General features: G+C 57.6%; 55 protein-coding genes, 1 tRNA gene and 1 pseudogene (2 of these 57 cut by a window edge). 29 read left to right on the top strand and 28 right to left on the bottom strand.

The window, feature by feature from the left end; translation table 11 throughout:
• The 9 genes from AC19YQ_RS13080 to AC19YQ_RS13040 all read right to left on the bottom strand — a co-directional run.
• A protein-coding gene (locus AC19YQ_RS13080) for a hypothetical protein (RefSeq protein ID WP_500595260.1) crosses the window boundary here: on the bottom strand, positions 1-212 show its 5' end (the start). The gene continues 556 nt to the left of window position 1, outside the view; only the first 212 of its 768 coding nucleotides appear in the window; the start codon lies at positions 210-212; the stop codon falls past the left edge of the window.
• A 16-nt stretch (positions 213-228) separates the two neighbouring features.
• Positions 229-1044: an acid phosphatase gene (locus AC19YQ_RS13075; RefSeq protein ID WP_500595259.1), complete on the bottom strand. Its 816-nt coding sequence runs from the start codon at positions 1042-1044 to the stop codon at positions 229-231.
• Between the two features lie 14 nt (positions 1045-1058).
• A complete protein-coding gene (locus AC19YQ_RS13070) occupies positions 1059-1904 on the bottom strand; it encodes a MipA/OmpV family protein (protein WP_500595258.1) in 846 nt (281 codons plus the stop codon).
• Positions 1905-1954: 50 nt separating this feature from the next.
• Entirely contained in the window at positions 1955-2989 is a 1035-nt protein-coding gene (locus tag AC19YQ_RS13065; protein WP_500595257.1) for a DUF1254 domain-containing protein, read from the bottom strand.
• 145 nt (positions 2990-3134) lie between these two features.
• Complete coding sequence (locus tag AC19YQ_RS13060) at positions 3135-4118, bottom strand: AraC family transcriptional regulator (RefSeq protein ID WP_500595256.1); 984 nt, start codon at positions 4116-4118, stop codon at positions 3135-3137.
• A 257-nt stretch (positions 4119-4375) separates the two neighbouring features.
• Positions 4376-5074: an arsenical resistance protein ArsH gene (arsH, locus tag AC19YQ_RS13055; protein ID WP_133078648.1), complete on the bottom strand. Its 699-nt coding sequence runs from the start codon at positions 5072-5074 to the stop codon at positions 4376-4378.
• Between the two features lie 9 nt (positions 5075-5083).
• Entirely contained in the window at positions 5084-5554 is a 471-nt protein-coding gene (locus AC19YQ_RS13050) for an arsenate reductase ArsC (RefSeq protein ID WP_500595255.1), read from the bottom strand.
• Between the two features lie 28 nt (positions 5555-5582).
• Positions 5583-6866, bottom strand: coding sequence for an arsenic transporter (locus AC19YQ_RS13045; RefSeq protein WP_500595254.1), 1284 nt, complete (start codon positions 6864-6866; stop codon positions 5583-5585).
• A 22-nt stretch (positions 6867-6888) separates the two neighbouring features.
• Positions 6889-7236 (bottom strand): metalloregulator ArsR/SmtB family transcription factor, encoded by a 348-nt coding sequence (locus tag AC19YQ_RS13040; protein WP_133078651.1) that lies wholly within the window; start codon positions 7234-7236, stop codon positions 6889-6891.
• A 66-nt stretch (positions 7237-7302) separates the two neighbouring features.
• Between AC19YQ_RS13040 and AC19YQ_RS13035 the strand changes: the two are divergent.
• Together AC19YQ_RS13035 and AC19YQ_RS13030 are read left to right on the top strand one after the other, a co-directional pair.
• Positions 7303-7484: pseudogene (locus tag AC19YQ_RS13035) on the top strand (integrase); the annotation flags it as partial.
• 107 nt (positions 7485-7591) lie between these two features.
• The gene (locus AC19YQ_RS13030; RefSeq protein WP_500595253.1) at positions 7592-8158 is read left to right on the top strand and encodes a DJ-1/PfpI family protein; all 567 of its coding nucleotides are present in this window, start codon (positions 7592-7594) and stop codon (positions 8156-8158) included.
• 507 nt (positions 8159-8665) lie between these two features.
• On the opposite strand, the gene AC19YQ_RS13025 is transcribed toward AC19YQ_RS13030, so the two are convergent.
• Entirely contained in the window at positions 8666-9127 is a 462-nt protein-coding gene (locus AC19YQ_RS13025) for a helix-turn-helix domain-containing protein (RefSeq protein ID WP_500595252.1), read from the bottom strand.
• Between the two features lie 79 nt (positions 9128-9206).
• On the opposite strand from AC19YQ_RS13025, the gene AC19YQ_RS13020 reads away from it, so the two are divergent.
• Complete coding sequence (locus AC19YQ_RS13020) at positions 9207-9722, top strand: DUF2938 domain-containing protein (protein ID WP_500595251.1); 516 nt, start codon at positions 9207-9209, stop codon at positions 9720-9722.
• 521 nt (positions 9723-10243) lie between these two features.
• Entirely contained in the window at positions 10244-11137 is an 894-nt protein-coding gene (locus tag AC19YQ_RS13015) for a hypothetical protein (protein ID WP_500595250.1), read from the top strand.
• A gap of 523 nt (positions 11138-11660) precedes the next feature.
• On the opposite strand, the gene AC19YQ_RS13010 is transcribed toward AC19YQ_RS13015, so the two are convergent.
• Together AC19YQ_RS13010 and AC19YQ_RS13005 are read right to left on the bottom strand one after the other, a co-directional pair.
• Entirely contained in the window at positions 11661-11849 is a 189-nt protein-coding gene (locus AC19YQ_RS13010; RefSeq protein WP_500595249.1) for an AbrB/MazE/SpoVT family DNA-binding domain-containing protein, read from the bottom strand.
• Positions 11850-12023: 174 nt separating this feature from the next.
• The gene (locus AC19YQ_RS13005) at positions 12024-12938 is read right to left on the bottom strand and encodes a LysR family transcriptional regulator (protein ID WP_500595248.1); all 915 of its coding nucleotides are present in this window, start codon (positions 12936-12938) and stop codon (positions 12024-12026) included.
• 160 nt (positions 12939-13098) lie between these two features.
• Here AC19YQ_RS13005 and AC19YQ_RS13000 point away from each other — a divergent pair, with 160 nt between their 5' ends.
• Complete coding sequence (locus AC19YQ_RS13000; RefSeq protein ID WP_500595247.1) at positions 13099-14109, top strand: zinc-dependent alcohol dehydrogenase family protein; 1011 nt, start codon at positions 13099-13101, stop codon at positions 14107-14109.
• Positions 14110-14457: 348 nt separating this feature from the next.
• Here the strand turns inward: AC19YQ_RS13000 and AC19YQ_RS12995 are convergent, their stop codons facing one another.
• The 5 genes from AC19YQ_RS12995 to AC19YQ_RS12975 form a co-directional block, all read right to left on the bottom strand.
• Entirely contained in the window at positions 14458-16866 is a 2409-nt protein-coding gene (locus AC19YQ_RS12995; RefSeq protein WP_500595246.1) for a TonB-dependent siderophore receptor, read from the bottom strand.
• Between the two features lie 114 nt (positions 16867-16980).
• Positions 16981-17922, bottom strand: coding sequence for a FecR domain-containing protein (locus AC19YQ_RS12990; protein ID WP_500595245.1), 942 nt, complete (start codon positions 17920-17922; stop codon positions 16981-16983).
• Positions 17922-18422: a sigma-70 family RNA polymerase sigma factor gene (locus tag AC19YQ_RS12985; protein WP_500595244.1), complete on the bottom strand. Its 501-nt coding sequence runs from the start codon at positions 18420-18422 to the stop codon at positions 17922-17924. Before AC19YQ_RS12985 ends, AC19YQ_RS12990 begins: the two co-directional genes overlap by 1 nt.
• Positions 18423-18987: 565 nt before the next feature.
• The gene (locus AC19YQ_RS12980; protein ID WP_500595243.1) at positions 18988-19887 is read right to left on the bottom strand and encodes an alpha/beta fold hydrolase; all 900 of its coding nucleotides are present in this window, start codon (positions 19885-19887) and stop codon (positions 18988-18990) included.
• A gap of 262 nt (positions 19888-20149) precedes the next feature.
• On the bottom strand, positions 20150-20638 hold the full coding sequence (locus tag AC19YQ_RS12975; protein ID WP_500595242.1) for a GNAT family N-acetyltransferase: 489 nt from the start codon (positions 20636-20638) through the stop codon (positions 20150-20152).
• A gap of 268 nt (positions 20639-20906) precedes the next feature.
• On the opposite strand from AC19YQ_RS12975, the gene AC19YQ_RS12970 reads away from it, so the two are divergent.
• Complete coding sequence (locus AC19YQ_RS12970) at positions 20907-21785, top strand: serine hydrolase domain-containing protein (protein WP_500595241.1); 879 nt, start codon at positions 20907-20909, stop codon at positions 21783-21785.
• Positions 21786-21795: 10 nt separating this feature from the next.
• Here AC19YQ_RS12970 and AC19YQ_RS12965 read toward each other — a convergent pair whose 3' ends face one another.
• Positions 21796-22902 carry an oxidoreductase gene (locus tag AC19YQ_RS12965; RefSeq protein WP_500595240.1) on the bottom strand — a complete coding sequence of 369 codons (1107 nt, stop codon included), beginning with the start codon at positions 22900-22902 and terminating at the stop codon, positions 21796-21798.
• A 122-nt stretch (positions 22903-23024) separates the two neighbouring features.
• Here AC19YQ_RS12965 and AC19YQ_RS12960 point away from each other — a divergent pair, with 122 nt between their 5' ends.
• Both AC19YQ_RS12960 and AC19YQ_RS12955 read left to right on the top strand, forming a co-directional pair.
• Positions 23025-23906: a LysR family transcriptional regulator gene (locus tag AC19YQ_RS12960; protein WP_339475587.1), complete on the top strand. Its 882-nt coding sequence runs from the start codon at positions 23025-23027 to the stop codon at positions 23904-23906.
• 198 nt (positions 23907-24104) lie between these two features.
• Positions 24105-24557 (top strand): hypothetical protein, encoded by a 453-nt coding sequence (locus tag AC19YQ_RS12955; protein ID WP_500595270.1) that lies wholly within the window; start codon positions 24105-24107, stop codon positions 24555-24557.
• Positions 24558-25005: 448 nt separating this feature from the next.
• Here the strand turns inward: AC19YQ_RS12955 and AC19YQ_RS12950 are convergent, their stop codons facing one another.
• Together AC19YQ_RS12950 and AC19YQ_RS12945 are read right to left on the bottom strand one after the other, a co-directional pair.
• Entirely contained in the window at positions 25006-25536 is a 531-nt protein-coding gene (locus AC19YQ_RS12950; protein ID WP_500595239.1) for a glyoxalase superfamily protein, read from the bottom strand.
• 172 nt (positions 25537-25708) lie between these two features.
• Entirely contained in the window at positions 25709-26770 is a 1062-nt protein-coding gene (locus AC19YQ_RS12945; protein WP_500595238.1) for an SDR family oxidoreductase, read from the bottom strand.
• 116 nt (positions 26771-26886) lie between these two features.
• On the opposite strand from AC19YQ_RS12945, the gene AC19YQ_RS12940 reads away from it, so the two are divergent.
• The 9 genes from AC19YQ_RS12940 to AC19YQ_RS12900 all read left to right on the top strand — a co-directional run bounded on the left by AC19YQ_RS12940 (position 26887) and on the right by AC19YQ_RS12900 (position 36483).
• Entirely contained in the window at positions 26887-27810 is a 924-nt protein-coding gene (locus AC19YQ_RS12940; RefSeq protein WP_500595237.1) for a LysR family transcriptional regulator, read from the top strand.
• Positions 27811-27983: 173 nt separating this feature from the next.
• The gene (locus tag AC19YQ_RS12935) at positions 27984-29486 is read left to right on the top strand and encodes a diguanylate cyclase (protein WP_133078722.1); all 1503 of its coding nucleotides are present in this window, start codon (positions 27984-27986) and stop codon (positions 29484-29486) included.
• 114 nt (positions 29487-29600) lie between these two features.
• A complete protein-coding gene (locus AC19YQ_RS12930; RefSeq protein ID WP_500595236.1) occupies positions 29601-30029 on the top strand; it encodes a LexA family protein in 429 nt (142 codons plus the stop codon).
• Between the two features lie 126 nt (positions 30030-30155).
• Complete coding sequence (locus tag AC19YQ_RS12925) at positions 30156-30695, top strand: P-loop NTPase family protein (protein ID WP_500595235.1); 540 nt, start codon at positions 30156-30158, stop codon at positions 30693-30695.
• A 160-nt stretch (positions 30696-30855) separates the two neighbouring features.
• Positions 30856-32124: a cystathionine gamma-synthase family protein gene (locus AC19YQ_RS12920; protein ID WP_500595233.1), complete on the top strand. Its 1269-nt coding sequence runs from the start codon at positions 30856-30858 to the stop codon at positions 32122-32124.
• A gap of 140 nt (positions 32125-32264) precedes the next feature.
• The gene (locus AC19YQ_RS12915) at positions 32265-33701 is read left to right on the top strand and encodes an amino acid permease (RefSeq protein WP_500595232.1); all 1437 of its coding nucleotides are present in this window, start codon (positions 32265-32267) and stop codon (positions 33699-33701) included.
• Between the two features lie 50 nt (positions 33702-33751).
• On the top strand, positions 33752-34648 hold the full coding sequence (locus tag AC19YQ_RS12910; protein ID WP_133078675.1) for a LysR substrate-binding domain-containing protein: 897 nt from the start codon (positions 33752-33754) through the stop codon (positions 34646-34648).
• Positions 34649-34660: 12 nt separating this feature from the next.
• A complete protein-coding gene (gene thrC / locus AC19YQ_RS12905; RefSeq protein WP_500595231.1) occupies positions 34661-36049 on the top strand; it encodes a threonine synthase in 1389 nt (462 codons plus the stop codon).
• Entirely contained in the window at positions 36046-36483 is a 438-nt protein-coding gene (locus AC19YQ_RS12900; RefSeq protein WP_133078677.1) for an Lrp/AsnC ligand binding domain-containing protein, read from the top strand. The genes thrC and AC19YQ_RS12900 overlap by 4 nt, the downstream gene beginning before the upstream one ends.
• Positions 36484-36588: 105 nt before the next feature.
• Here the strand turns inward: AC19YQ_RS12900 and AC19YQ_RS12895 are convergent, their stop codons facing one another.
• A complete protein-coding gene (locus tag AC19YQ_RS12895; protein WP_500595230.1) occupies positions 36589-36747 on the bottom strand; it encodes a hypothetical protein in 159 nt (52 codons plus the stop codon).
• Here AC19YQ_RS12895 and AC19YQ_RS12890 point away from each other — a divergent pair.
• The 3 genes from AC19YQ_RS12890 (at position 36746) to AC19YQ_RS12880 (ending at position 40214) form a co-directional block, all read left to right on the top strand.
• Positions 36746-37786: a homoserine dehydrogenase gene (locus AC19YQ_RS12890; RefSeq protein ID WP_500595229.1), complete on the top strand. Its 1041-nt coding sequence runs from the start codon at positions 36746-36748 to the stop codon at positions 37784-37786. The two genes, AC19YQ_RS12895 and AC19YQ_RS12890, sit on opposite strands and share 2 nt — an antisense overlap.
• 13 nt (positions 37787-37799) lie before the next feature.
• On the top strand, positions 37800-39218 hold the full coding sequence (locus tag AC19YQ_RS12885) for an aldehyde dehydrogenase family protein (RefSeq protein ID WP_500595228.1): 1419 nt from the start codon (positions 37800-37802) through the stop codon (positions 39216-39218).
• Positions 39219-39392: 174 nt separating this feature from the next.
• Positions 39393-40214, top strand: a complete 822-nt coding sequence (locus AC19YQ_RS12880; protein ID WP_500595227.1) for a MinD/ParA family protein — start codon at positions 39393-39395, stop codon at positions 40212-40214.
• Positions 40215-40424: 210 nt separating this feature from the next.
• On the opposite strand, the gene AC19YQ_RS12875 is transcribed toward AC19YQ_RS12880, so the two are convergent.
• Complete coding sequence (locus tag AC19YQ_RS12875; RefSeq protein ID WP_500595226.1) at positions 40425-40970, bottom strand: cysteine hydrolase family protein; 546 nt, start codon at positions 40968-40970, stop codon at positions 40425-40427.
• 211 nt (positions 40971-41181) lie between these two features.
• Between AC19YQ_RS12875 and AC19YQ_RS12870 the strand changes: the two genes are divergently transcribed.
• A complete protein-coding gene (locus tag AC19YQ_RS12870; protein ID WP_500595225.1) occupies positions 41182-42195 on the top strand; it encodes a GlxA family transcriptional regulator in 1014 nt (337 codons plus the stop codon).
• Positions 42196-42342: 147 nt separating this feature from the next.
• Here the strand turns inward: AC19YQ_RS12870 and AC19YQ_RS12865 are convergent.
• A tRNA-Leu gene (locus tag AC19YQ_RS12865) sits at positions 42343-42429 on the bottom strand.
• 269 nt (positions 42430-42698) lie between these two features.
• On the opposite strand from AC19YQ_RS12865, the gene AC19YQ_RS12860 reads away from it, so the two are divergent.
• Entirely contained in the window at positions 42699-43745 is a 1047-nt protein-coding gene (locus tag AC19YQ_RS12860; protein WP_500595224.1) for a DMT family transporter, read from the top strand.
• Between the two features lie 71 nt (positions 43746-43816).
• Positions 43817-44401 carry a VTT domain-containing protein gene (locus tag AC19YQ_RS12855; RefSeq protein WP_133078005.1) on the top strand — a complete coding sequence of 195 codons (585 nt, stop codon included), beginning with the start codon at positions 43817-43819 and terminating at the stop codon, positions 44399-44401.
• Here AC19YQ_RS12855 and AC19YQ_RS12850 read toward each other — a convergent pair.
• The 3 genes from AC19YQ_RS12850 to AC19YQ_RS12840 all read right to left on the bottom strand — a co-directional run bounded on the left by AC19YQ_RS12850 (position 44388) and on the right by AC19YQ_RS12840 (position 46300).
• On the bottom strand, positions 44388-45110 hold the full coding sequence (locus AC19YQ_RS12850; protein WP_326426928.1) for an anti-sigma factor: 723 nt from the start codon (positions 45108-45110) through the stop codon (positions 44388-44390). The genes AC19YQ_RS12855 and AC19YQ_RS12850 overlap by 14 nt on opposite strands.
• Entirely contained in the window at positions 45107-45670 is a 564-nt protein-coding gene (locus AC19YQ_RS12845; protein ID WP_133078007.1) for a sigma-70 family RNA polymerase sigma factor, read from the bottom strand. The genes AC19YQ_RS12850 and AC19YQ_RS12845 overlap by 4 nt, the downstream gene beginning before the upstream one ends.
• Before the next feature lie 90 nt (positions 45671-45760).
• The gene (locus AC19YQ_RS12840) at positions 45761-46300 is read right to left on the bottom strand and encodes a DUF3455 domain-containing protein (protein ID WP_219261827.1); all 540 of its coding nucleotides are present in this window, start codon (positions 46298-46300) and stop codon (positions 45761-45763) included.
• 226 nt (positions 46301-46526) lie between these two features.
• Here AC19YQ_RS12840 and AC19YQ_RS12835 point away from each other — a divergent pair, with 226 nt between their 5' ends.
• Complete coding sequence (locus AC19YQ_RS12835) at positions 46527-47054, top strand: DUF4174 domain-containing protein (RefSeq protein WP_133078009.1); 528 nt, start codon at positions 46527-46529, stop codon at positions 47052-47054.
• Between the two features lie 238 nt (positions 47055-47292).
• Complete coding sequence (locus tag AC19YQ_RS12830) at positions 47293-47904, top strand: LysE family translocator (RefSeq protein WP_133078010.1); 612 nt, start codon at positions 47293-47295, stop codon at positions 47902-47904.
• Here AC19YQ_RS12830 and punR read toward each other — a convergent pair.
• Positions 47840-48799, bottom strand: coding sequence for a DNA-binding transcriptional activator PunR (punR, locus tag AC19YQ_RS12825; RefSeq protein ID WP_500595223.1), 960 nt, complete (start codon positions 48797-48799; stop codon positions 47840-47842). The two genes, AC19YQ_RS12830 and punR, sit on opposite strands and share 65 nt — an antisense overlap.
• 119 nt (positions 48800-48918) lie before the next feature.
• On the opposite strand from punR, the gene punC reads away from it, so the two are divergent.
• Positions 48919-50100 carry a purine nucleoside transporter PunC gene (punC, locus tag AC19YQ_RS12820; RefSeq protein WP_500595222.1) on the top strand — a complete coding sequence of 394 codons (1182 nt, stop codon included), beginning with the start codon at positions 48919-48921 and terminating at the stop codon, positions 50098-50100.
• Positions 50101-50446: 346 nt separating this feature from the next.
• Here punC and AC19YQ_RS12815 read toward each other — a convergent pair whose 3' ends face one another.
• Complete coding sequence (locus AC19YQ_RS12815) at positions 50447-51142, bottom strand: pirin family protein (protein WP_500595221.1); 696 nt, start codon at positions 51140-51142, stop codon at positions 50447-50449.
• 266 nt (positions 51143-51408) lie between these two features.
• Between AC19YQ_RS12815 and AC19YQ_RS12810 the strand changes: the two genes are divergently transcribed.
• The 3 genes from AC19YQ_RS12810 to otnK form a co-directional block, all read left to right on the top strand.
• Positions 51409-53868: a UvrD-helicase domain-containing protein gene (locus AC19YQ_RS12810; RefSeq protein ID WP_500595220.1), complete on the top strand. Its 2460-nt coding sequence runs from the start codon at positions 51409-51411 to the stop codon at positions 53866-53868.
• A gap of 470 nt (positions 53869-54338) precedes the next feature.
• Entirely contained in the window at positions 54339-55256 is a 918-nt protein-coding gene (gene ltnD / locus AC19YQ_RS12805; protein WP_257622890.1) for an L-threonate dehydrogenase, read from the top strand.
• A gap of 10 nt (positions 55257-55266) precedes the next feature.
• Positions 55267-55859: the 5' portion of a 3-oxo-tetronate kinase gene (gene otnK / locus AC19YQ_RS12800; protein ID WP_500595219.1), read on the top strand. It continues 700 nt past the right edge of the window; the window shows 593 of its 1293 coding nt (coding positions 1-593); the start codon lies at positions 55267-55269; its stop codon lies off the right edge, out of view.

Raw genomic sequence — 55859 nt, 5'->3', positions numbered from 1 at the left:
TCGGAGAAACCGGATTTGATGAACTGGGTGCCAGTACTGACATGACCCACGTGTCCACGAATGCCAGCGCCCCATAGGTAAGGTCCGCCGTTGAACGTCCAGTCTTCGTTGTCTGCTGCCATCGCGGGCCCGGCTGCGATGAAGGCGCCAGCCAGTAGTGCCAGACGTGCGTGCTTGCGCCGCAAAGCCGAGCGGGTGTTGTCACTGTACATGAGGGTGTTTTCCCGATCAGTGCTGGGTCAGTGAGAGCGCCACGGCCTCGGCCGCACAATCCTGTGCAGGCTTCAAGCCGGCTTTTTGCGCGGCCTTGACCTCTTCCTTGGCGGCCGCCATATCCGCCAGGAACGTCGGATTGCTGTGCAGGCTCGCCACCGTCGCAGCGCCCATGATGCGGCCTGCATCGACGTCGCTCTGCCAGTGAGCGTCGCAGATGACCCGGCTCTGGCCGAATGACAACCCGCGGGTCATCAACTCGGTTGCACGCGCAGGCTGTATCTCGGCCAACAACAGCCCCCAGGCCCAACCGGCTGCGGAGTGGCCGGAAGGCCAGGAGCCATCCGTGCGCAGCAGCGGTTCCATGTCTTTGCGGCAGGTTCCTTCGTTATGTGCCACGAATGGTCGGGTGCGGTTGTAGGCATTCTTCCCGGCATAGGTGGAGCCGCCCGCATCCGACAGGGTGCGCTGCATCAAGGTATAAAGATGCGGTGTATTTTTCTCGGTGATCGGCGTACCCATCGCGCAGGAGAATGCGTTGGCCGGGCCCGGGAATGACAGCTCCGCATCCGCCGCAGCGAGTTTCTCCCGGGCCGTACCCCGTAGCGACAGCGCTGCTCGCCGTGCTTCCTCATCCCGTGCCAGCGCCGCAGAGTCGGGCTTTGGCGGGGCGCCCAGCAACGCCAGGCCCAGGGGCAGGTCTGCTGAAGATAGATAGCCTGGGGCCAGCTTGAAGTGAGGGTCCGTGACCTTGTTGGCAGCATTGTCGGCAAGCACCAGCCCCGACCAGAGCAGGCCCGCCAGCCCCAGTTGCTTATGTACTGTTTTCATCGAGTGTTCCCTTATCAAAACCGGTAAAGGGCATTCAGATAGGCGCCTGCACCCACGCTATCACCCGTCAGTGGGCTGTTGCGGGCGTCGGAGACCAGGGCGTAGGTCTTGATGCCGCCTTCCAGCGCCAACTGTGGTTGCCATTGCCACGTGAGGCCCAGCTTCAAGGTCACGTCCCGCATGCCGCCACCGGGGTGGTATTCGTCGAAGCCGGTGCGCGCCGCTTGTTGGGCGGTGACGCCGAAGCGCGCCATCATGTCTTTCTCATTGCTCCAGGTGCCGTAAAGGGTCGAATCCAGGGTCAATGTTGAAGACAGCGCGTAGGTTGTGGCGAAACCGGCTTCCAGGAACGCGGTACGCCCAAGGCTTTCGCCACCGTAATCACGGCTCTGGCTAGCTTGCAGGCCACGAACAAACAAACGACCGCCCGGCAGGACCCAATACGCTTCCGCCCCGACAAGTGCAGTGCTGTCCAGGTTACCCATTCCCCTCAGGTAGTCATCGCGACCGCCCAGTGTGTGGATTCTTTCCTTGCGACCCTGGTCGTAACCCAGCAACAGGGCGAATCCGAAAGGGGACAATCCTGGCAAGTCCCAGCGCAGGCCGTCCGGGAATGAGGCGGTAAACTTGCCCCAGCTTTCAGTAGGTAAAACCGCCTTGAGTTTTAGTGACGGGAACGCGGCGTAGTGTGAAGAGCCTTCATACAAGGGGGCGACGGCGAGTCCGCCACCGACTGTTACAGACGGCTCGCTGCCTGAGTCGTCGGCGTGTGCAGGCAGTGCCATCGCGAGGGCGAGGGTGGCCCCTGTCATGAGCAGCGCTGGATGCTTGAAAAAGTTTGAACCACCGATGGTCGTCATTGATTGTTTCCTTTGGTGCAAGACGTCAGAACTTTTAGTTAATGGCTGATTTAGAGGGCGACGGGCTGCGGTTTTGGGAAGCTCCACTGGCCGTTCAATATTGCGTCACTCGGTTGATAAAGACGGACCGTATAGTTCCAGCCGGGCGGAGTAGGCAGGCAGTTAGGGATCTTTCCGTCACAGCCACCGAACTGGATGACAATCGAGTCGTCATCATTTTTCTTGGCCGTTAAGTTGTTCAACGAATAAGCGTCGTAAGGGTTTTTCTGGAAGTAACCCTCTGCGTTGTAAACACTGACAGACCAGAAACCGTTGACGGGGACATCCCCCACGTTGAGCCGGTAAATGGTCTTGCCATCGTTCTCAGGCATCACGCCGCCAAGGTAAATGGCGTCTTTGGCCGGGTTGCCGCCCCACCCTGTGGCAGTGCCGATAAGGTGGTGAACGGGATTGACCGTGCCCTTGGGACCAAAGGACTGGTTGTAATCGGGAATAGTCGAACCCAAGACCTCCAGGGCATCACGCACTTTTGTCTGGCTGGCCTGGTCCCACTTCGGAACCACGAATTCCCCCACCTTGGCCTGGCTGACGGTGATTGCGTCTTGCAGCGCATGCACCTTTTCAAGGTCTTTGCGATCCGTGGGATCGAAGAACGTGCGCACAGCGACAAACACATAACGTGTACCGACTGCCTCTTTCGTCAGGGTCTGGCGGCCGGCGCCGTAAGTGACGATAGGAACGTAGTGATCTTCATTGATCACCGCCGTCGACATGAACCGTCCGGCGGCCTCAGGCAAGATGATCGTGACGGGGCCTGCATCGAGATCGAAAACCGCAGACGAATAGAGCGTATCCCGATTCATCCGGACCACATTCTGGGCGTCGATGGGCACCGCTTCGCGGGTATGAACAAACCGGCCCAAACTGCCAGTCGCGACCATTTTCCCCAAGTAGAGGTCTGACTCTGCACGGGCAAAATTATCTACACCCACCGGTATCGACGCATCCGAGTTCGACTGTGCGTTGGCACTTCCAAACGCTGCCAGCGCTATTGCGAAGATGCAGGCCGTGGATGAATGGGACATTTAAACCTCTTGCTTTTATAAGTGGGCGTTGATTTTTCGACTGTATAAGAACGCCTTGACCCAAACTTGCCATTTGGTGCCAAAAGCAAAGTGAGCAGGCACGCGAAGGTGCCTTTGGAAAGGTGGGGGATGTTTGGGGGAGGGCTTAGAGGTCTTGTTTCAACAGGGCGCGATAACGCGACGGCGGGCTCCCGGTCCAGCGCTTGAAGGCCCGCGTAAAGTGCGCTGGATCGCTGTAGCCGACCATATAGGCAACTTCAGTCGCGCTGTATCTGCCGGTGGCAATCAACTTAAGGGCTTCACTGCGACGTGTCTCGTCACGCAGAGCATCGAAGTCGATGCCGCACTGTTCAAGTCGACGCTGCAAGGTTCGAACAGACAACCCGATCTTTCTTGAAATAGTCGTCAGCCTGGAGAGTTCCTGATCCGCTATCTGCCGGGCGAGCACGTCAGCTGTGTCAGCGGTCGACTTCAAGGCCTGGGTGATTTTCCAGGCGACATCTTTTACAGGTTGCAGGGGAATCTCGAGCAACTCACGATCGAATTCGATCATGTTGTACTCGGCGTTCATGACGAGGTTCGGGCCCAGGTATTCTTCCAGCGCCTCGTCGCCGCGCTCTCTCGGGTTTTTCAGATGCACGCGTATGGCACCAGCCACACCGGACATGAGCGGCAGTTTTCGAAGTACCGCCAGTGTGCCGAAAATGACCTGCTTGGGATCAGCCCCGTGGTGCCCGGTAAAGTGCTGGATCAGTTTCGTCGTGCGGCCTTCGGTGATAATTCTGACTTCGCTTCCCTGATGTAACAAATCCGTATGGACTGCCGCTGCTGCACAAGCCTGGGCGAGGTTGGTCGAGCCCAATATCAACTCGCCCCACATGCCGGTTGAGCGCACATCTGTGAGGTGCCCGATCATCCCCCCGCCGAAGGGATCCTGCGCGATAGCGGCCATTTTGTTGGCAATATGAAAACAGTCCGCTCGCGGTACCCAGGCTTCAGGGTTTTGAAAAACATGGGGGGAAATACCAAAACGCCGAAAGAACTCCAGCGGCGACACCCCGCGCATGCTCAGGTAGGGGGCGATTTGCCTGAGTGTGCTGAGTCTGATGGCCGGCCTGGCATTCGTCATGGGTATCCGCACCTGTATTTAAAGGCAATGCACTTGAGAACCGTTTTGGGACGCATGTAAAAGCGGGCAAACATTTTGCCAAAGTCGCGCTGTTGACAGTACAGGAGCCACGAGTTTCGATCATCGATTTTCGACATTCACACCGCACCGTAGCGCGTGCAGACGGGTTTCAAGCAGCAAGCATCGCCAAAGAGAAAAAGGCGGCAGTGCGAACTGAATCGCTCCGTTTTTTTTAACTCAAAAGACATGCCACCTTCTCAAATTGAACGCTGGTTAACACGCGCCATCAGTTGCTCAGCCGATTCTTTGCGTTCCGAGTAGCGATCTACCAAAAAATCTTGCCGATCGCGCAGCAGCACAGTGAACTTCACAAGCTCTTCCATCACATCGACGACGCGGTCGTAGTACGCAGAGGCTTTCATCCGTCCGGCCTCATCGAATTCCATATACGCCTTCGGAACTGAAGACTGATTGGGGAGGGTGAACATGCGCATCCAGCGACCCAGCACGCGCAGTTGATTGACCACGTTGAACGACTGCGAGCCGCCGCACACCTGCATCACTGCCAGTGTCTTGCCCTGGGTGGGTCTTACGGCGCCAAGCTCCAGGGGGATCCAGTCGATCTGCGCCTTGAACACCGCCGACATCGCGCCGTGACGCTCCGGCGAACACCAGACCTGGCCTTCGGACCATAACACCAGATCGCGCAGCTCCTGCACTTTGGGATGGTCGACTGGCACATCGTCAGGCAGGGGCAGACCGGACGGGTTGAAGATGCGCGTTTCGGCACCGAAGTGTTCGAGCAGGCGTTCGGCCTCTTCGACTAATAGGCGACTGAAAGAGCGCTCTCGGGTCGAGCCGTAAAGAAGCAGGATGCGCGGTTTGTGCCCCTCGATCAGCAATGGCCCGGAATGATCGAACAGGGTGGAGTCGAGGTTGGGCAGATGTTCGGACATATATCCTCCTTAAAGCACGCCGATGCGGTCGAGCTCGGTTTTCAGTTCGTCGCGGCTGAGACGGGTAAACGGTAGATCAAGAAAGGCCCGGCATCGTCGTTCGATGTGCGCCAGGGTGGCGCGAAAGGCAGCGTCAATTACCGCTTCGTCAGCCGTCACTTCGGAGGGATCCTCTAACCCCCAGTGGGACTTTAGCGCCGGCCCGAAATACACCGGACAGGTTTCACCCGCGGCTTTGTCGCAAACGGTAATGACGATGTTCGGCGGATTGCCTTCGAAGGCGTCATTGCCTTTGCTGTACAGGCCGTCAATCGAGATAACGGCCTGTTGCAAGGTAGTCAGGCTGCGCGGTAGTACCTGGCCTTTGGGGAAGCTGCCAGCACTCACCGCTTCGAATCCCGGCGGTGCCAGGTGATTGAACATGCCTTCTGAAAGGATGCTGCGGCAGCTGTTGGCGGTACACATAAACAGGACTCGCATGGGGTTTTCCTTGCGCAGTGGGCGGACATCAAAGACTGAGGCGCAGGGCTAGCGCCGACAGGGTAATCAGCAACACCGGGAGGGTAAGCACGACGCCGACCTTGAAGTAGTAACCCCAGGTGATGCGCAGGCCTTTGCGCTCCAGCACATGCAGCCAGAGCAACGTGGCCAGACTGCCGATGGGGGTGATTTTCGGGCCCAGGTCGCAGCCGATGACATTGGCGTAGATCATCGCTTGGCGAACCAGCCCTTGCGCATCGCTGGCCTGAATCGACAGCGCGCCGATCAGCACGCTGGGCATGTTGTTCATCACCGACGACATCAGCGCAGACAGCAGTCCCGTGCCGAGGGTGGCGCTCCATATTCCCTGTTCAGCGAGGCGGTTGAGCAGTTCGGAGAGAAGGTCCGTCAGTCCGGCATTCTTCAGGCCATAGACCACTAGATACATGCCCAGTGAAAACACTACGATCTGCCACGGAGCATCCCTCAGCACGCGACGTGTCGAGATTGTGTGGCCCTTGGCGGCGACGCCTGACAGGATTGCCGCACAGACCGCAGCCACAGCGCTCACCGGGATGCCCAGCGGTTCCAGGGCGAACAGCCCTACCAGCAGGATCAACAGCGTCCAGCCACCGACGATGAACGTCGCGCGATCGCGGATCGCTGCTTTGGGCTCCTGTAACGCATCCGTCGCATAGTGGTGCGGCAGGTCTTTGCGAAAGTAGACAAAGAGCACCAGCAAGGTCGCGGCGACACTGGCCAGGCTTACCGGCACCATCACCGACGCGTATTCGGCAAAGCCCAGTTTGAAATAGTCAGCGGAGACTATGTTCACCAGATTGGACACTATCAGTGGCAGGCTCGCGGTGTCGGCAATGAAGCCTGCAGCCATAACGAACGCCAGGGTTGCGGCAGCTGAAAAGCGTAGTGCGATCAGCATCGACATGACGATGGGAGTGAGGATCAGCGCCGCGCCGTCGTTGGCAAAAACCGCCGACACTGCCGCCCCGAGCAGTACACAAAACGCGAACAAGCGGTAACCACTGCCTTTCGCCCAGCGCGCAACATGCAGCGCGGCCCATTCGAAGAAGCCGGCTTCATCCAGCAGCAGACTGATGATGATCACCGCGATAAACGTGGCGGTCGCGTTCCAGACGATGGCCCATACCGCAGGAATGTCATGTAGCGAGACGACACCAACCGCCAGCGCTGTCATTGCGCCGAGGGTAGCGCTCCAGCCGACGCCGAGGCCTTTGGGTTGCCAGATGACCAGCACGAGTGTGAAGACGAAAACAGCGATAGCGACAAACATTCAAGACTCACTTGATCCGGGGTCAGCAGCAGGTCGCTTCGCGAACCGGACGGCCATCCATGTTTTGCAGGCGGGCTGCGTTGTCCTTGAGCCAATCGGCGTTGGCCCTGGACGTCACTTGCAAGATGTCGTGAACCCAGGCCGGAAAATCCGGATTGAGGCGGTAATAGACCCATTGGCCCTGACGACGATCAAGCAGCAAACCATTGCTGCGCAATTGCGCCAGGTGGCGGCTGATTTTTGGCTGGCTTTCATCAAGGGCGCACATCAATTCACACACGCACAACTCACCTTGATCGGCAATCAGCAGGGTCGCGCGGACGCGGGTTTCATCGGCCAGGCTCTTGAAGAGTTCGGTGGGAGTGATCATGAGAAGCTCGCTACATATGGAATACCGAATATACGTATATCCATATATGACTGGCAAGAAAAAAACGTCCAAGGCTGGGTTAATGCCGTTGGCCTTGAACCTCCCATGTGTGGCACTCATGCGATGAGACGTACGAAGGCATCACTGATCTATCGCAGGACGAAGTGCTGCTTGGCTATACGAGGCTGGAGAACACCATTCGATATCTGGGGATTGAGGTCGATGAGGCCTTGGAGATGACGGATCAATGTAAAGCGACGGTTGAAGTCAGGCCGCCGTTCACCGGCCCGAAGCTGCCCTTGATGTCTGATTGTTGTCGTCATATGTTGTGGCCATTCATCGAGGATTCTGACTGATGGCACGTGTGGGTTTGATACTGACACCCGGTTTTGCGGACTGGGAATATGCTTTCATTGCTGGTACGGCGTCCCGGTTTTACGGGATCGACGTCAGGTTTTTCGCGCCTGCTACGGGCCAGTTTTGTTCGCAGGGTGGATTGGCTGTGACGGTCGACAGCAGCTTGCAACAATGTCTGGACTGGAAACCGGACGTTGTGGTCGTCATTGGAGGAGTGGTCTGGGAGAGTGCTGAAGCCCCGGATATTGGAGACTTTCTTCATGCCAGTCGTTCAAGTGGAGCAACCATTGCCGGTATTTGTGGAGGAACGCTGGCACTTGCCAGGGCCGGGCTTCTGGACAAGGTTCCTCATACCTCGAACAGCGCTGACTTCTTACAAAATGCCGTCAGTTATGCAGGCTGCACGCTTTACCGAAGCAGCTCAATGGCGGTGATGGCCGACCGCATCATTACTGCCCCAGGCACCGCCCCCGTTAGCTTCACCTGCGCAGTGTTCGAAGGTGCCGGGCTATCTTCAGAGAGCATTTCTCAATTCAGGTCGATGTTGGCAGCGGAACATGGGTGATCGCGTCGTTCCGGGATGTCGGGCACATTTTCAGAAGATAAATGATGAGCGCTGACGATGTACCTGTGGGGCAAGTGGTACAAGGCTACGTAACCTTTGTAGGGGGTGAGGGGCCGTGGATGGGAGTGCAGTTCATAAGCTTCAGTTATAGAGTCAATGGGAAGCGGTTTTACAAGTCTCTCAACGAAACCATTGACGCTTGGTCAACTGCCACTCTGCGTAAAGCCTCACACGGGCTGAAGGTAGGCGACCCTGTGTCGGTTTGGTGCTCTCTCAGCGACCCGGACGTGTGTTGCATCGGCGAGAAACCAGCCGAAAAACCAGCCTTGTTGCGTTTGATTGAGGCTCTGGGAGCGATTGGGCATTTAAGTTGATCCACGCTGTCCAAGCCGACATGTTTTGGGGCGCTTGCTGTTCAGGCGTGCAGGATCTTCGGTCGACCCCCCTTGATCCTTCTCTGATGGGGAGTCCAAAACAGCAATCTTGATTTCCACTTAACAGCACCTGTCATTTTTCTTCGAGGTGCCGAACGGCTCCACGTCTGCGTAGCTGCCCCTTTCCGGTTTTTCTCTTGAAGTTTTCCTTCCCGACAGAATTCAGCAATTTCTGGAACGTTGGGCATTTGATATGACGATCAGCAGGGCAGCAGGCTACTCGACGAAGCCCGTCGCGTATGGCACTAAGTCGCTCGATAGTGCGGTCCAGTTCGTCAGCCCTTTCGTTAAGCCGATGACGATCAATGTCAGGCTGCCCCTCTGCGTCCAGCATGGCGACGAGATCGTCCAGTGAAAGTTCTGCAGATTGCCCGAGCGCGATCAAGGACAAACGTTGGAGCACATCGGCACGAAACACGCGACTCAGGCCGCGCCGACCGATAGAGCTGATGAGACCTTTTTCTTCGTAGTAGCGCAGCGTTGAAGCCGGCAGACCGGAGCAGCGTGCCACCTCACCTATATCCATCTCTTTCATGCTTGACCTCAAGTCGACTTGAACTTGCAGAGTGCTCGGATCAAACCGCCGAAACAAGCTCAAGACAAGGAGAACTAACATGGGAATAGCCGAGACTGCACTACGAACTCTGTTTATTGGAATGGGTGCCACGCTGATCATGGATGCGTCGAGTTTCGTTCAAGCACGAGTATTGGGTTTAGCGTCGCTTGACTATGGTCTGGTTGGTCGCTGGCTGGGCTATATGTTGCAAGGGCGGTTTCGTCATGCCTCGATCATGGCGGCGCCTCCTGTCAGGAATGAACGCCTGATGGGGTGGGTATTCCATTACATCACGGGCGTCGTCTTCGCCATGGTGCTGATCGGTGCGAAAGGCACAGCGTGGATCTGCGACCCTTCGCTGGCACCTGCGCTGGTGGTGGGATTAGTCAGTGTGATTGCGCCTTTTTTCATCATGCAGCCTGCGCTCGGTTTCGGCATTGCCGGTTCGAAGACAAAGGCACCCTGGATGGTAAGGCGCAGGAGCGTCAGTGCTCATCTGACATTCGGAGTGGGACTCTTTGTGGCGGCATGGCTGTTGATGCTGCTCTTTCCGGCATCGTTCTGCCAAAGTTGAGTGTCTTTGGTACAGCGGTGGGGCTCAGGGTGAGATCGTTGTCCCTAGTGTCTGCCTTTGGCCCGGAGCTGTCTTTCGTGACAGGCTGCTTTCGGCCAATAGCGGTCACCTAACGTCTACGAAACCCGGGGCGATTCAATCTGATTGGCGAAGGCCCCAATCGGCGGCTCCAGATTTTCAAAATACCTGCGACTGCTGATGGCAATTAATGCGACTGCCCTAGGGGCTGTCGTTAATAGCTGCGACAGCCTGTGGAATTTCCTGTGAACACCACAGCGGGCCTACCTGTAAGCTATTCAGGAGGCCCTGCTCGCGAAGCTGCTGGAGCATGCAGAGCAACAAGACGTTCAACTGAACCCGGCAGGTGTCGATATTGATGAACCGGCGCGGTATGGCCATGTCCGCGAATGGGCTCACCCCGAAGATCGAGCCGCTGCGGCGGCATAGGAAAAGTGTCATCACCCAATTTGCGGTTTTGTGTCAGGCGCTCGGCACACTGACCCCACTCTCAAGGACGTGTTATGAACTACAACGAATTCACCAGTTATCTCGCAGACCGAATCATGGCGGTTCGCATTCGCGAGCGGGTGCCTGGCTGTTCGAGGCGGCGTGTACGGTACTACGATGCAGCTTATGCGTCTGTGTTGGAGTGCCGGGCATTTTTCGACCGGATTTCTCTCGATGAAGGCCCTCATAACGACTACGACCCCACAAGCAGGGCCTCGGTCGAGGCCTATCGTGTGGCGATGTACGCACAAATAGCTGAGGAACTGGGTAATCGTGTGGCGGATGCTTGCGTGCGGGGCAACGAATCTTTCCTGAATACTGTGTTCAGTTACCCGGTGTGTGGCCAAGATGTGTCAGACCAGAGGTTTGCCCGAGTGGCAGCGGAGCATCTTGCCAATATTTATTTTGAGCGCACCTGTGCCGGATGTGGTGCAAGGTACAAGGTTGCGGTGCAGGCCCAGACCTACCGGATGATTTCAAATTATCACCCAGAAACCTGCGCTGCCGTGCGAGTAGCTCCTGTGCAGGTAGCTAAGCCGGAGGTTAAGGCCAAGCCTGATGTTGTGGTTCAGGCAAAGCCCGAGGTAAGGGTTAAGGCTCAAGGAGGCGAGGTAGAGCCTATGATGATTCGACTTATGCGTTGGGAGGCCCGTCAAAAGAACATAAAAGGCCCCGTCATTCCCCAAGAAATGCTTGATCCAACGCAGAAGCCAGCTTTTAACTCAACGGAATATCGGGCTAGCGCCAAGGCTGCATTGCGGTTGTATGCAGAATTCCTCAAGTTTTATGAAGAAGATCCGTCGCCGAAGAGTAAGCCTGAGAATAACCAGCGCGAGCTGGAACGCATGTACAACGTAGTTATACGCACTGTGTTTAATTTCGATCCAAACGCAAATAAGAAACAATGATCAAGGCGTGAAAAATTGCTATGACTCGCTACTTACATGCCGTACGGGAGTGGCGCGCACCAACTCTGCGCTGCTCTCGCAAGCCGAATGTCGCTCGCTTCCTCAACCGGGATAGCTACTGTGACCATCGAAATCAGGAATACAGCTACGGCTTTGTCCAGGCTCGGCACAACTGGTATCACCGCCTTGGTGAGCATTACCACGGGAGGCCGCGATTCCATACGCTGGCACGTGGGTACTACGTCCATGTGTGATTGAGGTGATTTGTGGTTTGGCTTTCTATTTGGTTGGTCGCTGTTATCGGGAGCAGCGGATTCTTCTCGCCGCTTGTGAGCAGCGGGAACGCAACGAACACACGGAACTGTAGGAAAAGATCCCTGCACACCACCGGCCCGCTCATGCGGGATTTTTTCTGTCTTTGTAGTCGCAGCTATTTCTAGAATTTCGCATTTATTTCGGAAACCGACAGATGTGCCGTTCACTTATTCCCGCTTGATGATTAGGTGGAGCGTACGGGATCGACTCAGGGTGTAGCTGAGTCGCTCGATTTCGGTGTCAGAACTATCGCGCCGTCGATCACTTCAATCGTCAACACGTCACCGATGCTCAGTCCTAAACTGACGAGTAGCTCAGGCGGCAAATCAATGACGACGTCGCCACCTCCATCCGCAGGATCTTGGCATTTCACCGTCCAGTGCTGGGCTTCGGTCATGATGTCACTCACACTTTGGTCTTGGCGGGAACGGTTCATTATGCTCGCGAATGTCTTCGCAAGTTGAAGCTTGATGCTGACCGCTGAGCACTACCTCTGGCCGATTTTCTGTCTATCGTGACGGGCAGCTTTCGGCCAAAAGCGGTCACTCCGCACCCACACTTCCGCTTTGCGCTAACTCTCTAGCCAGCGCCCATAAAGTTTGGGGAATTGTTCGCGAACCCAATCAACAAAAACCTCGACCTGCGGCGCCAGATGCGAGCGGCTGGGGTACAGGACCGACACGGGCCTTGGATGCGGACGATAGGCACGCAGCACCTCAACCAATGTTCCGTCGGTTAAAAAACGGTCCAGAGTAATACCAGGGGCCTGAAGTATGCCGAAGCCAGCGACGCCACACTCGACATAGGCGTTGGACTCGTTGACTGTGATGCCCTGGCGGCTGATGTGGGATTGCTCGCGAGCCCCGTCCATAAATTGCCAAGCCAGCGGGCGCTGGTTTTGGCCAGAGAGAAAGGTCACACCGCGGTGTGCTCTTAGATCCTCTAAGGTTTTGGGCTCGCCGTGCTCTTTCAGGTATTGGGGCGCCGCGCAGGTGATCATGGTAGCCATCCCGATGCGACGGGCTACCAGGCTCGAACTTGGTAACTCGCCGATTCTCAGCGCACAGTCCACACCTTCTGCGACCAGATCGACGGTTCTATCGGTGACCCCCAGGGCCAGCTCGATTGCAGGATAGAGGGTGGAAAACGCTCGCAAGCTTTCGATCAGCCCCGGCTGCGAAAACGCGGTGGGTATATCGACCCGTAATCTACCGCGCAGGGTTGAGCCTGGAGAGGAGAACATCGCCGTGGCACCCGCAACTTCGTCAAGAATCGCTTTAACACGCTCGTAGAATTGCTCTCCTTCCGAAGTGAGCCTCACAGTGCGGGTTGTGCGCTGAAATAGCCGTACCCCAAGCGAAGTTTCCAACTCCTGTATCGCGCGAGTTACTTGCGGGCGGCCGATCTGCATGGCATCCGCCGCGCGGGTGAAACTGCCAAGTTCGGCTAGTCGGGCAAACACTTGCATGGACTGGAGCAGTTCCATTACATCTTCTCACTCAGCTTTTTTGTTGCCCGATCATAGCAAGCTACAAGCCTTATTGTTGTCTGAAAAAACAACAATCCTTTGCCGGCCTGGGTATTTATTGAACGGTCTGACTTGGGAAGAATGTCGCCAGTAAGTTCCCCTAACTGGAGATAGACAGATGAAAGCATGGCTTTTGAACGATTTTGGTCTCGAAAATCTGGCTCTTGGCGAAACAGCTAAGCCCACACCCAAGGCCGGCGAGTTGTTGGTAAAGATCGGAGCGGTTTCCCTGAATTTCCGCGACAAGGCCATCGTCGATGGCTTCTACGAACCTCACCTGGTACCCAAGCCACTGATCCCGGTCAGCGATGCATCGGGCACTGTCGTCGCCTTGGGTGAAGGCGTAAGCCGATTCAAAGTGGGCGACCGCGTCAACTCGCACCTCTACTCGCGCTGGATTGATGGTGAGCCAAGGCCGGACGAGCCTGCCTACTGCTTCGGCATGCCGCTGCCAGGTGGCCTGGCTGAGTACATGATTATTCACGAAGAAAGCGCTGTTCGTGCGCCAGACAACATGTCCGACGAGGAGGCTTCGACACTGCCGATTGCGGCGCTGACAGCTTGGTATTCGCTGGTTGACTACGGCCAAGTGCAGCCGGGCCAGACCGTTTTGGTACAGGGCACCGGGGGTGTATCGATTTTCGCCGTGCAACTGGCAACCGCGCTTGGCGCCAAGGTGATCGTTACCTCCAGCAGCGACGCCAATCTTGATGCGGTGAAAAAACTTGGCGCCGCCGCTGACGTGAACTATCGGACCTTCCCGCGCTGGGAAGAGGAAGTACTAAGACTCACCGACGGCAAAGGCGTGGACCTGCTACTGGATGTCGCCGGTGGGGAAGGCTTGAATCAGTCCATCCTGGCAACCAAGGCCGCCGGCAAGATCGCGCAAATCGGCTTTCTGACCGGTCAGACCACAACGCTGAGCCTGATGCCGTTGATTTTCCGCCAGACAACTATCCGCGGCATCGCAGTGGCGCCTCGATCGTCGTTTGATCGCATGAACGAATTCCTGAACGAACACGCGATCCGCCCAGTGATCGATCAGACCTATTCATTCGAAGACGCCCACAAGGCGTTCGAGCACCTGGCTCGAGGCGCCTTTGGCAAAGTGGTTATCAAAGTTTCCTAACCCTTTAAATCAAGCGATATGGAGGTGACCCGGTATGTCGCCTCAGCACTTCACTTGGGCGGACCGACCGCGGCGCTCGCCTGTCTCATCTCGGACGGCAAGGATCTGATGCCGTTCGATGCGGTATGCGTCATATTCAGGAAGGTAGATAGCTACCCTCTACGAAGGGTAGCTATAGGTCGAAATGTGCATTTGGTGACTGACAGCTAATGGCCGACTGCTGCCCTTAGAGATAGGCAGAAATCGGCCAAAAGCGGTCGCTCACTATCTAAGATATCCGGGGCGGTTCAGCGTCCTAACGACAACACCCGCTCAAGTAGGATGTTGTCATTCTCAGAAGTACGTAGCTTACATGCTCCACTTCATGGTCACGGCCACGTTACGCGGGTCGCCGAAGATGTTTGCGCCCGCCGGGTTACTGATGCTCTGGTAGTAATGCTTGTCGAACACGTTGTTCAGGTTGGCTTGCACCTTGAGTTTTTTGTTCACGTTGTAGCCGGTCATTAGGTCGACGATGCTGTAGCCGCCCTGAGATACGCCGTAGGTTGTGTATGTGCTGCTCTGGCTGCGGAATGAACCGCCGATCGACCATTTTTCGAGATCGCCCGGCAATTGATAGGTGGTGGACAGCTTGAGCAGGTTGTATGGCGTGTCGCTGTCGAAGCGACCGCTGCCGCCCTTGACGTTCTTGGCGCCGGCATAGGTGTAGCCCGCCGAGACCTGCCAGCCAAGGGCGAGCATGCCTTGCAGTTCAAGGTCAACGCCTTTGGTTTCCACTTCGCCGGAGGCCACGGAGCAGGAAGCAACACCATCGGCACAGGCATCAAGCCCTTGGGCGAGGTTCTCCTGATTCAGTTGGAAGTATGCCAGGCTGGCGTTCAACGCACCGTCAAAGTACTCGCCCTTGATCCCGATTTCGCGGTTGGTGCCGGTGACCGGCGGCAGCAGGCTGCCCTGGAAGTCCACGTTCGCTTGCGGCTGGAAGATTCTGGTCCAGCTGGTGTACACCGAGTAGGTATCGTTGATGTCGTAGATCAGGCCGGCGTAGGGGGTGTATTCCCGCGTCGCCTTGTAGTCGGCGCCGAATGTGTATTCGCCGGAAATAGTGTTCTGTTCGTATTCGTATTCGTACCAGTCCAGGCGTGAACCGAGGATCAGTTTTAGGTCGTCGCGCAGATGGAAGCGTACGGTGGCGTAGGTGCTGTATTGATCGACCTTGCCCTTGCGTGACCAGTTGTAGTTGATGGCCGGTTTCTCTACGCCGTGATAGTCGAAGTTTGATGGATCGAGCACGATATTCGGGTCGTTGAGGAAACCACCGCCGGGGCCATCGTCGGTTCTATCATTGCGATAACTGCCACCGAGCACCAGTTCGTGGGTCGCACCAAGCAGGGTGAAGGGGCCGGAAACGTAGCCGTCGACGCTTTTTTGCGTGTGCTGGTAGGTGTAGCGGCCCACGTTCAGGTTCAACTGATCTGCACTGGGATCCAGTCGATAGAAACTGGTGCCCAGCATGTCCAGGTCGCCTCGCAGCCACGTGGTATTCAGGCGCAGTTTCCAGTCGTTGTCGAAGCGGTGCTCAATTTCGGCAAATGCACTGGTATTTTTCTTGTTCCAGTAGGTCCAGTTCGGGCTCATTCGCGTCGAATGGGATATCGGCAGGAACGTGCCATCGGCACGGGTCGGAATGCCTGACCAGTCGGCCCCCGGGTTGTCCTCACGGTTGTAATACGCTCCGAGGGTCAGGGTAGTGGCTTCGCTCAGGTCAAACTCGGTGATGCCGTACAACAACTGGCGCTTGCTGCTGTAGCCATCGGTAAAGCTGTCTTTGTCCTGGAAGGCACCGACTACGCGGCCCCTGATCGAACCGCTGGAATTGAGGGCGCTGCTGGCATCGATTTCGGTGCGATAGTTGTCCCATGAACCGGCACCCAGGGTGACAGAAACTTGCGGCTCGACAGTGGGCCGTTTGCGGATCAGGTTGAGGGTGCCGGACGGGTTGCCGGCACCGAGCATCAGGCCCGACGCACCGCGCACAACTTCAACCCGGTCGAACATCGCCAGGGTCGAGGTGCCAAGGGTGTCGCTGTCATACGCGACTGGCAGTCCGTCGATCATAATGTTGTCGATGGCAGAACCGCGGGAATAGAACTCAGGGCGCTCACCACCGGTTTTGCGCATGGTCAGGCCTGGGGTGTAGGTCGAAATGTCCTCCAGAGACTGCATGTTCTGGTCATCCATGCGTTGGCGAGTGATTACCGTGACCGATTGCGGCGTCTCGCGCATGGAGGCCGCCAGTTTGGTCGCGGTACTCATCGAGCTGGTAGTGTAGGAACCGGTGTTTTCGCTGACTGAGCCCAAGGCCTGGCCGGAGATGGTTGTAGCGCCCAATTGCAGCGCATCACTCTTGGGCACGGGCACCAGCACATAAGCACCATTGGCCTGGCGTTGAGCCTGCAAGCCACTGCCCGCGAGCAAGCGTGCCAGGCCTTCGTCGGTGCTATAAGTGCCGCTCAATCCCGGTGTGGTCATGCCTTGGGTCTGCTCGGCGTTGAACGACAGCGTGACATTGGCCGCTGTCGCGAACAGGCTCAGCGCCGCGCCGAGAGAGCCCGCATTGATTTGGTAAGTGTGGGTCTGGTTTTGCGCCAGCGCATGGGTTGGCGCCAGGCTCAAGGCCGAAAATACACCAAGCGCCACAGCCAGGTGAACGGCATGCGCAAGCGGCCGGGCGGCGTTGAGGGTGAATCGTGACATACAGGTTTCCTTCCGTTGGCAGGGTAGGGAAGCAGTCGTAAACGCTGCTTTCTGTACATGGCCGAACGAAAATAGGAATCGGCAACCCAGGATGGGAATAATTCGCAAAAAACTTCAGGCCGCTTCGACACTGGCCCAGTAACGCGTCACGAAACGTACGCTGACGGGCAGGGATTGGCTGAGGTTTTCCAGAATGGTATCGGTGTCGTCGATACGGAATGCACCACTCAACCGCAGGCTGGCAACGGACGGGGCGCAGCGCAGCACGCCGCGACGGTAACGGCTGAGCTCGGCGATAAAATCCCCCAGGCGCCACTCGATGACAGTCAACATGCCTTGGCTCCAGGCACCGACACCTGCCGGGGAGGGGGTCACGGCGCTGATCTGGTCGCGGTCGAAGTGGGCCTGCTGGCCGGCATTCAGGCACTGTACCCGTGAAGGATGATTCAGAGGGCGTAGCTCTACCGCCTTATCCAGCACGCACACATCGGTGAACGTAGGCCCGCAACGCACGACAAAACGCGTGCCCAGGGCACGCACCGAACCCTGGGGGGCTTCGACGATAAACGGGCGACTATCTTTGGCTGTGTCTACCAGGATTTCGCCGCGGTGCAGGCGGATCAGACGCAGGTCGGCGCTGAAGGCAATGTCGACGGCGCTGTCGGTATTGAGGTCCAGTTGGCTACCGTCGTCCAGACGCATGTGCCGACGCTGGCCGGTGGCGGTGCGTTGATCGGCAAGCATCGCCTGGTAGGGCAGATGCTCGGTGGCCAGCCAGCCACTGCCGCCCACGGCGAGCAACAGTCCAAGGGTCTTGAGCACAGCGCGGCGGCGGGCCTTTACCCCGGCCAGCGTCGACAGTGACACGTCTGCGGGCAACCGAGCCCATTGGCTTTGCAGTTTTTCTACGCGTGCCCACGCTCGCGCGTGCTGTGGGTTGGCGGCCAGCCAGTGGCGCCAGGCCTGTTGATCGGCCTCTGTGGGCGGCATGCTGTTAAGGCGCACATACCAGGTGGCTGCGGCTTCGAGGGTGAGCAGATCCAGGGGCGCGGCCATCAGTCTTCCGTAAGCAGCAGGCAATGGGTCATTGCGCGGATCACGTGTTTCTTGACGGTGGTCACCGACACGCCCAGGCGTTCGCCAGTGGCCACATAACTCAGGCCTTCCAATTGCACGGCGAGGAATATCCGCCGCGTACGCTCGCCCAGGCCATCAAGCATGGTGTCGATGGCTACTAGGGTTTCGAGAATCATCAGGCGTGTTTCAGGTGAGATATCCAGCGGTTCCGAGCGCAGGGCCAGGACTTCGAGGTAAGCCTGCTCCAAGGCGCGGCGACGGAATTTGTCGATCATCAGTGCCCGGGCGATCGCGCTCAGGTAGGTGCGCGGTTCGCGAATCTGTTCGACGTCGCGGGAGCTCAGCAGACGCACAAAGGTATCCTGGGCCAGGTCTGCTGCATCGGCGGCGTTGCCCATGCGGGCGCGCAACCAGCTTTTGAGCCAGCCGTTATGTTCGCTGTACATTAGATGCAGGGCAGAGTAATCGGGAGCAGGCATGAGCGGACAAACCAATAGCAACAATTGATAATGATTTGCATTATTCTTGTTGCTCTAGATTTGCGCAATGTCGGTTTGTTAGCGGTGAAGAATAAAGCTCGCGGCGAAGTGCTACGCACCTATGTTGCAAACCTTGTGCGGACCATTCAAATGGTGGCCTGGTCGTGTCAATGGAAGGTGTTTTGTCCAGGCCAATACCGACCAATCCCATGATCAAACTCATCTACAAGCTAAACCCTTGAAACCTTCCCTACGTCATCCCGCCAAGAATGTTGAGTGTTATCGGGGTCAAGGCCTCTGCGACTTGTGAGGGTTGTCCACTTACTCGGGATTGGCGGCTCCTTATGGCCGGGAGCTTGGGCATCTCATGATCTGGTCTCCTAAATACTTCCGAAGAAGTCGGGGGTGGAGGCTATGCTGGCTGACGAGACCGGCGCCGCTAGATCCTGAGTCGGGTGAAGGCAGTGAGGCGATGACCGGGGCATGCCTGACTGTCAGTCAGGTGCAGTCTATTCCGTGGGCTGCGGCACCATCATCTGCATCGCTCTAGCTACCCCGCCGTCGCTCACCGGTTCAGGAACTTGATGACAGCACTGGCGAACAGTTCTGGCTGATCAAGCATGATGAAGTGAAAACTGCCGTCAATGCGGCTGAAGCTGATGTTTGGGGTCGAGGCATAGGCGTTATGGAACATTGCATCAATGTGGGATGCCTCTACACCGTAAAGCAGGTCGTAGGCATAGACGACCTCGACAGGCACCTTGATGCGTTCAAGCTCAGGCCGGAGGTCGGTGACCATCAGTTCATACATGGCATCGGCCATCGTCTTTCGGTCCGAGTTCATCCCCGCAGCGACCAGGCCGGGCCTGACCGCTTCAGTTTTAGCGAGGCGGGCGATGGCTGCCTGCTGCATGGAGTGCGCCTGCTCAGGCGTTGCCGCCAACATTGCATCGCGCATCGCAGCAGCATGCGGGGTCGCCGTTTCACTGGTCGCGGAGGGGTCAAAGAGCAACGTATAGAAGGGCATCGCATCGACAATCATCAGGCGTCCCACTTGATCGGGATGACGCGCACCCACCATCAGTGCCACCTCACCACCCAACGAATGACCGATGATGACCGGCGCCTCGATGCGCTGGCTGCGGATGTATTCAGCGATCGCCTCGACCGTCGGCGCGACGACTCTCCCGTCTGGATTGGATACGGCAGGCGAGCCGGCAAAGCCAGCTACCTGCACGAGATGGAGACGGTGGCTGTGCCGTAATCTGGAGGCCAAATCAGCCCAGACTTCGTAGGACGACGCAAACCCTGGAATTAAGATGATATCTGTTCCCGAGCCTTGTACCAGCACTGAGATACCACCCTGGTTGACAGTGACTGGCGGCAGGGGTTTAGGCTGGGCTGGCGATGCAGACAACAGCGCCAACGTGGTGCCAATCCCGGCAAGGATCACGCCTGCACGCATGGCGTTTCCCTTTTCGAGCAATGCGACGTGACATTTACAGTGTCACGGTCGCCGATTACACCGACGGGTAGGCCTCTTAGCGGGTTCATAGCCATTCCTTTGACCGAAAAAGTATTCCCACTATACGGCGCACAAAGGCATCAGGAAACTCTCCCCGCCGGCAATCCTTGGCGTCCGCTTCTGGTCGATTTCAGCCTGTCATCCAAGGTAGTAATCGACTGTGTATTCAATCTGTCGAGCTTCTGCTACGCGTCATGTGTATTCAATCTGTCGAGCCTCTGCTGCGCGTCATGTGTATGAGGGCCGATCGGCCGTTTCCCAAAGAAGGTCGCTCCTCAATGGAATAAGGGACAAACCCAAGCTTGGGGTAGAGCAGCAGCCCTGCCGTGTTTTCGTTAAAACAGGAAATCTGCACCTCGTTGGCTCCATAACGCTCGAATGCCAAGCCGGTCATCGTCTCTACGATAAACGTAGCCACTCCTTCGCCCCGAGCGCTCGGCGAGACGATGACATTGCCGATACAGCAAACGCCATTGCGTTCAGCTCGATAGAAATTGGCAAACCCAACGACAGTCCCATTGATCTCCACAACGGTAGAGTCGAAGCGTTGGGAGATTGCGATATTCAACTGCGTTTCCGTTAGCGGGAAGTGCGCCTTCGGAAACATGAAAAACAACTCTTGAGCGTTCTGAGGAAAGCCGCAGATCTTTCTTACGTCGCTAGCCTTCACTGGCCTGTGGTTCAGTTTCATTGCTCGTCTCTAAGCTCCATGAGTCAGTAATTTAGCGACTAGCTCAAGGGATTGAAAGTAATGTTATGTCCGCAAATGGCTGATGTTTGCCCTTGGTGAGAGGCTGCTTCTGGCCGATAGCAGCCTGTCACGAGGGACGACAATCGGCCAAGAGCAGCCCGTCCCTCAGGACATGACATAAGCCTCAACCTGACTTTCCGCCCTGCGCGTGAGGTTGAATGGGATATCTTGTTGAGGCGTCAATCCGCTCAACCATTCAGGGAAGTCAATGCTGAGCTCACTCGTATCAAATGGTCAGCAACCTGCGTCCTGCCGATCAGAACTGGCGGTGCCGTGGTGGAGCTTTACCAAGACCCTCCTGGCCGCTACCGCTCTGTCTTTGGTGCGTGATGGACGGCTCCGATTGGACGCCCCGGTTCGTGATCAACCGTTCACATTACGCCAACTGCTTCGACATGAGGCAGGGCTCGCCGACTATGGTGAGCTTGCGGATTATCACGCCGCTGTCGCTAACGATGAGGCTCCGTGGTCAGTAGACGAAATGATGCAGCGCCTTGAGGGTGCCCGGCTTCGATATAGCCCCGGAACCGGATGGCGTTACTCCAATGTGGGTTACCTGCTTGTAGGCAGGCTTATTGAGCAGGTGACCGATCTGTCGCTTGAGGAGGCAGTGGCTCGATACGCACTGATGCCTACGGGGCTTTCCAATGTTTATTTCGCTAAAACGCGAGCAGATTTACGAGACTCCTGCCTTGGAAATCAATCAAATTACGACCCTGGCTGGGTCTATCACGGCTTGCTGATCGGCCCCATTTCGCAAGCAGCGCTATTCCTCGACCGACTTCTCGCGGGGCATCTCCTCCCTGCGGGCTTGCTCCAGGAAATGCAGGAAGCAAAAACTTTGGGCAGCCCGATTCCAGGACGCCCATGGATTACACCGGGGTATGGTCTGGGTTTGATGCTGGGTCCGATTGAAGGGGGCTTTACCCTCTGCGGGCACACAGGTTGCGGGCCTGGTGGCGTCCTTGCCGTTTACCGTATCTGCGATGGCGACGCATCGGCGTGCTGCGCTGTTTTTGACGAAGGTAGCAGTGAAGGATCCGTCGAAGCCCTCGTTGTCGAGAAGCTGTTACAGGCTTTGAGGTAGTGGGGTGGTGTCACGCCAACGTCAATTCACTGTCCTTGATATTCGCAATCGGCCCAAGGATCGAGGGGTCGAATTCGTCCAGGGCGGTATGGGTTGCCAGGCGGTTGGGAAGATCGGGGTTGGCCAGGGCGGCCTTGCCCAGCGCGATCATATCGGCGCCGTCTCGTAACACCTGCTCGGCGCGTTGCGGTACATCCAGGCCACCATTGGCGATGATCGCCACCTGTGGTGCATACCGGCGAGCCAACTCAACCAGGCTGGCATTTCCCTCTGCGAACGCCGGTTTCCAGGCCTCAAATTCCGTCACATGGATGAAGTCTATGCCAGCGTCCTTGAGCGAGCCAAAAATGACCTCGGCGGCTGCTTCGCCCTCAGGCCATTTATGTTCGTAGTCATTCACTTTGCTCTGTGAAATACGTACCCCGATGGGGGCAAGCGTGCCGATGGCCGCTCTGACTGCCTTGATGACTTCCAGTGTCAGAGCAATCCGGCCAGCGACGTTACCGCCCCAGCGGTCGTCTCTCTGATTGGTGTAGCCGGTCAGGAATTGATCCAGTAGATAGCCGTTCGCCCCATGGATTTCAACACCGTCGAAACCCGCGGCACGGGTTGCCAGCACCGCCGCTTGTGCGAATCCCGCGATGGCATCGGCGATATCCTCATCACTCATCGCTTGGGGTAGCGGATACTGTCCCTCACCGTAATAGAACTTCATCTGCGTTCCTTTCGGTCGAACGGGCGAGGGTGCAGCGGTAGCCGTTTTAAAGCGGTTGCCCTGATTCAGCGCTCCAGCGTGCATGAGTTGTGCGAATACCGCGCCATGCCGGGCATGAACACGATCGGTCACACCACGCCAGGCCTGAGCCTGTTCAACATCGCTGATCCCCGGTTGGAAGGGGTAACCCTGAGCATACTTCTGATCGGTGTACAGCCCTTCGGTAATGACCAGGCCAAAGCGGCCTTTTGCGAATCGCTCGTAGTAACGCGCCATCTCAGCGGTCGCCAGGCCCGCCTCGGTAGCACTGACACGAGTCATGGGTGCTACGGCAAGGCGATTCCTCAATCTGAGGCGGCCAATATCATACTGAGTTAAAATCCGCTGATTGTAGTCGTTCATGCAGTCAGTCCTCGTTCATCCAAGATGCTTTTAAATAGCGATGTAGAGGACGATAAACCTGGCTTGAAACGCTGAGAAGCCAGCAATAACGATAAGCCGCTTTATCAAAAACGGATGTAATGATGCAAATTCCAGATGTGGAAGTGTTCAGCGCCATTGCCGAAAGCGGCAGTCTTTCGGCAGCCGCTCGACGACTCGGCCTGGCGCCCATGACAGTGTCTCGCAGGCTGGCATCGCTTGAAGGTGAGCTAGGCGTTCGACTGTTCCATCGAACAACGCGCTCCGTCTCACTGACGGCCGAAGGCGAGACATTTCTCCCCTTTGCAACGACGCTGTTGGAAGCCAGTGAGGGGGCGAGGGTCAGTTTGAAATCCAATGCCGGAGCTGCCAGCGGTGTCTTGAAGGTCACTGCTCCCACCGTGTTCGGGCAGGCAGTGATCATGCCGCTGATTCCCGCTCTCCTGGCAGAACACCCGGCGCTGCGGGTTGATCTGACACTGTCAGACAGCATTGTGGACATTGTCGGTCTCGGGATCGATGTCGCGGTGCGCATCTCGACCCTGCGAGACTCGACTTTAATCGCGCGTCCCCTCGCACCGAACCCTAGAGTGCTGTGCGCCAGTCCGTTGTACCTGGAGCGCCACGGCATACCCGCTACGATGGACGCACTGTTGAGCCACCGCCGCATAGCGTTGCATGGGATGCCTTTCTGGCCGTTCATGCGTGACGGTGAAGCGGTTTCCATGCGGGCGGAGGGCGTTTTTTCGGCCAACAGTGTCGAGGCGGTGCGCACGGCGAGCAGGCAAGGCTTGGGGATTGCGATGCTCACGTACTGGGACATCCGTGATGATCTGGCTGCTGGAAGCCTTTGCCTAGTTGAATTGGAGGATGTTGACCCGGAACAACTGTTCATCACCGCACTATTGCCTACTCGTCAGCACGTGCCCCATAGAGTAGGAGTGTTCCTTCAGCGCCTGGAGGCGGTGCTCGATCCCCGCGACTAATGTTCCCCACTCGCAGAGAGCGATAACAATCAGCGTTGATGGAGGCAGACGAGGTGCACATTCAGCCAGCGCACTGCGAATAAATCCGCTCCTGCAACAGCGCGAGTGACCGCCGACAAAGCAGAACAGCTATCTTGGACTAGTTTTATCTGGATCACTGAAGCCTCCGACCCCAATTCAACCAGGCCAAAGTTCGTAATGCTCAAAAAAATCGATTTGACGATCACTCACGATTACCTCAATCCATTTGCCTCGCCGGACGCCCCCAAACTAAGCCCGGAGCTGGTGGACTACCTGTTGGAGAGTGCCTGGTACTACCCCAAGCTGTGCCTGCAGATCAACTGCCCCGAAAATGAACGAGAACGCCTGCAGCAAGCCATCAGCAATACCTTTGCAGAGAAGAGCGAGCAAGTCAGAGGGGATATTCTCATCCTGCGGCTGGAAGCGCTGACACTCCTGGGCATGGCACTGGTGGTGGGGCTGATAGGCAATGCGCTAGGCATTGAAAGCACCATTCCGGTGGCAGTATTTACCGTTACGGTGTGGATGCTGCTCTGGCGCAGCGCAGAGATATTTTTTCTGGATATCCGCAGCGCTTATCGGGAGTTGCGTAAGTACCGGCGCATAGCCAGCGCAACAAAGCAGTATTGATTGAAAGTGTTGAGTCACCGCTGATTTAACAAGTGGCCTCGAAGACCCGCTCTTGGCAGACAGAAACGATACCATCAAGCAGTCCACGAAAATGGGAGTGACTAGTTATGGTCGCTTACCTTGACCGCGTCGACCTCATTCCTTTCGACACCCTGGCGAGCTTTTTTCAACGTCATCTGTAGCCGCTGAGGAGCGCAGCGAAGCAGTCGTAAAGTCAGCTTGCGCGGTTAATCAGGGATACCGCGTGTGTCTGTTTTACGACCGCTTCGCGCTCGATCGCAGCCTTCGTTCCTCGTCAGCGACTACACGCGGGATAGGTGACGAGTCTGTAGTCGCTGACGAGCCGTGCGAGGCTGCGATCGGCTGCGAAGCAGTCGTAAAGTCAGCTTGCGCGGTTGATCAGGGATACCGCGTGTACCGGCTTGGCGACCGCTTTGCGCTCGTTCGATCAGTCTTCGCAAAACCTGATCCGGTTACCGAACGGGTCATGGACTTCCAGCACCTTGCCCCAGCCCTGCTGGACAATGTCGGGACGGCCGTACCCGTATTGCCTGGACAGCAATTCATCGCGAAGCAGCTCGATATTATGCATGGGCACAAATACCGTGGTCCCGGGGCTCGCATCACCGTGATGTTCAGAAAGGTGGATGCGCAAGCCGTTGCGGATGATCCCCAGATAGAGAGGCAGGCCAGCCTCGAAGCGGTGCTCGAACTCGACGTGAAAGCCCAGGAAACCAAGGTAAAACTCCCGTGCCTTGGCTTCGTCGAACATGCGCAACAGGGGGATGGGGCTTTCGAACGTTATCGCTGGCGGGGCAGTTTGGGGGTGCAGCAGCGCTGACGCCGTGTTCCAGTTCTGGTAGCCCAGTTGCTGGGCTACCCACTCCAGCGCGGTCGAGTGGGTGACCTCTTGCCCGTGGGCTTTCAGCACTGCACGCAGTCGTTTGGCCATCTGCTTGGCGTGTTCAATGGAAATCATCGTTCCTCCTGGAGTCGAGTCAGTCAGGTGCTCGCGTTGCCAAACCTCGACTGCAAGAAAATCGACAGGGTTCGGGTTTTTCAAAAATACTTTCACCAGTCCCTGGAGGGCGCGAGCGGCAGGCAGTATCAGCCGGCGCCCAGCATACCCAGTTTGATGAGCCCTAAACAGATCAAGCCCCGTGGCTTTCAAACCAGCCGTGGTCACGGTACCACGCCACGGTGTCCATGATTGTCAGGTCCGGTGACCGGAAACTCAGGCCCAGTTCTTGTTCACTCTTGTGGTGATTGAAGTGGGTGCGATGTTCTTCTCGTATCAACAGGCGCAGGGTGGCTATGCTCAACTGAACGGGTTTGCCGGTCAGGCGCCCATAGATCTCCTGCACCGCCGCCAGGGCATACAGAACAGGCGTCGGCACTTGACGCGCAGGTGTCTTGACCCCCGCGATGCGTCCCAGAGCCGGTACCAGCTGACGCATCGTCATGTGCCGACCCGCCGCCAGATAGCGCTCACCTCGTCGTCCATACCTGGCGGCAGCAATCAGGGCGGCTGCCACATCACGGGCATCGACAACGGAGAAACTGCCGGGGATCAGCCCGGGCATCTTGCCGTTGACCACATCATTGACCAGTTGCCCCGAGGACGTGGGGCCCATGTCGGCAGGCCCCCACATCCAGCCGGGCAACACCATGCAGGCATGCATCTGTGGATGGGTTTCCAGGAACGACAACACCACCCGGTCGCTGAGGATTTTGCTGCGGTAATAGTCATCGGCATCCGCCTCGGCCCGCAGGCATGTCTCATCGATGGAGGTGCCCGGTGCGCCATTAAGCACGGCAATGGAAGAGGTGTGGATGAATCGCCGGATTCCGGCACGGTAGGCCTCTTGAAGCAGATCCCGCGTACCGGTGACATTGATCTTTTCGAGCGCCTTCCAGTGGCTGCCGCCCTTGTAGTTGTCGCGAAAAAAAGCCGCCGTGTGAAACACCGTATCGCAGCCTTGCAGTGATGCGGCGAATGCGTCGACCCGGGCCATGTCGCCTATGACCAGTTGCACATTGGCCAGGCCTTTGAACTGCTGTTCACCTTTGGCCATCGAGCGCACCAGTGCTTTGACGGTATAGCCGCGAGCGAGCAGCTCTCGCACCAGGTTGTTGCCCAGCAAGCCGGTTGCGCCGGTCACGAATACGTTGCGCGGGGCGTGTTGTGCAGAGTCCTTTGGCGCGCTAGTCATACATTCCAGTCCAGTGGTTTCGAAGGGCTGTAGATATACCGTCCAGAGCGCTTCTGAAAAACAGCGACTGCTGCATAATGGCTTTGCACAGATGCACACCAGGGAGGACATGACGCATGGCGTTGCAAGCAAATTGGGACGATCTTCGACTGCTGCTGGCGGTTTCTCGGCATGGCAGCTTTCTGCAGGCGGGCCAGTTGCTGGGGATTGCGGCGTCTACGGTGTCCCGGCGCCTGACCCAGTTGGAGGCTGCCCTGGGCGAGCCCCTTGTCGAACGGGGCGTTGAGGGATGCCGGCTGACCTCGCGGGGCCAATCCCTGGTGGACGTTGCCATCGCGGCTGAAGCGGGGTTGAGGCGTCAAGTTGTTGCTGACATCCCGGGATCAGGCGCAGAGCTGTCCGGCAATGTGCTGGTCAGTGCAGGGGAGGGGTTCTCTTCCGGGGTGCTGGAGGCGGTGGGTCGCTTTACCTCCCTGCACCCGCGTTGCTCGGTGGAGTTGCAAGTAACCGCCGACTTTCACAAGATCGCCCGCGGCGTGGCCGACATTGCGATACGCACGATCCATCTCGGTGAGCCTTCGTTGATTTATCGACCCATTGGCCGGTTCGCCTACGGTGTGTTCGCGGCTCCCGAATACCTCAAGCGATGTCCAGGGGTCACGGTGGCCACCGCAGTCAATGTAGCGCTGCTTCCTCCGCTCGACATGCTGGCGCAAATGCGTGCAGCAAAAGCAGCCGGTCTTGACCGGGCCCACATCAGCGTGAACTCGTTTACCGTGCAACTCGAGTCGGTGAGGCGAGGCCTGGGGGTTGGTGTACTGCCCCGTATTCTGGCGAAGGATCTGATCGAGCTGTTCGAGGGTATTGAGCTTCCAGATCTGGACGTCTATCTGGTGACCCGGCCTCAGGCACTGAAGCAGGCCCACATAAAGTGTTTTTTTGCCATTCTGGAGCGGGTGCTGCTCGAAGCCCTGTGCACAGAAGCGGTCGAACGTAGCCATGATTCTGGTCGCTTGCCGCCGGTGCAGCCTTTTGAGTGATCGTTGCTCTGTTCAAGAGCTCAAGGGCATCTGCCCGCTGACGGGATAATCTGTTGCTGCAGCAACATGTAACTGCTTGTATCCTTGCCCCAGGTGAGGGCATACGGCTGCCGCTATTGCCTTTCTCCCACAGTGGCTGGAACGGAAAAATGGATTTTCCATCAGGTAATGACGTGAAGCGTGATACCCATCTGGTTGTTCTTTTGCTGTTTGTCATCGGCTGCTCCCTGGCCTCGCTGACTGTCTGGAAAGTGCTGGCCTCACGTGAGCGGGCGCTGGCGGATGTGAACGTCCACGGGTTGAACCTTACCCAGGCGCTCGCAACTTACTCCGAAGGCATTGTCCGGCAAAGCTCGCTGCTGTTGCTCGGGCTCGTCGAGCGCCTGGAGACTGAAGGCAGCGGCCCCATCCAGATCCAGCGGCTGGGTGCGCTGGTCGACCGCCAGCAGCCCCTGATGCCACAGCTCAGCGGGATCACGATCTACGACAACCAGGGGCGCTGGTTGATGTCCTCCAACCGGATCCCGGTCGGGGCCAGCAGCAGTGATCGTGCCTATTTCATTCATCACCGCGACGATCCATCCCGCGAGACCTTTATCGGCCCGCCAATCCAGAGCCGTGCCAATCATGAGTGGGTGGTGACTGTCAGCCGGCGCTTCGATGATGCTCGCGGAGCGTTTGCCGGGGTGGTGGCGGTAACTCTGGGGGTTGAGAACTTCCTGCGGCTGTTTGGCAAGATCGATGTGGGGCAGGAGGGTGCAATCGGGTTGTCCTATACCGATGGTACGTTGCTGGTTCGCTATCCTTTTCGCGAGCAGGACATGGGCCGCAACTTTTCGAAGTCGCCGATCTATGCCAAATACCTGGTTGATCAATCCGTCGGTACCGCCTCGTTCACCTCCAGCCTGGATGGTGTGGAGCGGCTCTATGCCTTCCGAAAAAGCAGCCAGTTGCCGCTGATCACGACCGTCGCCCTTGGAAAACGCGAAGCCCTTGCCGCGTGGCGCATGGAGGCATTGCTGTCAGCCGTGGTGGTGACTGCGCTGCTGGGGCTTACCGGCCTGATCGGCTGGTTTTTGATCCTGGATATCCGCCGTCGAACCCAGATAGAAGATCAGTTGCGAGGGGCTCAGCAGCAATTGCTTTCGTCGAACCGCCAGCTTGAGTTGCTGGCGATGAAGGACGCCCTGACCGGCCTGGCCAACCGGCGCTGCTTTGATGTGACATTAGACATAGAGGCGCGACGGGCAAAGCGGGAAGGGACGTCTTTGGCCCTGCTGATGATCGATCTCGATCATTTCAAGCTGTACAACGATTCCCTTGGGCATGTGGCCGGAGACGCCTGTCTGCAGGCGGTTGGCAAAATTATCGAGGAGTGCGTGCGTCGACCGTCGGATGTGGTCGCCCGTTATGGCGGAGAAGAGATGAGTGTCATCATGCCCAACACCGACATTGAGGGGGCGGCGGTGGTGGCGCAACTTATCCTCGATCGCCTGAAGCAAGCCAACATCCCCCACACCGCCAGCCCGTTGGGACGAGTCAGTGTGAGCATCGGGATGAGTTGTGCCGCAGGTGAACAGCTGGATCACGTGCAGGGTTTGATCGAAGCGGCAGACCAGGCGCTGTACAGCGCCAAGACACTGGGTCGAAACCAGTTCGTGAAGCACTGCGGATGAAGCCCGGGGGGGCTGGTGTGGGTTCCTCTCGTCGAAATCCCTGACAGAAATATTGACCAGAATCGTCCTACGGCGTTAACTGTATATTCATACAGCTAAGTAAGGGCGCGGGTCATGAGCTTCACATTTTTGGGACCTCTTGCGCAGGGCGGGATTGGTTTGCCGCTGTGCTCGTTCAAGATTCCGGCGGGATTCCCATCACCCGCTGCAGACCACATCGAGAAAGTCATCTCCCTTGATCAGGTACTCAATGTGCGTGCGCCCCATGTCTATCTGGCGTCGATTGATGGCGACAGCATGCAGGGGGTCGGGATTTTCTCAGGAGATCTGGCGGTCATCGATCGTTCCATTGAGCCTGTCCACGGCCATATTGTGGTGGCGCTGCTGAACAATGATCCCATCTGCAAGCGCCTGTGCTTGCGCGGCAAGGAAGTGATCCTCCGGTCTGAAAACCCTGGATACCCGGACCGGTACGTCATGGAAGGTGACGACCTGTCGATCTGGGGGGTGATCACCCACAGCGTGCGCAGTCATGGTCATTAACGTTGCTCATTGGCGGTGAGAGGGCCAATGAGCTTCAGGAAATGAGCATCAAGTCACTGTCTTTCAGCTTTTAACGGGCCATCCCAATCGGTAGAATTTTCTGTTTTTTTTCAACAGGAAGTCGGCATGCAACGGATTGTGATACTGGGTAATGGCGGCAGCGGAAAATCGACCCTCGGCCGAGCCATCGGCAAGCGCCTGAACCTGCCCGTGGTGCACCTTGACCCTTTGTTCTGGGAGCCCGGCTGGATCGAACCGGACGCTGAACAGTTTCGCCAGCGGGTCAGCCAGGCAATCGCCCCGGATGCCTGGGTGTGTGAAGGCAATTATGCCCGGCGTACCTTCGACCTTCGCCTGCCCCGTGCCGACGTGATCATTTGGCTGGATACGCCGCGTCTCACGTGTTTCACCCGGGTGATCATGCGCAGCCTCACAAACCGCTCCCGCCCTGACCTTGCAGCAGGTTGCAGGGAGAAGTTCGACTGGGTGTTCCTGAAGTTTGTATGGAATTTCGACCAAGGCACACGCCCGGGTATCGAGACGGTGCGCAAAAAAGTGGGGCCGCAGGTGCCTGTCATCCGCTTGCGGACGACCCGCCAGATTGCCGATTTTCTCGATGCCTTGCCCGCAATGCCTGTGTCGGGCCTTGATGGCAGCCCTGCCTGAGCCTGCAGGGCTGGGGACGTCACTGGCTTATGCTTGAGCATCCATTAAAAAAAGGGCCCCTTAGCCCCAGATAACATGATTTTTCACAGGCGCAACCCTTCCATATAGTCATCGCAAGCCCAATCGGAACATTCGTGTTCCATCGATGCGAGATAGATTTATGGATGAAAAATTCAAACCCGGCTTGAATCCGGACGCGGGTATGGGGACGCGAGTGGTGTGGGGAGGGGAGCGCGTTCAGCATCCTTACAACGCTACTCAGACGCCCATCGTGGTCAGTGCTGCCTACGGTTACCACGACATTGATGAGTGGTATGACGTAGCGCAGGGCAAACAGCCTGGCTTCATCTACAGCCGCATGAGCAACCCGACGGTCTCAGTTCTGGAAGACAAGCTCTGCGAACTTGAAGGCGCAGAGTCGGCTGTCGCTTTCAGTACCGGGATGGCTGCAATCAGTGGTGTGCTGCATACCTTCCTGGCCTGTGGCCAGCGGGTGGTATCTACCCGTGACAGCTACGGTGGAACCAACAAGATCTTCGAAGAGTTTCTTCCGCGCATGGGTGTTGAAGTCACGCTGTGCGATACCCTCGACATAAACGCCATCGAGTATCAGATCACTAAAGGCTGCAACGTCCTTTACCTGGAAACGCCAACTAACCCGACCCTCAAGGTTCTGGATATTCGACGTCTTGTGGCGGCAGCGAAGCGCGTTGGCGCGCTGGTCATCGCCGACAATACATTCGCGACACCGTTGAATCAGAACCCCCTTGCTCTCGGGGTCGACGTGGTCGTGCACAGCGCTACAAAGTTCCTGTCCGGTCATGGCGATGTACTGGGAGGCGTGGTCTGCGGCGACGAGCGACTGATGTCTCAAGTTCGTCATTACCGTGAAATCAATGGGGCCTCGCTGGATCCATTCTCGGCGTATTTGATTATCCGGGGTATCAAGACTCTGGCTTTGCGTCTTCGCCAGCAACAAGCGAGCGCGCAAGCACTGGCCGAATACCTGTGCACCGAACCCTGGGTTGAATCCGTCAATTATCCGGGCCTGCCCCAGCATCCAGGTCACGCCATTGCCCGCTCCCAGATGCACGGATTTGGCGCAATCGTCAGCTTCGTGCTCAAAGGCGGGATGGACACGGTGACGCGTTTATTGCCGCAGCTCAAGTACGCACACCGGGCGGGTAACCTGGGCGCCGTTGAAACCATCTATGGGCCGGCACGGACAACCAGTCATGTCGAAAACACCCTCGAGGAACGCCAGGCACTCGGGATTTCCGAAGGCTTGGTCAGGGTCTCCGTAGGCATTGAAGACACGGCCGACTTATTGGCTGATCTCAAACAGGCATTTGAATGGGTGGGCGATAAACAGCGTGATGCAAGTTTGCACGCTGAACAGAGTGAGCGTTGTGCTGAGGCGGGAATCTAAACGCGATAAGGCTGCCGGTATGATTAACGGGTAGCCCTTCATGAATAGTCAAAACAATAACAACTAACGATGATTTCATTGTGCCGCCTGATAGTCGGCTGCAAGAAATTGTTGTCCGAGCATTTCATGAGAATAAAGCCATGACCATCCAGGCAAGTAATGATCAGTCCGATCCGGGCTTGAAGTTCAAGAAAGAAATGGAAACCCGACACATTGTCATGCTGGCGTTGGGGGGTGTAATCGGTACGGGGTTATTCCTCACCTCTGGCTACACCGTTAACCAGGCAGGGCCGCTCGGCGCAGTGATTGCCTACATCATCGGTGCGGTGATGGTGTACCTGGTGATGGTCTGTCTCGGTGAGCTGGCGGTGCAGATGCCAGAAACCGGATCTTTCAGCAGCTACGCCACCCGATACCTCGGCCCGGGCACGGGCTACACGGTGGCGTGGCTGTACTGGCTCACGTGGGCCGTCGCCATTGGCTCAGAGTTCACGGCAGCCGGAATCCTGATGGTCCGGTGGTTTCCAGACACGCCGGTCTGGGTCTGGAGCGCGGTGTTTGCCATTGCGGTGTTCCTGAGCAACGTTGTTTCTGTTCGTCTGTTTGCAGAAACCGAATTCTGGCTTTCACTCATCAAAGTGCTGACCGTCATTACCTTCATCGCCATTGGTGGCGGGGCTATTTGCGGCCTGTTCCAGGTCCAGCATTTACAGGGTGCCGGACTGTCGAACTTTACCCGTGAAGGGCTGTTCCCGACGGGGCTCCTTCCAATTGCAATGACGCTTCTGGCAGTCTCCTTTGCCTTTTCCGGGACTGAACTTATCGGGATTGCAGCCGGTGAGGCCAAAGACCCTCAGAAAAGCGTACCCAAGGCCATCCGTACCACGGTGGTGCGTTTGGCGCTGTTCTTCGTGGGGACTATTTTCGTACTGGCGACCTTATTGCCCCGCGAGCAGGCGGGCGTCATTGAAAGCCCGTTTGTGATGGTGTTCGAGCTGATAGGCATCCCTTACTCAGCGGACATCATGAACTTTGTCATTCTCACCGCCCTGATTTCCGCTGCCAACTCCGGGCTCTATGCCGCTTCGCGCATGCTTTGGACGTTGAGTGATCAAGGTCACATGCCCAAACGCTACGTCAAACTGTCGAAACGAGGCACGCCGGTCAACGCGATTGTGTTGAGCATGGTGGGGGCAATGGCATCTCTGCTCAGCAGCGTGCTTGCCCCCGACACGGTTTACCTGGCGCTGGTGTCGATCTCGGGCCTTGCGGTCGTGATCGTGTGGATGAGCATCGCGGCGAGCCAGATCGCCTTCCGACGCCAATACGTTGCCAATGGCGGACGCGTCGAGGACCTGCAGTTTCGCGTGCGCGGTTACCCCTGGGTTCCTCTCGGTGCGTTGCTGTGTTGCTTGCTGGCCTGCGTCGGTATTGCCTTTGATCCTGAACAGCGGGTCGCGCTTTACTTCGGTCTTCCATTTATCGCCTGGTGCTACTTCGTCTACTGGATTACCCGCAAGAAGCGCGAGGAGCGGCTGGCATTGGCAGCGGCTGCACATTGCGCTGGTGCAGCGTGAATGGCTCAGGCGATGATTGAGCAAAAATAAGCACTGATGAGGTTGCGCCGATGAGTCAAAAATCACTACCGCCCTTGAACTGGCTGAGGGCATTCGAAGTGTCGGCGCGGTATCTGAACTTCACCCATGCAGCACAGGAGCTGCACCTGACTCAGGGTGCCGTCAGCCAGCAGCTCCGTCAGTTGGAGCGTCACCTGGGTGTCGCGTTGTTCAAGCGCCTGCCACGGGGGCTTGGCCTGACTGAAGAAGGACAGTCCTACCTGCCGGTGGTGCAAGACGCAATCAGTCGTCTGGCGGTGGGTACAAACGAGATTTTTGGCCAGCGCAACCGAAGGCACGTGAAGGTGCGTGGCAGCCTGTCCTTTCTTCATTATTGGCTGGCTCCCCGGCTGGCGGATTTCTGTCGGGATTACCCCCAGATCGACATCCGGTATATCAGCAATCTCTGGGTGAAGGAGCCGGACGGAGAGGATGACCTGGAAATTCGCTGGGGCTGCGGCGAGTGGCCGGGATTGCACTCTCAGCGATTGACCCGGGACATCCTGCAGCCCGTGTGCTCACCCGAGCTCATGGCCCGTTCACCCATCCGTGAACCTCGGGACTTGATGCACCATTCCTTGCTGCATGTGCTGGGGTACGAGGAAGGGTGGGGCTACTGGTTGAAGCGGGTGGGCGCGGACGATGTCGATTATTCCCGTGGTCTCCAGTTCGACACACTGGTGTCCACCATTCGCATGGCCGAACTGGGGCAGGGCGTTGCTTTGGCGCGGTCTTCTATGGTGGAGGACTTGCTCAAGAGTGGGCACCTGATTGCGCCCTTCAGTCATCGAATCGAGGCCAGCGAATCGTTTTATCTGGTGCGTGAGCAGGCGGAGGTTCTTTCGCCGGATGCCGCGATCTTTTCTAGCTGGCTGGTGGCTCAATCCCACCGGCTTTTATCATCCTGATCTGGAGTCAACATGCATTACGTAAGCACACGGGGCGGTGACGTCAGGGCAGACTTTCGCAGTGTGGTGCTGTCGGGGCTTGCCGAAGATGGCGGTCTCTATGTCCCGGCGGGGTTGCCGGTCTTCACCGAGAAGCAGATTGCGAGCTGGTCGTGGCTGCCATTCGACGAACTGGTGTGGCGGGTGGTGTCGCCGTTTGTGGGGGCTGCCATGGACGAAAGCACGTTGCGCGCCTTGCTGAGCGACAGCTATCGAAACTTTAACCACCGCGCCATTACGCCCCTTGAGCAGGTTGGCCACAACGAGTGGATACTTCAGCTGTTTCATGGCCCGACCCAATCTTCCAAGGATTTCGCTGCGCAACTGCAGTCGCGCCTGGTGGCGCACTTCATGGGCGAAGTCGGTGGTCAGGCGCTGATCATCGGTGCCACCAATGGGGATACCGGGCTGGCTGCACTTGAAGCGTTTGCCGACTGCCCGTGCACGCGTATGGCAATACTGTATCCACGCAGTGGGGTGTCGGCCGAAAAACTCGCTGTGCTACTGGCGGCAGACCCCGAGCGGGTCCAGCTTTTTGCGGTCGACGGTAACTTCGACGACTGCCAGACGCTGGTCTCGCGGCTCATGCGTGACTGGCCTTTGGACGGGGTGATACCGATCTGTTTCAACTCCACTAACTGGGTCGGAGTCCTGGCACAGATCGTGTTCTATTTTCACGCGGTCCTGCAACTGGGTGGCGGGACGCGCCCCGTAGGCTTCAGCGTTCCCGCCGCCAGCTCTGCCGAGATCTATGCCGGTTACGTTGCGCAGAAAATGGGATTGCCCATCAATCAGGTGATCATCTCCACGAACAGCAACGATGCACTGCACCAGTTTTTTCATTGCAACCGTTATACGACTCAAGTGAGCAACCGCACGTTGTCTCCGTCGATGGATTTCTCTCTGTACTCCAACCTGGAGCGTTTCATCTGGGAGCTGTATGAGCGAGATGGACGTTCAACGAAAGCGCTCATGGAGCACTTTGAAGACTGCGGTGAGTTAAGCATCGGCAACCAGCAATGGCTCCGGGCCCGAGTTCTGTTCGACTCCTATGCCGTGAACGAAGCACAGGTGCGGGAGGAAGTCGTCACACTGTTCCGTGAGACCGGGGCGGCAGTCGATCCTCAGACCGCGGTGGGGGTGTTGGCCGGGCGCATTCATCGACGCAGTCTGGGAGCTCCCATGGTGACCCTCGGGCAAATCGCGCCGGGCAAATCTGCGGCCCTGTTGGCCGAACTGGGTGTGTGGCAGGGAGACGTGCCAGCGACCTGCGAGGTGAGTCACCAGCCACCAGGCTTGGCCAAGGAAGACCTGGACGGCCTTAAGCGTGCACTCTTGTCAGCGCAGCAGAGGTACCCATGAAGCGCATTCTGGATCCGCTGGATGAACGCATACTGGCCGAACTCACCGCGAATGCCCGGATAGCCCATGTCGAACTGGGTGCCAAGGTCAATTTGTCTCGAAATGCCGTGCGCCAGCGCATTGAGCGCCTTGAGCGCGACGGCGCCATCCAGGGCTATACGACAGTGCTCGGCGAGTCCCGACGGCCTTCATCCCTGATCAGTGCCGTGATCTTTGTCTACCGCTACGACCGCATGCGTGGAGAAGCCGTACTTGCCGTGCTGCGCTCGCTCCCCGAAGTGGTTCAGTGTGAAGTCCTGAGTGGCGAGTTTGACTTGATGCTTCGAGTCAATGCAGCGTCTCCCGAGCGTGTCCACCTCGTCTGGAAGGAAATCTCGGCGCTGCCCGGGGTGGAAAATACCGTCACCTCATTTGTCCTTTCGGCCGTGTTTTAAGCACGGCAGACGCACTGCTTTCATTCCCTGTACATCCCTCGCTTCCCCCTTTGCAACTCGGCCCTGAAGCGCGTGTCAGGGCCGGGTTAATTCCCCCTCAATCTCTTAAACCACCCGCAACGGTGCATCCGGGCGCTGGCCACTGAGCAGCAGTGGATAGGCGCAAAACGGCCAATAAATACAGCACTCTGCCATATTCAACTGCCAGAGCCCGACTCCTACGATGTTGCTGTCGAACAACAACATCCAAGAGGACTGCTTCATGACTGAATACAAGATTGCCCTGGTAGGTTTTGGTGGCGTCAATCGCGGCCTGGCCCAACTGATCGCAGAGCGTAACGCCGAGTGGGAAACCACGTTAGGTTTTACCCTCAAGATTGTCGGCGTCACTGACCTGTTTCTGGGATCCATCGTTGCCAGGCAAGGCCTGGATGCCCTGCAACTGGTCGCCCTGCCAGCTGAGAAGGGGGCATTCGCCCAACTGCCAGGCGGCAGTGCCGAGGCGTTCAACGAAACCATCATCAAGCATTCCGGCGCCGACATGATTTCCGAGGCCACCTTCACCAATCCTGTGAACGGTGAGCCCGCGACCACGTTCTGTCGCTGGGCACTGGAAAGCGGCATCCATGTGGTGACCACCAACAAAGGGCCGATTGCCCTGCACGGGGCCGAGCTAAAGGATCTGGCCCGTCGCAAGGGGGTTGCTTTCGAGTACGAGGGGTCGGTCATGAGCGGTACGCCTGTGATTCGCCTGGCCACTCAGGCGCTGGCTGGAGCAGGTATTCAAGGTTTTGAAGGCATCTTGAACGGGACGTCCAATTACGTGCTGACGCGCATGAAGGACGGCCTGACATTTAACGACGCAGTGGCCCAGGCTCAACAGCTTGGCTATGCCGAGGCCGACCCGACTGCCGATGTGGAGGGGTTTGACGTTCGCCTCAAGGTGGTGATCCTTGCCAACGAACTGCTCAATGCCCGACTGACCGTCAGCGACGTAGCTTGCTCGGGTATCAGCAGCATCAGCCCCCAGGACATCGCTCAGGCAACGGCCAATGGGGCCAGCTGGAAATTGATCGGTTCTGCACATCGCGAAACCGATGGTTCGGTCCGGGCGAATGTAGAAGCCCGTCTGCTGCCCAATGAACACCCTCTGGCAGGTATTTCGGGTGCCATAAACGCGGTGTCGTTCAACACGGCCCTGCTGGGTGCCGTCACGGTCAGCGGCCCTGGAGCGGGTCGTATAGAGACTGCTTTTGCGCTGCTGTCCGACATCATTGCCATCCATACCCACTGCAGCAAGTAACAGGAGAGACGTCATGACCGTATCCAGCATGGCCAGCATCCAGCTTGTTGATGCCAAACAGATTGATGTGTTCAGCCCTTTCGATGGTCGCCTGGTAGGAAGCGTGCCTTGCCTCGATGCAACAGCCGTTCCTGGCTTGCTGGAGCGCGCCCGGGTTGGCGTGCGCGAGAGTGCAGCGATGCCTAGACACCTGCGGGCACGTATCCTTGAGGACGCGGCCCGGCGTGTAGAGGTTGCCGCCCAAGCCTTTGCCAGACTCATCGTTGCAGAGTCAGGAAAGACCCTGAGGCAAGCAGAAAAAGAAGTGAAGCGGTGTGTAAACACCCTGAAGCTGTCGGCCGAGGAAGCACGTCGCAACGCAGGGGAGGTCATTCCATTTGAAGCCTATGAAGGCTCCGAGTCGCGCCAGGGCTGGTTTACCCGTGAACCGCTGGGGCTGATCGTCGCGATCACGCCTTACAACGACCCCCTGAACCTGGTCGCCCATAAACTGGGCCCGGCCATCGCCGGTGGCAATGCCGTGATCCTGAAGCCTTCAGAGCTCGCACCCTTGTCTGCGCTCAAGCTGGTCGAATGCCTGGTGCAAGCGGGTCTGCCACCGTCCGTGGTCACTACGGCCACCGGAGGCGTCGACCTGGGCAAAGCACTGGTGCAGTTGCGCGAAGTGCGGATGATTTCCTTCACCGGTGGCTTTGCAACCGGGGAGTCCATTGCTCGCAGTGCAGGCTTGAAAAAATTGGCCATGGACCTGGGAGGGAACGCTCCCGTCCTCGTGCTCGAAGACTGTGACCTTGAACCCACCGTTGAGTCGTGTGTTTCCGGAGCTTTCTGGGCGGCAGGTCAGAACTGCATCGGAACGCAGCGCATCCTTGTGCACCGTTCAATATACGAACAATTCCGCGAGCGTTTTGTCAGCAAGGCCCGCGCATTGGTCGTTGGTGATCCGGATCTGCGGGCAACCGATGTCGGCCCGATGATCACGGAACAGGCGGCTCGTCGCACTGAACAACTGGTCAATGAAGCAGTGGCCGAGGGGGCTGCTGTGCTGTGCGGCCACCATCGCCAGGCGGGCATTTATGCTCCCACCGTTCTGGAGTGTGTAAGCCACACCAGCAGGATCTGGCAGCAGGAAGTCTTCGCGCCGGTGGTCATTCTGGAGCCTTTTGATCAGCTTGAGGATGCCGTTGCATTGGCCAACGCTCCTGAATACAGCCTGCATGCAGGCCTCTTCACACGTGACCTGTCCAAAGCGTTGAAACTGGCCCGTCAACTGGAAGCCGGCGGGGTGATGATCAATGACTCTTCGGATTATCGTTTCGATGCCATGCCGTTTGGTGGCTTTAAATACGGAAGCCTGGGACGGGAAGGTGTGCGGTTTGCCTATGAGGACATGACCCAGCCCAAAGTGATTTGCATCCATGAAATGGGTTAAACCGTCGAACCAGGCTTGTCCATAACTGCCCTGGCGCGCAAGTCGCCTACCTGAAAGTCCTCGTTCTCTATCCAGGATATGCAGTCATTTACTAATGCTATGTGAGTATTGTCTGCGTTAACTATTAATGGGGTAATCAATGATTTAAGACATGACATCTGCGGGATAACTGACATGGAACTTGCGCACTCTGTACAAGTTGTCGCTGTGACGAGTGGTAAGGGGGGCGTCGGAAAGACGACTGTGGCAGTGAACCTTTCTTTGGCGTTGGCGAGTCGCGGAAGGCAAGTCGTCTTGCTCGATGGTGATCTTGGATTGGCGGGTGTTGATGTTGCAGTGGGCGTTATCCCCCGATACACGATTGCTGACTTGATGGAAGGTCGTTGTGTGTTATCGGATGTACTGGTGCAGGGGCCGGGAGGTGTGCGTATCGTCCCGGCTTCTGCCGGTGTCGAGAGCATGGTGAACCTGTCATCCACTCAGCACGCAGGCCTGATCCAGGCCTTCAACGACATCGCCGACAGTCTGGATGTGCTGGTGATTGATACTGCGACCGGGATCGGTAAATCGGTGATCAGTTTCGCCCGGGCCTCTCAAGAGGTCTTGCTGGTGGTCTGTGACGAGCCAGCGTCTATCGCCGATGCCTACGCACTGATCAGACTGCTGAATCGTGACTACGGGATAAACCGCTTTAGGGTTTTGGCAAACATGGTGCCTGAGTACCAGGGTGGACGCAGCGTGTTCGCCAAGTTGGCGAAGATTACCGATCAATTCCTGGATGTCTCTTTGCAGTACGTGGGAGCGATTCCGTATGACGAATGCGTGCGTAAATCCGTGCAGACTCAACGCGCCGTTTATCAAAGTTTTCCGCGCTCTCAGATCGCCAAGGCATTTCAGAGCCTTGCCCTGAGGGTCGACGCCTGGCCATTGCCGGGCAGCCCCAGAGGGGGGCTGGAGTTTTTCATTGAGCAGCTCATCTCTAACTCGAGAGGGTGAGACCACCAAGGTCGCAAGCAGATCTTGCGCACACCCTGGTGCGCAAACGAGTGAGTCATTCCTGCATAGCCTGCGCACTTGTGAACGGTTAGTTCTCCAGGCCATTGCTGCAGCAAAGGCACTGGAGGATGTTGAGTCGTGAGCCGAGAGCGCTGCCGGCCGTGCGGCCACACAAGAACCTGACAAGGGCTTTGTTGAGGCTCTACACGTTTATGCCGAGAGGTACTCGTCCACAGATTTAACGGTGGCGTAGCCGAACTCAAAGGCGGCCATCATCGCCGCATGCACTTGAGCGGCAGGCACGTTCACCCCGTGAAATGAGAGATCCAGGGTGGCGCAGGCATCATGCAGCACAGTAACCGGATAGCCCATGTCCGCTGCAGCACGCACGACTGCGTCAATGCACATGTGGCTCATCGCGCCTATCACCACGATATCCTGAACATCGAAAGCATCCAGCTGCTTCTTGAGGTCAGTGTCTCTGAAGGCATTGATGTGTTTTTTAACAATCACGGGCTCGTCACCTTCAGGAGCCACCTCTGGCTGAATCTGCGCGCCGCTGGAGCCTTTGACGAAAATCGGGACATTCGCATCATCGGATTCATGCCGTATGTGAAAAACAGGAATCCCTTTATATCGCCCATGGTCGATGACCCGACGAGCATTCGCCACAGCGGCCTCGATACCGTCCAGCGGTAGTTTGCCAGTGGGCAGGTATTCGTTTTGCAGATCAACTACTACAAGACCTTGTTTCATGAACGATCTCCAATTTATCAATGTGATGTTGTAGTGAAAGCTGGGACGGCATTCGAGTAAGCAAGATGCCTTCTGCCAACGTCCAGCAGGGTTTGAATCAGTTATCCAGCAAATGCATCGAATACACCATTCTTGCCCAATGCGTTGAAGCCTGATAGCGGCCTAAATGACATAATTCGTTAAAATCGGGCCAAATGATCGGGGCTGCCAGATGAAATCCATACGTGTCGCTGTTCTAGCTTTTAACGGCGTGAGTCTGTTCCATCTTTCGGTGCCGGGAATGGTGTTGGGGACGGCTCAATCCGAACCTGGCGAACCTCGATACGAGGTCAGCTACTGCACAGAGACACCTGGAATGGTGAGTTGCGACCAAGGCATCGACTTATCGGTTGCCCATGGCCTGGAGTTGATGGAGGCATCTGATGTAATTGTCATTCCATCGTGGGGCGAACAATTGGTCGCGGCATCGACACCGCTTGTGAGAGCCCTTCAGCAGGCGAATGCACAAGGCAAGCTCATCGTCGGGTTGTGTTTGGGAGCATTCGTACTGGGAGAAGCCGGACTGCTTGATGGTAAAGAAGCGACCACTCACTGGGCAGGCAGAGACGAGTTTGCGCGACGCTTTCCAGAGGTTGGCTTCAGGCCCGATGTGCTCTATGTCAGTGACGGCAACATCATGACCTCGGCTGGAACGGTGGCGGCAATCGATTGTTGCCTGCATTTGGTACGCCAGCGGCTCGGAGCTGATGTGGCGAATCGCACCGCGAAGATGTTGGTGACCCCACCGCACAGGCAGGGAGGTCAGGCTCAATACGTGGAGCATCCTGTGCCCAAACTCTCTAGCGAGACTCATTTGTCCGATGTGTTGGCGTGGGCTCGAGTGAACCTGGCCAGTGATCTATCGCTCGACGCCCTGGCAGACAGGGCGAAAATGAGCAGGCGTACGTTTACCCGGCGGTTTCGGGAGGCCACTGGCAGTACCGTCTCTAAATGGTTGAATGCTCAGCGAGTCGTCAGGGCGCAGGAACTGCTTGAAACGACGGATTTACCGATTGAATGCGTTGCCGGCGAGGCCGGTTTTGGAACCCCCTTGTCCTTGAGGCAACAATTTGGCGCTCAGCTTGGCACGTCGCCTTCAGAGTATCGGCGGATGTTCTCTCGCAAAACGATACCGGGCGGCAAGGCGAGCGACAGCCAGCTTCAGGCCAGAGTTCGGTATAAGTGATCCTATTTGAAGGAGCAGTCTGGCAGGCGATGGGGAAACGGATTTTCGTAGGTTGGCTGGACGCCAGGGGAGGGTCGAAAAGGGAGCTGTTACGGAACAAAAACAAAGGGCCTGCACGAAGAATCTCATGCAAGCCCTTGATTTGTTTGGTGCCCGAACCCGGAATCGAACCGGGACGCCCTTACGAGCGGGGGATTTTAAGTCCCATGCGTCTACCAGTTTCGCCATTCGGGCGGTAGCGCTGTGAAGCGTGTCAGGAAGGAAGGTGCTTTAGAAGTCAAAGTACTCAAGAGCCTGCGTGACAGGTGGACGAATATATAGAGCCTGCGCCGATGAGGCAAGTTCGATAGCGTTCAATCAGGTACATTTTTTTGCCTGACGGCTGAGTAAAACCTTCGGAAAATCATAGATATACCGAACGCCCCAAGGTTTGTGCCGCTAAGACGGCCGTTTCTTGGGGGCTGGTCTAGGCTGCATGCACGACGATTAAAGAAGTGGATGTGATGAATACGAGTGTGGTTTACGCATTGGCTGCAGCGGCGCTGTTTGGGGCCAGTACGCCTCTGGCCAAGGTACTGGGGGCCGAGGTTCCACCCGTGATGCTGGCGGGTTTGCTGTATCTGGGCAGCGGGGTGGGGCTGCTGCTGGTGCGCTGTATTCGCGATCGAGGCTGGAAGCCGTCGGGCTTGAGTGCCGGCGAGTGGCCCTGGTTGGGCGGGGCGATTGTGTTTGGCGGGATTTTGGGGCCTGTGGCCTTGATGTTCGGTCTGACCCTGACCAGTGGCGCGACCGCGTCGCTGATGTTGAATCTTGAACCCGTGCTGACTGCTCTGTTGGCGTGGGTGGTGTTCAAGGAAAACGCCGATCGGAGGATTGTGCTGGGCATGCTGGCGATTATCGCCGGGGGAGTTGTGTTGTCCTGGCCTTCAGGTACGGCGTCAAATATGTCGCTCTCCTTGCTCGGGCCGCTGGCCGTCGCGTTTGCCTGTTTGTGCTGGGCGATTGACAACAATCTGACGCGCAAGGTGTCTGCCTCGGACGCGCTGTTTATTGCAGGGGCCAAAGGGTTGTTCGCAGGGCTGGTGAACTGCGCGATCGCGCTGATGATGGGCGCAAAGATTGCGCCACTTGCGGTGCTAAGCCCGACATTGCTGATCGGCTTTTTGGGCTACGGCGTCAGTCTGGTGCTTTTTGTACTGGCATTGCGTGGCCTGGGGGCTGCGCGGACTGGAGCGTATTTCTCGACAGCGCCTTTCCTGGGCGCGGCGATCTCTATCCTGGTCCTGGGTGAGTCGGTGTCGGTGCTGTTCTGGGTCGCGGCGGCGTTCATGATGTTTGGCGTCTGGCTGCACCTGACCGAGCGCCATGAGCATGTCCATCTGCATCAGCCGTTGCAGCACACCCATCGGCATGCCCACGACGAACATCATCAGCATGAACATGATGAAGACGTCACCGGGAACGCCCCCCATAGTCATGCCCATCAACATCACGTGATCAGTCATAGTCACCCGCACTTTCCGGATATTCATCATCGACATCGGCACTGAGTGGCTGCGTGATAGATTGAGTCGCAGGGACGCCGTAACACCCAGACCTTCAATGGAGCTATAAAGCACCCATGTTCGAACACATCGACTTCAATTACTTGCTGGCAACCTATGGTTATCTGGCCATTTTCATCGGGTGTCTGCTGGAGGGTGAAACCATCCTGCTGCTGGGCGGGATGGCCGCGCACCAGCATGTGCTCAAGCTCTTGCCGGTGATTGGTTACGCCAGTCTGGCGGGGATGCTGGGTGATCAGTTGCTGTTCTGGATCGGTCGGTATTTCGGCGCTCGCCTGCTACCGCGCCTGCACAAGCAGCAGGCTGTCATCGACCGGGTCACTCAAATGATCAATCAGCATCCTGCGGTATCGATTTTTTCGGTGCGGTTTCTCTATGGCATGCGGCTGGTCGGGCCGATGGTGATTGGGGCCTGCAAGGTTTCGCCTTTGAAATTCACCTGCATCAACGCGTTGGGCGCTGCCGTATGGGCAACGCTGTTTGCCAGCGGCGGGTATTGGGCCGGGGAGTTTCTGGAAGGGATGCTGGGCGACCTCAAACCGTATCGTTTGCCGATTGCGCTAGGGGTCATTGCGCTGATGGTTGCCGTGGCCGTGGCACGTCATTACCGGGCGAGAAGCAAGGCCGTCAAATCACTTTGACGGCACGGCCGATAAATTGAATCGGGCCAGTAGGCTTTCCAGTCGTCGAACCGTTGGGACCTTCAAGGGTCAGCTCAAAGAGTTGATTGGGCTCCAGCGGTGGCAAGCGATCCAGTGGCAATGACAAGGTTTGTCCTGGCTTGACCAGCCCCAGGGACACGGGGCCATCCCAGCCATCGCCCTTGGTCCAGAACTCCAGCGCCTTGTCGCTGGGCACCTGTGCGATGCCCAAGGGGATAAGCTGGATGTGTTGGCGGTTACTGGCCTGGATCACCCAGCCCGGTGCCTGATTTTGCGGTGCCACCAGTACCACCATGTAAGCAGGCGGGGACGCTGTCGGGGTTGCGGTCAATAACACCGTCCCCAGCACCAGAGTTGCCGCCAGGCCCGCCGCTGAAAGGCCGCGCCATAATGGCAGCAGGTTCCACCAGGATGTGCTGGCCTGAGTCCGGGGTACAGGAACATTCAGTGCGTTGAGACTGCGTTCGATTCGAGGCCACAGCTGCCTGGATGGCGTCTGTGCGGGCACCAAGTCGTTGAGTGGCAACAGGCGCGCTTCCCAGCGCTGCACCGCTGCTTGCAGGTCGGCTTCATGGGCCAGGCGCTGCTCGACTGAGCGTCGCTGTTGCGCGTCCAGGGTTCCCAACACGTATTCGCCCGCCAATGCATCAAGATCGGCCGGGTCGTTGTCTTCAGGTTTGAAAGTCATCCCATGCACTCGCGCAAGGCGCTCAAGCTGCGTTTGATCCAGGCTTTGACCGTGCCCAGGGGCGTGGCCAGTTTTTCTGCAATTTCGGCGTGGGTATAACCGTCGACGTAGGCATGCACGATACACGTACGCCTAGCGGGTTCGAGTTGTTCGAGGCAGCCGTAAATCCGCTCGGAGCCCGTTCGCCATTCAAGGGCATCCTGCGCCTGACTGCCATCGAGGGCGGCCAGGGGCTGTAGTGCCAGTTCGCTGTCTTCGCTGACTTGAAGTTCAAGGCGATTGTCGCGCATGAAGTTCAGAGCCAGATGCCGTGTCACGCTGAAAATCCAGCCCCGTGCCGACCCGCGCTGAGGGTCAAAACTGGGAGCGCGCGTCCAGATCTTGATAAAGGCGTCATGCACGATGTCCTCGGCCAGAGCGTTGTCGCGGGCAATGCGCCTGGCAACACCGAGCAGTCGTGCGCTTTCCTGGGCATACAGGGCAACCAGCGCCTGCCGTTCACCGCGGGCGCAGGCGAACAGGCAGGCTTCGTAGTCAAACAATGGCTCAGGTAGCGTCACTGTATTCAGCCGTTAAAGGTGGGACATCCCCGGGGCGTACCCGGGCTCCATCGAAGCAGCGTAGACGAGAAACGCTACAAGCCATGGATCTTAACGGCTGGCCCAGAAAATGTAGTCAGCCTGATAAGGCACCACCTGGCGCTGGCCCTTGTTGACGGCCGTGCATTCGCTGCTGGGAGCCACGCCGCCTTTGAGGGCGACACGCTGGATATAACTCACGCCGCTCATGGCGCCTTTGCCTTCAGCCGGATTGGCCTTGACCAGTTGGTACGGCAAATTGCCTGCGCCGGCAGGAGCTACCGCGAGCTGGGTGCCCGTCACTTTGGAACCGTCCAGGGCTTGCCAGGTGGCTGGCGGGCCAAAATAGGTGCCGACTTGTTTACCATTTGTGTCGTTGAGTTGGGCTTTTGGACCGACAAAAAACCACTCCATCTGACCGGGCGCATTGGCTTTTTCTTTGCACTCGTAAGTGATTTCGCCTACGCCAACTGTAGTCATCGCCATCTTGTGTCCGTCGGGAACCCTAATGTTTTCGGGCAAATCAGCCTGGGCATAGGCGACTGGCACCCCGACAAACATCACGGCGGCAAGTGTAACGCTGGCATGGCTGATCAAGCGTTTTACGTTCATGTACCTATCTCCTGATGGGTTAACAGCGTAGTGGCTGTTACAGGTACTACCCGTGGGCGAGGGGTTTGGATGCAGTTGCAAAAAATAAACATGAAAGGCAAAGTCCGGGACCCGGTTGCGTGACTGAGCCCTTGGCCTAAGCTCTGAGTTACAGGCTCAACGCCACGGGTTTCAAGGCATTGGCAACACGCTCGCGAAGCCGGTCCGATAATAAAAGGAGATCTGGATGTTTATCCGTTTATTGATCCTTGCCAGTGTGCTGGTGAGTGGCACGGTGCAAGCTGTTGAAGTTCCAAGTCCCCTTGAACAGGATCGCGGCAAAGCTCGTCCATTGGTGATAGTTGCTCGTGCCGAGGCTGATCCAACCCTGGTAGCCCTCAAGAAAGCACTCGAAGACCCGGCCACCAAACAGGCGTTCAACGAACGCAACATGGTGCTTTATACGATTGTCGGGATCACTGGCAAACGTGATGGCAAGGACCTTGAGCCCCAGAGCACGATGTCGATGATTCGCGGACTCAAGCCGGGGATGATCATTGACAAGGCCAAAGTGATCCTGATCGGCAAGGATGGCGAAAAGAAAGTCGAGACAGTCGGCGACGTTGATCTTGGCGAGCTGTTCAAAACCATCGATGCCTTGCCTGCGGCTGAAAAGGAAACCCAGGCGCCGGTTGCGGTCGAGACTCCAGTCAAGGGTGCTGCTGCGGGCAAGTCGGCCAAACCGGCAAAGCAGGTCAAGGCCCTGGAAGACTGAGTGGTCACTGAAAGACAGGCAAAAAAAGGCCCGCTGGGGGAAGCGGGCCAAATGGGATTCACTAAGGAGTGGATCCAATCTAGGCCCGGCGATGTGAAAGTGGTGTGAAAATCCCGTCGTCAAAACGAAAGTACACCTTCAAATGTGTGTGGTAAAAATAGAGCCCAGCTGTAGCGCAATGCCAGCACTGTAATCCGATAGGGTGAGTCAACCGCTCCTCTGACTGCCGGATACCCTCATGCCGTTCTCCCTTGAATTGATTACTGCCTTCGCACTGTTTGCGTTTGTCTCATCCATCACGCCCGGGCCCAACAACACCATGCTGCTGGCATCGGGCGTCAACTTCGGGTTCAGGCGCACCATTCCCCACGCGCTGGGCATCAGCTTCGGCTTCATGTTTCTGGTACTGGCGGTAGGGCTGGGGCTGGGCGGTGTGTTCAAGGCCGTCCCTGTGGCCTATACCGTATTGCGTTACCTGGGCGCGGCCTACCTGCTGTACCTGGCCTGGAAAGTCGCCACGTCAGGGCCGGTTTCGGATTCGGATTCTGCCCAGGGCAAGCCTTTGGGGTTCTGGGGGGCAGCGGCATTCCAGTGGGTTAATCCCAAGGCCTGGGTGATGGCCGTCGGTGCAATCACGACCTACACGCCGTCCCAGGGTTACATCGCCAATGTGTTCATCATCGCCCTAGTCTTTGCCGTCATCAACTTGCCCAGCGTGTGTGTCTGGGCAGGCTGTGGCAGCGCGCTACGCAGCGTTCTGACCAAACCAAAATGGTTGTTGGCGTTCAATCTGACGATGGCAACTCTGCTGGTGGTGTCGCTGTATCCGATTCTGTTTGATGTTCATTGAGCCACTCCTGACTCAGGGTTGGCGTGTCGCCCAAATACTCCAGTAACCAGCTCATGGCCGGTGAGTGATTTTTTTGCGACCAGGCAATGCATGAAGGGCTGGCCGGGAAGGGCCGTTGCAAGTGCAGCGCCACCAGCTTGCCCTGTTCAATCAAGGGCTGGGCCAGGTGGGCAGGCACCATGCCGACGCAGAGCCCGTCGCTGAGGCAGGCCAGCCCCGTGGCCCAGTCGGGCACCATCATTCTGCGCTGGTTGTCCAGCGTCCAGGTGTCCCGTTTGGGCAGGCTGCGGGAGGTGTCATCCATGCACAGTGAAGGGAAGGGGCGCAGGTGATCATCGCCCAGCAACCCCGTAACTGAAGCCAGTGGATGCTGAGGGCTGACCACGCAAAGCCAGTGCAAAAAGCCCATGTCGCGAAAAGCAAAACTGCCTGCCACCGGCACTGCTCGCGTGGCGCCGATCACAATGTCGGTGCGACCGTCCACCAGCGCGTCCCACACACCGTTGTACACCTCGTACTGGACAATCAGCTCCACGTCGGGAAAGTGCCGATAGAAATCGATCACCATTTGCCGGCAGCGCGGATGCTTGATGATGGAGTCCACGGCCACCCGCAATTGACCGCTCCAGCCATTGGCAACCTGCTGGCACAGGCGTCGGGTGCCCAGCATTTTTTTCATCACGTCGCGGGCTTCTTTGACAAACATCTGCCCGGCGGGCGTCAGCTCCACATCCCTGTGGCGACGAACAAACAACGGAACGGCCAGCCACTGTTCCAACTGGCGAACGGTGTAGCTGACGGCTGAGGGCACGCGGTGCAGCTCCTGGGCCGCACCACTGAAACTGCCGTGGCGGGCTACCGCATCAATGACATCCAACGAGTATTCGGACCACATGGGTTTGCCTTCAAAAAATTCGATGCCAGTTGGCAATTATTTACGCTTCACAAGCTGATGCTCGGCTGGATAATGGGCGGCAGTCAACAAATTGTTTGATGGCAAGTTTTTGGGTGCACATGAAGAATTCTTTTGGTTTTACCTGTTATCTGGCCGGGCTCAGCATGCTCGGCTACCTGGCGATGGATATGTACCTGCCTGCATTCGGCGCCTTGCGCAGTGAATTAGGGCTGTCTGCCGGCGCTGTGGGCGCGAGTCTGAGTATCTTTTTGGCCGGTTTTGCAGTGGGGCAGTTGCTCTGGGGACCGCTGTCGGATCGCCTGGGTCGCAAGCCGGTGCTGCTGGCGGGACTGTCCCTGTTTGCACTGGGGTGTGGGGGCATGTTCTGGGTTGAGAACAGCGTGTTGCTCTTGAGCTTGCGGTTTATCCAGGCCATTGGTATTTGTGCCGCGGCCGTTACCTGGCAAGCGCTGGTGATTGATCGCTACCCGGCCGACAAGGCCAGCCGTGTATTCGCCGGGATCATGCCGCTGATGGGCCTCTCACCGGCGTTGGCCCCTTTGCTGGGCGCCGTGGTCCTGAGTCACCTGGGCTGGCAAGCGATCTTCGCAGTGTTGCTGGGCCTGGCGGTACTGCTGATCATCCCCACGCTGATGCTCAAGGAAAAAGCGCGCACAACGCCCCGGACGGTAGCGTCAGGCGTGAGCTATTGGCAGCTTCTGCGCTCGGCACCGTTTAGTGGCAACGTGATGATCTTCGCCGCTTGCTCGGCCAGCTTCTTTGCCTGGTTGACGGCATCGCCTTTTATTCTGGGCGACATGGGCTACAGCCCGAGCGATATAGGCTTGAGTTATGCGCTGCCCACCCTGGCATTTCTGGTCGGTGGCTACAGCTGTCGCAGTGCACTGCTGCGGGTCAGTGGCCGTACGCTGTTGCCCTGGTTGCTGGTCGCTTACTGCGCGAGCATGGTGGGGCTGTATCTGGTGGCTACGCAAACCGAACCAACGCTGACCACCTTGCTGATTCCGTTTTGTTTGATGGCACTGGTTAACGGTGCGAGTTATCCCATTGTGGTTGCCAATGCCTTGATGCCGTTTTCGGAAAATTCCGGCAAAGCGGCTGCATTGCAAAATACCATGCAGCTTGGCCTGTGTTTTCTGGGCAGCCTGCTGGTTTCGGCGTTTATCAGCCAGCCACTGCAAATAACCGTTGAAGTGATGCTGGCAACTGCGCCCTTGGCGGTGCTGGGTTACTTGATTCAGCGGCGCAAGGCAAATGCCAAGGCATTCGCGACTTCCTGAAGGTAGCGGCAGGTGGAAAATCTGTAGCCGCTGAGGAACCGTGCGAAGCAGTCGTAAAGTCAGCTTCCACTGATAATCAGTGATACCGCGTGCGCCGGTTTTGCGACCGCTTCGCGCTCGATCGCAGCCTTCGTTCTTCGTCAGCGGCTACACGGGGGATGGGGGGCGAACTCTGTAGCCGCTGACGAGTAGAACGAGGCTGCGATCGGCTGCGGAGCAGTCGTAAAACCATGGTTCGCGATTCTTCAGGTAGCACGCGATTGCCGGGTTTTGCGAGGAGTGCCTCCTCGATCGCAGCCTCGCACAGCTCGTCAGCGGCTACAGGTTTGGTGGCGCAGCTGGGGGATCAGGCCACATCCACCAGCACGATTTCGCTGTCTTCAATGGCTGTCACGCGCAGTACCGACTCATCGACCACTGCAACGCCGTCACGGGCGCTGGCACGCAGGCCGTTGACTTCGATCACCCCGGTGGCAGGTACCAGGTAGGCGCGGCGGCCACTGTCCAGCCGGTACTCGGCTGTTTCTCCGGCCTTGAGGTTGGCGACGACCAAGCGTGCATCAGCGCGAATACCCAGGCTTTCGTGGTCCCCATCCTTGCCGCTGGCCAGTGTCACAAAGCCTTCGCGCTGGCCTTTGGGGAAGGGCCGGGCGCCCCAGGACGGTGCCTCGCCTTCCTTGTTCGGGATGATCCAGATCTGGAAGATCCTGGTCGGTGTCGACTCCATGTTGTATTCGCTGTGAGCAATGCCGGTGCCCGCACTCATGACCTGGACATCGCCCGCTTCAGTGCGGCCCTTGTTGCCCAGGTTGTCCTCGTGGGTGATTGCACCTTCACGCACATAGGTGATGATTTCCATGTCGCGGTGAGGGTGCTTCGGGAAACCGGTGCCAGGGGCGATAACGTCGTCGTTCCACACCCGCAGGTTGCCCCAGTTCATACGCTGTGGGTCGTAGTATTCGGCGAATGAAAAGTGGTGATGGGCGTCCAGCCAGCCGTGGTTGGCACCGCCCAGGGTAGTGAAGGGTCTGAGTTCAAGCATGATGCGTCTCCTGTTCAGGTTGCCCGTGGGTGTGAACGGCTACCCGGTTGATAATGGTGTGATTCTCTGTCAGGAACATATCGATAAAAAGCTTAAAAAATGCGTGTAACCAATCTAATAAATAGATGTCTAGTGTTGTCTCTAAATAGGCTTTACCTTCACTGCCTGCCCTAAACGGCTGATGCTCAAGCAATTAGCTAGATCTCTGTGCGCAATGGGGCGACCATAGCCCATCCGCCCGGACAGCCTCACACCCTGGAGTCAGCGTGCCGCAACACACCCCCGAACTGCCTGAAGAACTTGCCCCCATCACCCAATTGCCATTGTTTAAGCGCCTGGCTGCGCGATTATTTGGCAGTGGTTTGAACCGTTTGCGGGCACAACATGCTGCGTCCTGGTTGCAAGGCCAGGCGGACGGGTTTCGCAGCGGACACAGTGCCGGGGTCGATTACGGCTTTTCAGAGGGCCATGCCGAAGGCCTGGAAGAGGGCCGTCAGGTGCTGTTAATCAGCGACACGCGCCCGCAGGAGCTGCGGGCGCCCGGTATCGATGACAACCTGTTCGATGACTGGCGGCTGCCGCTGGGGCCAGAACTGAAAAAGCAGATCAAGGCGGATGTTGCCGCCATCCTGCCCGAGCACGCTCAGCCCAGTGCCGCACAGTGGAAGATGATCTTCAGCGATACGCCGTCTACCTCCGTGGTCGCGGGTGCCGGGGCAGGGAAGTCGACGTCGCTGGTGTTGCGGATCCTGCTGCTGACCCACTACCTGGGTTTTGAGCTCGATTCGATGACCGTCGTGACCTTTACCCGCGAATCGCGCAAGGATTTCATCAAGAAGCTGCAAGAGATTTTTGCCTTGTGGGGCCGCACCCTGTCGCTCAAGGAAGCCCGGGATGTAGTGCGCACCTTTCACTCGCGGATTTTGCCCATGGTGCGCAGCTTGCCCGGCTACTCCCGCTTGCAGGCCTTCGAGACCCTGAACACCCGTAGCCTGCTCAACGATGAAGATGCCGACAGCAACCCGTTTGACCTGCGCATCAACGATGCCCAGCGTCAGCAGCTCAATGCCTGCTACCACGGGCTGTACACCCGCGATGAGCGCTTTCGTCAGACCCTGGCACCTCTGCGCATGCATGCCTTGCAGCTCAAGGAGCTGGAGCGCGACCATCCTGAAGTGCAAAAGCGCATGGCCGTGACCGAACTGGCCGCCAAGCGCGATGAAGAACTCTGCGACACCCTGGAAGACTTGTGGTTTGCCGCCGGTGCGTGGCCGATCAAAGGTATCGAGCCCAATCGCGAAACCGTCGAGATCAATGGCTCGCAGTTCCATTGTCACGGTTACATTGCCGAGCTGGATGCCTGGGTAGTGCTGGGCTTCGATCCTCGGGAGAATCCGCAGATTTGCCGTCCCGGTGCCCGGCTCAGTGTGCGTGCCGAGTGGGCAGTAAAGCGCACTCTGTTTCGAGCTTTCTGCGGTAAGCCATTGATTTGGCTAGATAGCTATGACTCTGCCAAGCGTGTTATCAGTTCAATGGCGGGTGATGCCAGCGCAGGCCCGGGCTTTGATTACAAACTCAAGGGTGAGTTGGGTTCAGCGCCGCTGCTCGACAGTTTTGTCGCGGCGGCAAGCTTTATCGAGAACCTGGGGCTCGACGTGGCGGCGGCGGTGGGCGATATGCGCTTTGCCAAGGAAGACCCGGACCGTTTCTTCTTTGAGGCCTTGAGCCTGTACTGGCGGGCGCTGGAGGATCATCTGCTGGCCCAGACGCCACCGGTCATGACTTACAACCGCATGTTCTCCCTGTTTGGCGAGAATACCCCGCAGAATTTCAAGTTGCTGAGCCATGAGCAACTGCGCCCGCTTTCCCATCTGATGATCGATGAGTTTCAGGACGTCTCACCGCAGATCGTGTCCTGGTTGCGCGCCAGCTTGCGCGAAATCCGCAGTCGTGGACCGGCGATGCATGTGGGGCGCGGGGCCCAGCGCTCGTCGCTGCTGTGTGTCGGGGATGACTGGCAATCGATCTACGGCTGGCGAGGCAGCTCGCCCAAATACTTCATGGAGTTCAACAAGGAATTCCCGTCGCCCGCGACCACGCGGGTGATGCTCAGCGACAACTTTCGCAGTCATCAGCACATCATCGATGCGGCCGAGCATATTGTGCGCGCGGCGCCGTCCATTGCCGGCAAAAAGGCCAAGGCCAGTGGCGAGCCCAAGACGCCAGTTCCGGTCAATGTGCTGCATCGCGACGATCAGGGGTTGGCAGCGCGCCTGATTGAGCATTACAACGCCGGTGACAGCATCTTGATGTTGTATCGAAAAAGTAGCGATAAACTGTTGATAGAAAAGGATATTCAGTCTGTAGTTAATGTTGATTCTAGGTTGGAGCCTGAGGATCGCAGGCTTAAGCAACTGACCTATCACAGCTCCAAGGGATTGCAGGCGGATGCCGTTTTCTTGCTGGGTGACTGCCAGCACCTGACGTCTTCGCCCTACAAGAATCAGGTGTATCGCATGGCTGGCCTGGGCAAGGACGCAGACCCTGAGCCTTATGACAGCGCCCAGAAAGACGAAATCCTGCGGCTGGCCTATGTAGGCATCACCCGGGCGGTCAAGCACTGCTATTGGTATCTGGAAAATCAGGATGCCCAGGGACCGAATGTCCCCAAGGCCTCTGATCGCGTGCCTCAAGGCAAGGCGTTTTTTGAGGATTTGCGGGCGTAATCTTCAGCAAACGTCGAACTGGTAAGGCCGTCCATCCGCCCTGGATGGCATCACCGCACCCGAATGACCGCACTTGAATGAGTAGGGCTCAGCAACATCGAGCCCACGATTCTGCGTGTCCGCCATTCCGGGTCCTTCGACCGTTGTCGTGTGTGCGATGCCATCCGAAAACATCAAGTGATGGGGTATGCCTGGCGTGGGGCGATGTTATTCGGTTATGTTAAAAAATGTTAGATGAAAAAATAACTTCACATAATCTGATCATTGGTGGATTATCTGCTCAATCCGCATGACAACCTGAAAACAACATAAAACAGGATTGCGACGATGTTCGAGACTACGCCCAGCCGCCTTGTCGCCACTTCTCCTTTGGCTGGCACCGCCATCACCATCGATCCAGTCTTTCCCCTCTCTGCACACGTGGACAATGCCCTGCGCCTTTACGGTCAGGCCGTGCCCGCAGCTTTTCTCTGGAGTACCCCATGAATAACAAGAATGTCGGCGTAATCGGTCTGGGCGCGATGGGACTGGGCATTGCCCGTTCGCTGTTGCGCAGCGGCTTCAACGTGCATGCCTGTGACGTACGCGAAGCCGTCACCACGCAATTTGCCAGCGAAGGCGGTGTGGCCTGCACTTCACCGGCTCACATGGCCGGTGAGTGTGATGTGATCATCACCGTTGTGGTGAATGCCGAGCAGACCGAAACCGTGTTGTTCGGTGAAGGTGGCGCCGTGGCTGCATTGCGCCCGGGGAGTCTGGTGATTGGCTGTGCCACTGTCGCACCGACCTACGCGGTGGAACTGGGGCAACGCCTGGATGAGAAAGGCTTGCTGTACCTGGATGCGCCGATCTCCGGTGGCGCCGCCAAGGCTGCGGCGGGCGAGATGACCATGATGACGTCCGGCCCGGCTCCGGCCTACGCCAGGGCCGATGCGATCCTGGCGGGCATGGCCGGTAAGGTCTATCGCCTGGGTGATGTTCATGGCCTGGGTTCCAAGGTCAAAATCATCAATCAATTGCTGGCCGGCGTGCACATCGCCGCCTCCGCAGAGGCGATGGCCCTTGGGTTGCGCGAAGGGGTGGATGCCGATGCACTGTATGAAGTGATCACCCACAGCGCCGGTAATTCGTGGATGTTTGAAAACCGCGTGCCGCACATTCTCAAGGCAGACTACACGCCTTTGTCCGCCGTCGATATTTTCGTCAAGGATCTGGGCCTGGTTCTCGATACAGCGCGGGCCAGCAAGTTTCCGCTGCCGTTATCGGCAACGGCACATCAGATGTTCATGCAAGCTTCCAGCGCGGGTTTTGGCCGCGAGGATGACTCGGCCGTGATCAAGATCTTCCCGGGCATTGAGCTACCGAAAGCCAAACCTGAATCCGTTTGAGGGCCGCGTCATGACTACTTCCATCGCCCGCCCGTTGCTGGGGTGCATCGCCGATGACTTCACTGGCGCCACGGATCTGGCCAATATGCTGGTACGCGGTGGCATGCGCACGGTGCAAAGCATTGGCATTCCCGGTAGCGAAGTCGCCGCCGGGCTCGACGCAGACGCCATTGTGATCGCACTGAAATCCCGCACCATGCCGACCCAAGACGCTGTCGCAGAATCCCTGGCGGCGTTGAACTGGTTGCGAGAGCAAGGTTGCGAGCAGATTTTCTTCAAGTATTGCTCCACGTTCGACTCCACAGCCGCCGGGAACATCGGCCAGGTCAGCGAAGCATTGCTCGAGGCGCTGGGCAGTGATTTCACCCTGGCCTGTCCGGCATTCCCGGAGAACGGGCGAACCATTTTTCGCGGCCACTTGTTTGTGCAGGATCAACTGCTCAGTGAGTCGGGGATGCAGCACCATCCGCTGACGCCCATGACCGATGCCAATCTGGTGCGTGTCCTGCAATCCCAGACCACCCTGAAGGTCGGGTTGCTGCGCTACGACAGCATTGCACTGGGCGATGAACACGTACGCGGGAAAATCGCCGAATTGCGGGC

The sequence above is a fragment of the Pseudomonas sp. MF06569 genome, assembly GCF_059862735.1.
This window is presented reverse-complemented; position numbering and strand designations above follow the sequence as displayed.

Bases quoted from the DNA above. Each gene is read 5' to 3' on its own strand.
- AC19YQ_RS13075 (WP_500595259.1), bottom strand. From the start codon at position 1,044: ATGAAAACAGTACATAAGCAACTGGGGCTGGCGGGCCTGCTCTGGTCG.
- AC19YQ_RS13070 (WP_500595258.1), bottom strand. From the start codon at position 1,904: ATGACGACCATCGGTGGTTCAAACTTTTTCAAGCATCCAGCGCTGCTC.
- AC19YQ_RS13065 (WP_500595257.1), bottom strand. From the start codon at position 2,989: ATGTCCCATTCATCCACGGCCTGCATCTTCGCAATAGCGCTGGCAGCG.
- AC19YQ_RS13060 (WP_500595256.1), bottom strand. From the start codon at position 4,118: ATGACGAATGCCAGGCCGGCCATCAGACTCAGCACACTCAGGCAAATC.
- arsH (WP_133078648.1), bottom strand. From the start codon at position 5,074: ATGTCCGAACATCTGCCCAACCTCGACTCCACCCTGTTCGATCATTCC.
- AC19YQ_RS13050 (WP_500595255.1), bottom strand. From the start codon at position 5,554: ATGCGAGTCCTGTTTATGTGTACCGCCAACAGCTGCCGCAGCATCCTT.
- AC19YQ_RS13045 (WP_500595254.1), bottom strand. From the start codon at position 6,866: ATGTTTGTCGCTATCGCTGTTTTCGTCTTCACACTCGTGCTGGTCATC.
- AC19YQ_RS13040 (WP_133078651.1), bottom strand. From the start codon at position 7,236: ATGATCACTCCCACCGAACTCTTCAAGAGCCTGGCCGATGAAACCCGC.
- AC19YQ_RS13030 (WP_500595253.1), top strand. From the start codon at position 7,592: ATGGCACGTGTGGGTTTGATACTGACACCCGGTTTTGCGGACTGGGAA.
- AC19YQ_RS13025 (WP_500595252.1), bottom strand. From the start codon at position 9,127: ATGAAAGAGATGGATATAGGTGAGGTGGCACGCTGCTCCGGTCTGCCG.
- AC19YQ_RS13020 (WP_500595251.1), top strand. From the start codon at position 9,207: ATGGGAATAGCCGAGACTGCACTACGAACTCTGTTTATTGGAATGGGT.
- AC19YQ_RS13015 (WP_500595250.1), top strand. From the start codon at position 10,244: ATGAACTACAACGAATTCACCAGTTATCTCGCAGACCGAATCATGGCG.
- AC19YQ_RS13010 (WP_500595249.1), bottom strand. From the start codon at position 11,849: ATGACCGAAGCCCAGCACTGGACGGTGAAATGCCAAGATCCTGCGGAT.
- AC19YQ_RS13005 (WP_500595248.1), bottom strand. From the start codon at position 12,938: ATGGAACTGCTCCAGTCCATGCAAGTGTTTGCCCGACTAGCCGAACTT.
- AC19YQ_RS13000 (WP_500595247.1), top strand. From the start codon at position 13,099: ATGAAAGCATGGCTTTTGAACGATTTTGGTCTCGAAAATCTGGCTCTT.
- AC19YQ_RS12995 (WP_500595246.1), bottom strand. From the start codon at position 16,866: ATGTCACGATTCACCCTCAACGCCGCCCGGCCGCTTGCGCATGCCGTT.
- AC19YQ_RS12990 (WP_500595245.1), bottom strand. From the start codon at position 17,922: ATGGCCGCGCCCCTGGATCTGCTCACCCTCGAAGCCGCAGCCACCTGG.
- AC19YQ_RS12985 (WP_500595244.1), bottom strand. From the start codon at position 18,422: ATGCCTGCTCCCGATTACTCTGCCCTGCATCTAATGTACAGCGAACAT.
- AC19YQ_RS12980 (WP_500595243.1), bottom strand. From the start codon at position 19,887: ATGCGTGCAGGCGTGATCCTTGCCGGGATTGGCACCACGTTGGCGCTG.
- AC19YQ_RS12975 (WP_500595242.1), bottom strand. From the start codon at position 20,638: ATGAAACTGAACCACAGGCCAGTGAAGGCTAGCGACGTAAGAAAGATC.
- AC19YQ_RS12970 (WP_500595241.1), top strand. From the start codon at position 20,907: ATGCTGAGCTCACTCGTATCAAATGGTCAGCAACCTGCGTCCTGCCGA.
- AC19YQ_RS12965 (WP_500595240.1), bottom strand. From the start codon at position 22,902: ATGAACGACTACAATCAGCGGATTTTAACTCAGTATGATATTGGCCGC.
- AC19YQ_RS12960 (WP_339475587.1), top strand. From the start codon at position 23,025: ATGCAAATTCCAGATGTGGAAGTGTTCAGCGCCATTGCCGAAAGCGGC.
- AC19YQ_RS12955 (WP_500595270.1), top strand. From the start codon at position 24,105: ATGCTCAAAAAAATCGATTTGACGATCACTCACGATTACCTCAATCCA.
- AC19YQ_RS12950 (WP_500595239.1), bottom strand. From the start codon at position 25,536: ATGATTTCCATTGAACACGCCAAGCAGATGGCCAAACGACTGCGTGCA.
- AC19YQ_RS12945 (WP_500595238.1), bottom strand. From the start codon at position 26,770: ATGACTAGCGCGCCAAAGGACTCTGCACAACACGCCCCGCGCAACGTA.
- AC19YQ_RS12940 (WP_500595237.1), top strand. From the start codon at position 26,887: ATGGCGTTGCAAGCAAATTGGGACGATCTTCGACTGCTGCTGGCGGTT.
- AC19YQ_RS12930 (WP_500595236.1), top strand. From the start codon at position 29,601: ATGAGCTTCACATTTTTGGGACCTCTTGCGCAGGGCGGGATTGGTTTG.
- AC19YQ_RS12925 (WP_500595235.1), top strand. From the start codon at position 30,156: ATGCAACGGATTGTGATACTGGGTAATGGCGGCAGCGGAAAATCGACC.
- AC19YQ_RS12920 (WP_500595233.1), top strand. From the start codon at position 30,856: ATGGATGAAAAATTCAAACCCGGCTTGAATCCGGACGCGGGTATGGGG.
- AC19YQ_RS12915 (WP_500595232.1), top strand. From the start codon at position 32,265: ATGACCATCCAGGCAAGTAATGATCAGTCCGATCCGGGCTTGAAGTTC.
- AC19YQ_RS12910 (WP_133078675.1), top strand. From the start codon at position 33,752: ATGAGTCAAAAATCACTACCGCCCTTGAACTGGCTGAGGGCATTCGAA.
- thrC (WP_500595231.1), top strand. From the start codon at position 34,661: ATGCATTACGTAAGCACACGGGGCGGTGACGTCAGGGCAGACTTTCGC.
- AC19YQ_RS12900 (WP_133078677.1), top strand. From the start codon at position 36,046: ATGAAGCGCATTCTGGATCCGCTGGATGAACGCATACTGGCCGAACTC.
- AC19YQ_RS12890 (WP_500595229.1), top strand. From the start codon at position 36,746: ATGACTGAATACAAGATTGCCCTGGTAGGTTTTGGTGGCGTCAATCGC.
- AC19YQ_RS12895 (WP_500595230.1), bottom strand. From the start codon at position 36,747: ATGAAGCAGTCCTCTTGGATGTTGTTGTTCGACAGCAACATCGTAGGA.
- AC19YQ_RS12885 (WP_500595228.1), top strand. From the start codon at position 37,800: ATGACCGTATCCAGCATGGCCAGCATCCAGCTTGTTGATGCCAAACAG.
- AC19YQ_RS12880 (WP_500595227.1), top strand. From the start codon at position 39,393: ATGGAACTTGCGCACTCTGTACAAGTTGTCGCTGTGACGAGTGGTAAG.
- AC19YQ_RS12875 (WP_500595226.1), bottom strand. From the start codon at position 40,970: ATGAAACAAGGTCTTGTAGTAGTTGATCTGCAAAACGAATACCTGCCC.
- AC19YQ_RS12870 (WP_500595225.1), top strand. From the start codon at position 41,182: ATGAAATCCATACGTGTCGCTGTTCTAGCTTTTAACGGCGTGAGTCTG.
- AC19YQ_RS12860 (WP_500595224.1), top strand. From the start codon at position 42,699: ATGAATACGAGTGTGGTTTACGCATTGGCTGCAGCGGCGCTGTTTGGG.
- AC19YQ_RS12855 (WP_133078005.1), top strand. From the start codon at position 43,817: ATGTTCGAACACATCGACTTCAATTACTTGCTGGCAACCTATGGTTAT.
- AC19YQ_RS12850 (WP_326426928.1), bottom strand. From the start codon at position 45,110: ATGACTTTCAAACCTGAAGACAACGACCCGGCCGATCTTGATGCATTG.
- AC19YQ_RS12840 (WP_219261827.1), bottom strand. From the start codon at position 46,300: ATGAACGTAAAACGCTTGATCAGCCATGCCAGCGTTACACTTGCCGCC.
- AC19YQ_RS12835 (WP_133078009.1), top strand. From the start codon at position 46,527: ATGTTTATCCGTTTATTGATCCTTGCCAGTGTGCTGGTGAGTGGCACG.
- AC19YQ_RS12830 (WP_133078010.1), top strand. From the start codon at position 47,293: ATGCCGTTCTCCCTTGAATTGATTACTGCCTTCGCACTGTTTGCGTTT.
- punR (WP_500595223.1), bottom strand. From the start codon at position 48,799: ATGTGGTCCGAATACTCGTTGGATGTCATTGATGCGGTAGCCCGCCAC.
- punC (WP_500595222.1), top strand. From the start codon at position 48,919: ATGAAGAATTCTTTTGGTTTTACCTGTTATCTGGCCGGGCTCAGCATG.
- AC19YQ_RS12815 (WP_500595221.1), bottom strand. From the start codon at position 51,142: ATGCTTGAACTCAGACCCTTCACTACCCTGGGCGGTGCCAACCACGGC.